Below are 57,671 nucleotides of genomic sequence, written 5' to 3'. Positions count from 1 at the left end.
GGACGCCTCGTGCGGCCCCCGGTGCAGCGTCTCCTACGAGGTGACGGTCGCCGAGGGGGTCAGCGTGCGGGGTGGGACCGGCTCCGGCAACGTGGACCTGAGCCGGGTCGGCCGGGTGGACGTCGAGGTCGGCTCCGGCGACGTGCGGGTCACCGCGGCAACCGACAGCGTCCGGGTGGAAACCGGCTCCGGCAACATCGAGGTGTACGACGTGACCGCACCCGTCGTGATGCGGGCCTCCTCCGGCAACGTGACGGGCAGCCGCCTCGGCGGCGACGTGGACGCGCAGACCAAGTCCGGCAACGTCACTGTCGAACTGGAGGAGCCTGCCGCCGTCCGGGCGCACGCGTCGAGTGGCAACGTCGACCTGACCGTGCCGGACGGCCCGTACCAGGTCCGGTCGGACGTCGGTTCCGGTCGCACCGAGCTGGGTGTGACGCACGACCCGACGGCCCCGTTGGTCCTCGACCTGCGTACCGGAAGCGGCGACATCACCGTCACCTCGCGATGATCTCGTCGCCCCGATCACGCTGCTCCGGGACCGGCGGTGCACGACGCCGCGCCGGCCGTCCCCGTCCCGGATCGGGATCGTCGGTGCGGGACTCCGCGTGGCGGCGGGTGGGCTGCGACGTCGGGCGGCGACCACCGGGGATCAGTTCGGGCGGGCGCTGTGCCGCGATGTCCTCGACCCAGCCCACAAGCGCGGTCACCAGGCACACCAGCAGGAAGACCAGGGTCACCCGGATCGCCAGGCCCAGCAGGTCCTGGTGCGACCAGCCGACCATGTCGACCAGCGGGGTGAGTGCGACCACGAACGCCATGTGCCACAGGTAGACCGTCAGCGCCCGCCGGTTCAGCACGGTGACCGCCCGAGCGACCACGGCGCTGCGGTCCACCCAGTCCGCGGTCGCCGGTGACCGGCCCAGTGCCACCAGGATGAACGCGGCCGACCAGAGTGCGTTGCCGAGCGGGATGTCGTTCAGGTCGTAGCCGCGCGGACCCTGATGGGTCAGCACCCAGGCACCGCCCAGCGCTGCGAGCGTGAACGCAGTCGGCACCAGGACCCAGGCGCTGAGGCGGCGCAGCATTCCGCTCTGGTGGGCGAAACCCAGCAGCCACGCCCCGAAGTAGAGCCCGAAGTGGCGCAGCACGAGCGGCGGGTTCTGATAGATGCCCGACTCGATGACCAGCAGCAGGCAGTACGGCGCGAGCAGGGTGGGCAGCGGGAAGCGGCGGAACAGCCACAGCGCGACCGGAGAGGCGAGCACGAACCACAGGTAGTCGCGCAGATACCAGATCGGGCTCAGCGCCAACGCACCCCAGTAGTTCGCCGGCGGGTCGGACACGGGGAAGAGCCAGAGCAGCACCTTGGGGGTCAGCGGCAGCCCGGTGAGCAGCATCGCCGGCACGAAGATCGCAGCGAGCACCCACAGCGACGGCAGCAGCCGCCGCAGCCGACGACCGACCGCCACCGGTCCGGAACGCAGCAGGGACGCGGCCATCAGTGACCCGGCGAGCGCGAACATCACCGACATCGCTGGAAATATCAGCGTGAGCGATGCCCAGCCAGTGACGTGGTAGACGACCACCCGCACGATGGCCAGAGCGCGCAGCAGGTCCAGGTATCTGTTTCGCATCAGCCTGCATCTATGTCGAGGGCGCGGAGACTCTTGCCCTCCTACCCTCTATCGCCCGCCGTCGAAACAACCAGAGACCCACTCCAATAGTGAAAATGACCATAAGACTGACCGGTCCCGATCAGACGACCCAGTGACAGAAGCCCAACTCACCGATCCGCCAGACCCGCTCAGAACCCGAGCTTGCGCAGCTGCTTCGGGTCACGCTGCCAATCCTTGGCCACCCGGACGTGCAGATCGAGATAGACCTTCGTGCCCAGCAGCTCCTCGATCTGCCGCCGCGCGGCAGTGCCGACACCCTTCAGCCGAGCACCCCGGTGCCCGATGACGATCGCCTTCTGGCTGGGTCGCTCCACGTACACGTCGGCGTAGATCTTCGTCAGCCGACCCTCCGCGATCATCTCCTCCACCACCACGGCGATGGAGTGCGGCAACTCGTCCCGGACGCCTTCCAGCGCAGCCTCCCGGACCAGCTCGGCCACCAGCACCTGTTCCGGATCCTCGGTCAGCATGTCGTCCGGATACAGCTGCGGCGACTCGGGAAGATAGCGGGTCATCACTTCGACCAGGGTGTCCACCTGATGCCCCGATACCGCACTGACCGGCACGACCTCCGCGAAGTCCCCCAACTCGCTGACAGCGAGCAGCTGCTCGGCGAGGCGCTTGCGATCGACCAGGTCTGTCTTGGTGACCACGGCCAGCACCGTCGCCTTCAGCTCGGCCAGTTCCCCGGTGATGAACCGGTCACCTCGGCCGACCTGCTCGTCGGCCGGAATGCAGAGCCCGATCACGTCGACCTCGCTCCAGGTCTGCCGGACCAGATCGTTGAGTCGTTCACCCAGAAGGGTGCGGGGACGGTGCAGCCCCGGGGTGTCCACCAGTACGAGCTGCGAATCCGGTCGGTGCAGCACCGCCCGAATGACATGCCGGGTGGTCTGCGGCCTGTTCGACGTGATTGCGATCTTTTGCCCGACGATGGCGTTCGTCAACGTGGACTTGCCGGCGTTGGGCCGCCCGACGAAACACGCGAATCCCGCCCGGTAGGCGCGCTCGCGCTCGCTCATTCGGTCACCGTGCCGAGCACCGTGCCGTCCGGCCCAGCCACATGGACCGGCGCGTCGGCAGCCAGGTCACGCACCGCCGCGAATCCGGCACCATCCAGCGTCGACGCCTCGGTCACCACCACCGCCGCCTCCAGCCGGGTCGCGCCCGCCGCCGCCGCCGAAGCGACCGCCAACTGCAACGCGGTGATGGTCAGCGAGGGCAGCGACACACTGGCCGCCGCGTACGTCCGGCCGTCCTGGTCCCGGACCGCGGCACCCTCCACGGCGCCCACCCTCCCCCGGGCGCCCCGGGCGAGGACGACCAACTTGGCGTCCTCGGCGCTCAGGTCGCAGCCGGTGGACCGGGCAGCCGGTACGGCGGGGAACTCAGACATCGGCGGGTTGCCTCTCCTCGGATCGGTCGGTGTCGGAACGGGAGACGGGCGGTGACCCGCCCGGGTCGTCCTGCGTGTCTGTCGGCTCCACCCGGCACACCAGCACCGTGTCGATCCGGTTGCGGCGACCGGTGGTGCCCTCGGCGACCAGGTGCAGACCGGCCACCTCGACCCGCGCCCCCGGGATCGGCACCCGCCCCAGGGCCTGGGCGAGCAGACCACCCACGGTCTCCACCTCGTCGTGCGGCAGCTCGGTGTCGAACAGCTCACCGAGATCCTCCACCGGCAGCCGGGCGGTGACCCGCACCGCACCGTCGGGCAGCTGCTCGACCGGTGGACGTTCGACGTCGTACTCGTCGGTGATCTCGCCGACGATCTCCTCGAGAATATCCTCGATGGTGACCAGGCCGCCGGTGCCGCCGTACTCGTCGACCACGATGACCAGATGGTTGCGGGCGGCCTGCATCTCCGACAGCAGATCGTCAACCGGCTTGGACTCGGGTACGAAGGTCGCCGGTCGCATCAGCTCGGCCACCGGCACCTGGCGATCCTCGGCCGCCCCGCCCTGGGTGTGCCGGATCAGGTCCTTGAGATAGAGGATGCCGAGCACGTCGTCGACGCTCTCACCGATGACCGGGATCCGGGAGAAGCCGGAACGCAGGAACAGCGCGAGTGCCTGGGAGAGGTTCTTGCCCGACTCGATCCACACCATCTCGGTACGCGGCACCATCACCTCGCGGGCAATGGTGTCGCCGAGGGCGAAGACCGAATGGATCATCTGCCGCTCGCCGTGCTCCACCACACCGCGCTGCTCGGCCAGATCGACGAGTTCGCGCAGCTCGACCTGGGTGGCGAACGGCCCCTCCCGGAAACCACGGCCCGGGGTGACCGCGTTCCCGATCAGGATCAGCAGGGAGGCCAGCGGGTTGAGCACCCGGCCCAACCAGCGCACCAGCGGTGCGGCCACCCGACCCACCGCGTACGCGTGCTGCCGGCCGAGGGTGCGCGGACCGACGCCGACCACGACGAAGCTGACCACGGTCATCGCCCCGGCCGTGACAAGCGCCGCACGCCAGCCCGCACCGAAGGTGTCCACCGCGACCAACGCCACGAGCGTGGTGGCGGTCAGCTCGGCGAGCAGCCGCAACAGCAGCAGGAGATTGAGGTGCCGTACCACGTCGCCGGCGACTGTCTGGAGCGTACGAGCGCCCCGGAGGCCCTCGCGGGACAGTTCCGCCGCACGGGCCGGTGAGACCGCGGCCAGAGCGGCCTCGGTCATCGCGATCAGGCCGGCGAGCACCACCAGCCCGGCAGCGAACACGAGCAGTTGCAGGTCGGGAAGGCCGGTGGCGGTCGCGGCCAATCGTGGGTCCATCACCGGGAGTGGGCCGACCGCCAGCTCGCCAGCAGCCTGGCCTGCAATCCGAACATCTCCCGCTCCTCCTCCGGCTCCGCGTGGTCGTACCCGAGCAGGTGCAGGACACCGTGCACGGTGAGCAGGTGCAACTCGTCGGCGGTGCGGTGCCCGGCGGTCACGGCCTGCTTGGCCGCCACCTCCGGGCAGAGCACGATGTCGCCGAGCAGCGCCGGCTCACCACCGGCGGCGGTCTCGCCCGGCCCATGATCGACGCTGCCCTCGTCCATGGGGAAGGCCAGCACATCGGTCGGACCGTCGCCGCCCATCCAACGATGGTTCAGCTCGGTCATGTAGTCGACGTCCACCAGCAACACGGACAGCTCGGCGAGCGGGTTGACACCCATCTCGTCGAGCGCGTGCCGGGCGACGGCGAGCACGGCGTCGGTGTCGACCTCGGCACCGGACTCGTTGGCGATCTCGATGGACAACTGTCTTCCCTCGGTCTAGCGGCGCCGGCCGCCGCGGTTGCCCTGGGCACTGCGCCCGGCCACCGCGTGCACGCCCTGCGCCTGCTGGTTCTCGGCGTCCCACCGTGCGTACGCGTCGACGATCTTCCCGACCAACCGGTGACGAACCACATCGGCGCTGGAGAGCTGCGCGAAGTGCACGTCGTCGACACCGCCCAGGATGTCCCGGACCACCCGCAGCCCGCTGGTCGTCCCGCCGGGCAGGTCGACCTGGGTGACATCGCCGGTCACCACGATCTTGGAGCCGAAGCCGAGCCGGGTGAGGAACATCTTCATCTGCTCCGGCGTGGTGTTCTGCGCCTCGTCGAGAATGATGAAGGCGTCGTTCAGCGTGTTGTGCGTGACCAGGAAGTCATCGGTGACATACAGCGAATCCTCCGCCGCGACCTGGATGCACATCGTCTCCCGGACACCCGCCGGGACGATCGAATCGATGAAACGCATCGGCCGGGCGCCGCCGCGCTCCTCGTACCGCTGACGCTTACCCGCGAGCCGGAACGGTGCTACGTCCTCCGGCAGGCGGATCTCCACGAGATACGCGTCCAATCGACCGTCGGCCAGGCCCGGCGTGCCGCCCTCAGCCTCTCGAACGCGCCAGGTCGCCACCCCACCGAGTGACTGGACCAGGTGGACGACGTCGTCACGCAGTCGGGAAGAGGACGTCGAGTACCGCAACCGGCAGCTGCGTCCTGTTTCGACGACCGAGCCGCCGTCGCTGTCCAGCAGCCCCTGCAGGACGGCGAGGCGAACATCGATGCTGTTCTGGAGGTACCGGGCCGGGACGAAGCCGGTGCCCGGCTCCGTCCCGGCCAGACCCAGCTCACGGAGCGCGACCGTCACCGGGTTCGCGACGAGCACTGCACCCTGGTGCCCGTCGGTGTGCCGGAGTACGTAGGCACGTTCGCTCGTGCGGTGCAGCTCGATGTCGTCGAAGTCGTCCCCGATCGACCGGGTGATCTCGGGGTCCGCCGTGGTGAGGGTCGGCGTCGTCCCGCACGAGATCGACCCGCCACCGAGCAGCAGGCCGAGGACGTACGGGTCGAGCGGAACGTCCTGCGGCTCCAACCGGACCGCAGCGACCACCGGCAGTTCGTAACGGCGGTCGCAACCACGCCGTTCCTGCCCGATCATCTCCTGGGTCTCCAGCGTGCGCCGGCGACCACGCCGCTCGTCCTCGGCAGTGGACACGGTCCAGAGGTGCTCACCGCAGCACAGGGTGGAGGCCCCGTCCTGCGTGGTCACCCGGTAGACCTGCTTGGGCCCCTGCGGGTAGACGCCGATCACCGGGGTCGGCTCGCCGTTCGAGCCGATCACCAGATCGCCGACCTGGAGTGCGCCGAACCGCTTGAAGCCTTCCGGCGTCAACACGCGGGCGTCGTACGGCTGCGCCCGACCTCGCATGTAGGCCAGGGGGGCGACCTCGATCGTGCCGGCGGCCATCAGCCTCGGAATGGTCTCCGGGTCCAGCATGTCATGCAGGGCGTCGTACAGCGGCCGTAGATAGGGATCGATCTTATCGTTGAGCGTACCGGGCAGGAAACCCAGTCGCTCACCGGCCTCGACCGCCGGCCGGGTCAGGATGATCCTGCTGATCTGCTTGGCCTGCAACGCCTGCACGGCCTTGGCCATCGCGAGGTAGGTCTTGCCGGTGCCCGCCGGGCCGATGCCGAAGACGATGGTGTGCCCGTCGATCGCGTCGACGTAGCGCTTCTGCCCGAGCGTCTTGGGACGGATGGTGCGCCCGCGCCGGGAGAGGATGTTGAGGGTCAGGACCTCGGCGGGTCGCTCCGTGCCACCCTGTTCGAGCATGCCGACGGTACGCCGGACGGCATCGGTGGTCAGGGTCTCACCTTTCTCGATGAGTTCGAGCAACTCACCGAAAAGACGTTCGGCGAGGGCGTTGTCAGCGGCAGCGCCGGTGATGGTGATCTCGTTGCCACGCACGTGCACGTCGCTGTTCACCGAGCGCTCGACCAGTCGCAGGATCTCGTCACCCGCGCCGAGCAGGTTGACCATGATCTTCGGATCGGGAACCGTGATCCTGGTCTGCACCCGGGGCGGGCCGGGAGGTGGGGTGCCGGTCATAGGTCGGGCCCGTGGGCCCTGCGCCACCTGCTCTCGATCTCGATGCCGGGCCCGGGGCGCGGCGTACGGACGTTGCCACCATCGTATCGGGTCAACCGCACGGACACGCTTCCCATTTCCACCGCTTCGACACCCGGGCACCACCGGACACGACGGGGTGTTTCACCCCATCCGACCACCCGGTCAGCCGCGGAAGTCGAACCCGAGCCGATCCGCAAACGCGTGTGCTCGTCGAGGGTCGTGTCGTTTCCGGTGCCGCCTGCGGTACACGTCCACAGCGGCCGGTCGGCACGGTACGCCGCCGGTACCCCGGCCTGCGCCTGAACCTGCCGTACCATCCGCTCCTGACGACCGGCGGCGGAGGTGGGACCGCCGGCCGAGCTCATCCGAGGCTCCGGGTCAACATCGGGCCGAGAGGGGCACCGCCGAGCACATGCGCGTGCACGTGGAAGACCTCCTGGCCGCCGTACGCCCCGGTGTTGAACATCAGCCGGAACCCGTCGCCGAGCAGACCCTCGTCCTCGGCCACCGCGGCGGCCGTGGCCAGCACCTCCCCGGCCAGCACCGGATCACCCTGACCGAGGGTGGCCACGTCCACGTAATGCTCCTTCGGCACCACGAGCACGTGCACCGGCGCCTTCGGGTCGATGTCGCGGAAGGCCAGCGTGGTGGACGTCTCGCGGACCACGGTGGCCGGGATCTCACCGGCGACGATGCGGCAGAACAGACAGTCACTTCCCATCCGGGCAGTGTAAGGAAGGGCCGGGTACGGGCCACGTGATGGTTCGCACGGACCTGGCCGCACCGGACGCCGTGCCGACGATGGTCGACGACGCAGCCGACCGGCTCGGTTTCCGGCGAATCCGGCGTACGGCGCGCGATCAGCGCCGTGAACGGCGCTTCGTACCTGCGAACCTGACCGGCGCCTGACTCACCAGCGCAGCAGCCGGGTGGCGAGGACCGCCAGGGCGGCCACGCCCGCGGTGGAGGTGCGCAGCACCGACGGACCCAGCCGCACCGGTCGGGCGCCGACCTCCTCGAAGGCCGCCAGCTCCGTCGGGGAGATGCCCCCCTCCGGCCCCACCACCAGCACGATCTCACCGCGTTCGGGAAGTTCGACGGTGGTCAGTCGGTCGGTCGCCTCCTCCGACAGCACGTAGCCGGCCGCCGCGCCGGCAAGTCGACCCGCCACCGAGGCGGTGGCCTCGTCCGGGGCGCCTGCCACCACCGGGAGCCACGCCCGTCGAGCCTGCTTGGCCGCTTCCCGGGCGGTCGCGACCCACCTGCCGCGGGCTCGTACGCCCCGGTCTCCGCGCCACTGCACCACCGACCGGCTCGCCGCCCACGGGACCACCTCGTCCACACCGGCCTCGGTCATCGCCTGCACGGCAAGCTCACCCCGGTCACCCTTGGCGATGCCCTGGACGACCACCAGCCGGGGGTTCGCCGCGTCGACGTACCCACGGTCGATCACGTCGAGGTCTAGGGTGCCCCGGCCGACAGCGGTGACCACCGCGGTGGCGGTGCCGCCACGGCCGTCGGCGAGCACCACCTGCTCGCCGACGCGTAACCGTTGCACGGTAGCGGCGTGGTGTCCCTCCGGACCGTCCAGCACCATCGAGTTCGCGGTGGGCAGCGCCTCGACCAGGAACAGCGGGGCGGACACGTCAGGCGTGGCCGTTGAAGGCGTCGCGCATCCGGGAGAAGAAGCCCCCCTGCTTGGTCAGCTCGGCGACCTCCTCGCCACGGGTCTTGGCGAACTCGCGCAGCATCCGCTCCTGCTCGGCGTCGAGCTTGGTGGGCGTACGCACGTCCAGATGGACGTAGAGGTCGCCCCGCCCGGCTCCGCGTAGGTGCGGTACACCACGGGCGCGCAGGCGCAACGTGCTGCCCGGCTGGGTACCCGCCTTGACGTCGAGCAGCTCCTCACTGTCGAGCGCCTTGATGGTCAACCGGGTGCCGAGCGCGGCGGCGGTCATCGGCACGGTGACCCGGCAGTGCAGGTCGTCGCCCTTGCGGGAGAACACGTCGTGTGGCCGTTCGTGGATCTCCACGTAGAGGTCACCTGCGGTGCCGCCCCCCGGGCCGACCTCGCCCTGCTGGGCCAGTCTGATCCGCATACCGTCCTCCACCCCGGCGGGGATCTTGACGGTCAGCGAACGCCGGGTGCGGACCCGGCCGTCACCGGCGCAGGTCGGGCAGGGGTGCGGGATGGTGGTGCCGTATCCCTGGCAGACCGTGCACGGACGGGCGGACACCACCTGGCCGAGGAAGGTCCGCTGCACCGACTGCACCTCGCCCCGGCCGCCACACGCCTCGCAGGTAGCCAGGTGTGTGCCGGCGGCCGTGCCCGCGCCGGAGCAGGTGGTGCAGAGTACGGCGGTGTCGACGGTGATCGGCGCCTCGACACCGAAGGCCGTCTCCTGGAGGTCCAACTCCAGTCGCAGGATCGCGTCGGCACCGGGGCGGGTACGTGGTCGCGGACCTCGTCCGGCACCGGCGGCACCACCGAAGAACGCATCCATGATGTCCTGGAAGCCGACGAATGGTCCGGCTCCGCCGGGGCCGCCCGGTCCGCCGGGCCCACCTCCGCCCGGTGCCAGCGGGTCCCCGCCCAGGTCCACGATCTGCCGCTTCCGATCGTCCGAGAGGACCTCGTACGCGGCGTTGATGTCCTTGAACTTCTCCTGTGCCTCCGGATCCGGATTCACGTCCGGATGGAACTGTCGCGCCAGCTTGCGGTAGGCGCGCTTGATCTCGTCATCGGAGGCACCCTTGCTCACGCCGAGAATGCCGTAGTAGTCCCTGGCCACTGCGTTCCGTGTCCTCGTGTTCGTCTCGAGTTACGCCGTTCGGCGGCGGCAGCCTGCCGTCGGCCCTGACTGGTCAGTTCTGGGCCAGCAGCTCGCCCACGTAGCGTGCCACGGCCCTCACCGTGGCGATGGTCCCGGGGTAGTCCATCCGGGTCGGCCCCAGCACACCCATGCCCGCGACGATCGTCGCGCCCGGGCCGTACCCGGTGCTGACCACGGATGCAGCCCGCAGGTTGTCGATCTCGTTCTCGTCGCCGATTCGCACCCGCAGTGTGCTCGGCTCCACCTCGCCGATGAGCTTGAGCAGTACGACCTCCTCCTCAAGTGCTTCGAGGATCGGCCGCAACGAGCCCTGGAAGTCGAGCAGGCCACCTCGGGTGAGGTTGGCGGTGCCGGCCAGAGCGAGCCGCTCCTCGTGCCGTTCGACGAGCGTTTCCAACAGCACCGTCGAGAGTGTGGTCATCGCCGGTCGCAGGTGGGGTACGCACTCGTCGATGAGTGCCTGTACCAGCGGCGGGGTCTCCGACAGCCGGACACCTACCAGTTTCTCGTTCACCAGCCGGCGCAGATCCAGCACGTCGTCGGCGGGGACCGGTGCGGGCAGCTCCACCAGTCGCTGCTCGACCCGGCCGGTGTCGGCGATCATCACAAGCATCAGTCGGGTGGTGGAGATGGGCACCAGTTCCAGGTGACGCACCCTGGACCGGGCCAGGCTCGGATACTGCACGACGGCGACCTGCCGGGTCAGCTGCGCCAGCAGCCGCACTGTGCGGTGCACCACGTCGTCGAGATCCACGGCACCGGCCAGGAACCGCTCGATCGCCCGACGCTCGGCCGGGCTCAGCGGTTTGACCCGGCTCAGCCGGTCGACGAAGAGGCGGTAGCCACGATCGGTGGGTACCCGTCCCGCGCTCGTGTGCGGCTGGCGGATGTACCCCTCCTCCTCCAGCACCGCCATGTCGTTACGGACCGTGGCCGGCGAGACCCCGAGCTGGTGCCGCTCGACGAGCGACCTGCTACCGACCGGCTCCTGAGTGGCGACGTAGTCCTCGACGATTGCCCGGAGCACGGCGAGCTTCCGGTCGTCCAGACTCATCCTTGCCACCTCCTGTCGCAGGTCAGCCCGCGGCGTCACGGCCGCCAGAGGAACACTCTGGCACTCGACTGTAGCGAGTGCCAGTCTACGTCGGCGTCCCTGTCGACGCGATGATCAAGTCAGCACTTCCACCATCCAACCGAACGGTGGGTTGACACTGGCCGGTGTCGCTCTGGTGCGCCGTTGTCGCCGGCACCTACCGTGGCCCCCATGACTGAACCACCTCGTCCCCCGAACTCCGGCGACGAACCCACGACACCAATGTCCGGTTCACCTGGCCAGGGCGGCTACCCACCGCCCGGCGGCTACCCACCCCCCACCGGTGATCAGCCGCCGTCGGCCGGCTACCCCCCACCCGGCGGTTACCCGCCGCCACCGGGAGCCCCCGGTGTCGGCTACCCGACCGGGGGCCATGGCGCTCCCGGTGGCGGCTACGCCAACAACGAGGACAAGACCTGGACGCTGATCGCCCACTTCGGCGGCCCGCTCGGCGTCGTCATCGGCGGCGGGCTCTTCGGCTGGGTGGCACCGCTCATCGCGATGATGACCCGCGGGCAGCAGTCGCCGGTCACCCGGGCACACTCGGTGGCCGCACTGAACTTCCAGCTCACCTGGGCTGTCGTTGGCGTACTGAGCTGGGTGCTCACCGCGATCACCTGCGGCATCCTGTTCTTCGTCCCGATGCTCGTCTGGGTCGTGCCGGTGATCTTCGGCATCATCGGTGGGGTCAAGGCCAACGACGGGACGCTCTACCGTTACCCGATGAGCTACTCCTTCGTGAAGCGCTGACGGCGCCAGCCGGACTGATCACGGGGATCAGGGCAGCAGGTCGCGGACCACGGCGTCGGCGAGCAACCGGCCGCGCAAGGTGAGCACCGCGCGGCCGGCGGCGTGGGCGGATTCGGCGAGCAACCCGGCGGCCAGCGCCCGCGCCGCGCCCAGGCGACCGGCGTCGGTCAACGCGTCCAGCGGCAGGCCAGCGGCCAGCCGCAGGCGGAGCATCACGTCCTCCATGTGCGCCTCGGTGCCGGTGAGCACCTCCCGGGCCTGCCCGGGAGACTCACCGGCGCCGAGGCGCCCCGCGTACGTGGCGGGATGTCTGACGTTCCACCAGCGCACCCCGCCGACGTGGCTGTGCGCCCCGGGGCCGAGCCCCCACCAGTCGCCTCCGGTCCAGTAGAGCAGGTTGTGCCGGCAGCGGGCGGCTACCGTGCGAGCCCAGTTGGAGACCTCGTACCAGGAGAAGCCGGCCGCGTCGAGGACGGACTCGGCGGCCAGATACCGGTCCGCGGCCACGTCCTCGTCCGGGTACGGCAGCTCGCCCCGGCGCATCCGAGCCGCCAGTCTGGTGCCGTCCTCGACGATCAGGGCGTACGCACTGACATGGTCGACACCGGCGGCCACCACCTGCTCCAGGGAGGCGGCGAAGTCCTCCGCCCGCTCTCCCGGGGTGCCGTAGATCAGGTCGAGATTGACGTGGTCGAAGCCGGCGTCGCGGGCCTCCAACGCCGCGGCGGTTGCCCGGCCTGCGCTGTGCCGACGGTCCAGCACCGCGAGTACCCCGGGCGCGGCCGACTGCATGCCCAGCGAGATGCGGGTGTACCCGGCGGCGCGCAGCTCCTTGAGCGAGGCGGGTGTCACCGACTCCGGGTTGGCCTCGGTGGTCACCTCTGCCTCGGCGGCCAGCCCCCAGGTCCGGTCGATCGCGTCCAGGATCCGGGCCAGGTCGCCGGTGGGGAGCAGAGTGGGCGTGCCACCGCCGACGAAAACCGTGTCCACTCGGGGCGGCGGTGCGTCCCGCAGCACCCGGGCGGCGAGCGTCAGCTCGGTCAGCACGGCGTCGACGTAACCTTCCCGGCTCGCGCCGGCGCCCAGCTCGTCGGCGGTGTACGTGTTGAAGTCGCAGTAGCCGCAGCGGCTCGCACAGAAGGGCACGTGCACGTACACCCCGAAGCCCCTGGCACCTACGGACACGCGGGCGGAGGCGGGCAGCGACCCCTCGGCAGGGACGGGCTCGCCTACTGGAAGGACGCCGGGCATGGCCACTAGTGTGCCCTGGCATGACGCCTCCCGACGCGTTCGTACCGGTCGCCACGGCCCACGGGGTGACCACGCTCACCCTGGACAGCCCGCACAACCGCAACGCACTCTCCACGCCGCTGATGACCGAGCTGCTGGCCGGGCTGGCCGCCGCGGTCGCCGACGACGCGGTCCGGGTGATCGTGCTCGACCACACCGGTCCAACTTTCTGCTCCGGCGCCGATCTGAAGGAGACCGCGGCGGCGTACGCCAGCGGCACGGTGCCCGCCGGGATGCTGGGTGACGTGCTCGTGGCGGTACGGGAGTGTCCCAAACCGGTTCTGGCGAGGGTCGCCGGTCCGGCACGGGCCGGCGGCCTCGGGCTGATCGCGGCGGCCGACCTGGCGGTCTGCGCCGTCGATGCGACGTTCGCCTTCACCGAGGTGCGGATCGGGGTGATCCCCGCCGTGATCTCCGCGACGGTGCTGCCCCGCCTGACGAGCCGCGCGGCAGCCCAGCTGTACCTGACCGGTGACCCCTTCGACGGTCGACGGGCTGCCGAGATCGGCCTGGTGACCGCCGCGGTGCCGGCTGAGGAACTGGATGCCGTGGTACGGCGGTACTGCGACTCGCTGGTCCGTGGAGCCCCGGCGGCGTTGGCCGGCGTGAAGCGCCTACTGCGTCGGCCGACCACCGTCGACCTGCGCGCCGAACTGACCGAATTGTCCGCGCTGTCCACCGACTACTTCCTGTCGGCCGACGGGATCGAGGGGGTCACCGCGTTCCGCGAGAAGCGGGCACCGCGTTGGGTGGCGGAACTCGACAGGTGAGACAGAGTCGCGACGGGGAACCGTACGTCACGCGTAGGGCGTAACCGGTCGGAGGTGCCGTGTAGGTCGATGCGGGACGTACGCTTGGCGGACCTTGACACGGGAGGTGTGGGTGCGAACTCGGGCTGCTGCGACGGGCTTCGTGGTACTCGTCCTGATCGCCGCGATCGGGATGATCGTGGTGCTGCGACAGGCGGGCGAGGGACTACGGCTACCACTGGCTGGCCGGGCCTGCACGGTGCAGGCCGACGGCGAGGTGACGCTCGACTCACAGCAGATGGCCAACGCGGCGACGATCGCCGCGATCGGGGTGCAGCGGGAGATGCCCGAACAGGCGGTGGTGGTGGCGCTGGCGACCGCCTACCAGGAGTCGGGACTGCGTAACCTGGCCGGGGGCGACCGCGATTCCGTTGGGCTGTTCCAGCAGCGACCGAGCCAGGGTTGGGGCACTCCGGAACAGATCCGCGACCCCCGTTACGCGGCCGGAAAGTTCTACGCGGCATTGAAGAAGGTGCGCGGCTGGGAGGACATGCGGGTCACCGACGCCGCGCAGAAGGTTCAGCGTTCGGCTTTCCCGGAAGCGTACGAGAAGTGGGCCGACGAGTCGCAGGTGCTCTCCCGCGCACTGCTCGGTCACGCCACCACGGCGGTCGCCTGCGCGGTGAACGGCGACCCGGCGATGCGCGGCGCCGCCGCCATCGCCGCGCTGACCGAGGGACTGTCGCTCGACTGGGGCCTGGTGGCCTCCACCTCCGACGACGACCGGAGGGCCGGCACGGGCTACTACAGCTCCACCGTCGACAACGACGGCAACCCGACCCTGCTGAAGGTGGAGATCAACGACTTCGAGCGGAGCCCCGCCGGCAGCCTGACGGCTTCCGCCGATGGTGTCCGGGCCGGTTGGCGCTACACGCACTGGCTGGTCTCCCACGCGAAGGAGCACGGGGTGAAACGGGTGACCTATGACGGCCGGGAGTGGACCGCCAAGCGCGGTGGCTGGAAGCGGTTGCCCGACAGCGACCGGGGTGACACGGAAGTCCTCGCCGAGGTCCACGCCGACGTCTGACGACCCCGATTTCCTTACCCGCAGTCACCGCAAAATCAGGCAACAAGCCTGTTGGGGCTGTTGCCGCAACGTTGAGTGACGTGCGGTATCAGCGTCACCCGCCATCAAGTCCCCGCACCTGTGGAATGAGTTCGGGGCGCCCCCCGCACGCTTTTCACGCACGCTACGATCTGCGGCCTGTGCCAGAAATGCTTTCACCTCTTGGGGAGGGGTACGAACGTGGCATTCGACTACGGCGATCAGACCGGCTACGAACCGATCAGTGACGTCGACCGCAAGGAATTTCACGAGCAGGGCTTTCTCCTGCTGCGCAACGTCCTGACCGAGGATCACCGAGCCGCTCTCGAGACCGCAGTCGACCGGGTGTACGAGGAGGAAAAGGCCAACGGCAACACGACCAAGGACGGCACCCTGCACCTGTTGGGCTTCCTCGAGCGCGACGAGCTCTTCGGTGACCTGCTCACCCATCCGATCGCGTTCCCCTACATGTGGGGACTGGCCGGATGGAACATCTACACCCACCACAACCACCTCGACGTGACGCCACCGGCATCGGAACCCGAGAAGCCGTACTGGGGTTGGCACCAGGACGGATACCGCCAGAACTCCGACCCGGAGACGATGGACCCGCTCCTGCCGCGACCGATGTTCTCCCTGAAGGTCGCCTATGTGCTGTCCGACCTGTCGAAAAAGGGACGGGGAGCAACGAAGGTCATTCCCGGCAGCCACCTGTGGAACTCGCTGCCGCGCCCGATGGACCTAAGCGTGCACAACCCGGACCCCGAGGGCACCGTGGAAATCACCGCCAACCCGGGCGACGCCTTCATATTCGACCGCCGCCAGTGGCACTCCCGGTCGACGAACCTGTCGACCGTCACTCGCAAGATGCTGTTCGTCGGCTACACCTACCGGTGGATCCGTCCGCTCGACGAACTACACCCCGACACGGACGGCCAGTGGTACCGCAACCGCACGCCGGTGCAGCGCCAACTGCTCGGTGAGGGCACCCACACGGCCAACTACTGGGGCATCAACTGGGACGGCTACGTCGACGACGAGATCCCGCTGCGCAGAGAGCTGAAGCAGCGCGGTCTACTCGACCGCGACATCCCCTGGCTCCGCTGACCACGCAAGGTAGGGGCCCCACGCCCACCCCTTGGTGCGAGGGGCCCTCCTGACCCCCCCGGCCGGTAGTCGACGGTTCAGGCAGATGCCGAGGACAGCAGCGGACACGGTCCGGGTCGGTGCCGGCGGCGACGGTCAGCCAGTTGCCTGGCCGAGGCGGCGACGCGCCTTCTCGAGGACCGGCCCGGGAAGGTCGTCGGCGGTCAGCAACCGGGGCAGCAGCGCCGGCTCCAGGGTGAGCGCCCGGAACACCTCGCCGAGGGTCACCCCGTGTGCCGGCCGGTGCACAATCTCGATCGGATCTCCGGCGCCGACTGCGCCTTCGCGGAGCACCCGTAGGTACGCGCCGGGAGCCGCGCGTACGGTGAACCGCCTGACCAGATCCGGCACGCCCCAGAAGCCGGCGAAGGTGGTGCATGGCGTACGCGGCATGGTCACCTGGAGCTGCACCTCGCCGACGGCCCACTGCTCGCCGATCACCGCTCCGGTCACGTCCACCGCGTACGTGGTGAGGTTCTCACCGAAACCGCCCGGTCGGATGGTGCGTCCGAGGTCGGTCGCCCACCAGGCGGTGTCCTCCTCCGCGTACGCGTAGACGGCCTTCTCCGGACCACCGTGGTTGGCCCGGTCGCCGATGAAGTCGCCGGTCACCCCGCCGGCGTGGATCAGCACCGGTGCGTCGACGGGCCGCTTGTCGATGCCGCTGCGCCCGCTCGCGTCACCGGCCCACGTTGCCTCGGTCACGTTGCCGACATTCACGGATGTGACCCTGCCTGTCATGATCACATACTACGGGACCCGCTTCGTCCTTCCCAGAGCCCGCGCCGACGGCAACCCCCGTCCGGTCGGTCGCCACGGCGACGACGTACCCGGAGAAAGGCGCCCGACCTCGGTGGTCGGGCGCCTTTCGCGGTTCAGCGGTTACCGGTGGGTGACACCCCGACGGTTACGGCCCACACCGGCGACCAGCGCGACCGCGACGGCGGCCAGCAGCACCTGGAGCATCAGCTCCCGCCAGTCGATACCGGCGGTCTCGGCGAAGCCGGACGCCCGGGCGATCACCGTGCCGAGCAGCGCGGCGCCCACACCGATGAGCATGTGCAGCCAGATCGGCATGTTCTGCCGGCCCGGCACCACCAGTCGGCCCAGCGCACCGACGATCAGACCAACGATCAGCGCGGTGATGATGCCCCAGACGGTGAGCTCCATGGTCGCTCTCCTTCACAAAAAGACGTTCAACCTTGGTGGTGTTTCTGTCGTGACCTCCTAATGCCCGACGAGCGAAGATCCCAAACCGGCTTTTCTGGCCGAGAGGACACGACGGCTCCGAAAGACCGCGCCAGTGTGACCGGACGCAGGCGGGCGCCCGGCCGGGATGGCCGGGCGCCCGCCTGAGCGATGTGGGGTGCTGCAGATGGCGAAACAGTGGGTGGCCAGGTGCGCCTTCGGCCGGCGAAGCCGCCGTGTGGTCCGGCACCGGCGACTTCGGCTACCGCACGGTCACTTCTTTCCGCTCGCCTTGCCGCCGTCGGAGTCGGAGGAGAGCGCCGCGATGAACGCCTCCTGCGGGACCTCCACCCGGCCCACCATCTTCATCCGCTTCTTGCCCTCCTTCTGCTTCTCCAGCAGCTTGCGCTTGCGGCTGATGTCACCGCCGTAGCACTTGGCGAGCACGTCCTTACGGATGGCGCGGATCGTCTCTCGAGCGATCACCCGGCTGCCGATGGCCGCCTGGATCGGCACCTCGAACTGTTGCCGCGGGATCAGGTTGCGCAGCTTCGCCGCGATCGAGGTGCCGTAGGCGTACGCCTTTTCCTTGTGCACGATGGCGCTGAACGCGTCCACCGGCTCGCCGTGCAGCAGGATGTCGACCTTGACCAGGTCGGACGCCTGCTCGCCGGAGGGTTCGTAGTCGAGCGAGGCGTAACCCTTCGTCCGGCTCTTCAACTGATCGAAGAAGTCGAAGATGATCTCGGCGAGGGGCAGTGTGTAGCGCAGCTCCACCCGGTCGGCGGAGAGGTAGTCCATGCCCAGCAGGCTGCCGCGCCGGCCCTGGCACAGCTCCATCACCGCACCCACGTAGTCGTTGGGGGTGAGCACCGTGGCCCGCACCGTCGGCTCGTACACCTCGGCGATCTTGCCGGTCGGGTACTCGCTGGGGTTGGTGACCACAACCTCCTCGCCGTCCTCCTGGATCGCCCGGTAGACCACGTTCGGCGCGGTCGAGATGAGGTCGAGGTTGAACTCCCGCTCCAACCGCTCCCGAATGATCTCCAGGTGCAGCAGGCCGAGGAAGCCGCAGCGGAACCCGAAGCCCAGCGCACCGGAGGTCTCCGGTTCGTAGGTCAACGCGGCGTCGTTGAGCTTGAGCTTGTCCAACGCGTCCCGCAACGCGGGATAGTCCGACCCGTCGATCGGATACAGACCGGAGTAGACCATCGGCTTCGGATCCTTGTAGCCGCCGAGCGCCTCGGCAGCAGGCCGCCCGTTGATGGTGACCGTGTCACCGACCCGGGACTGCCGGACATCCTTGACGCCAGTGATCAGGTAGCCGACCTCGCCGACGCCGAGCGCGTCGGCCTTGACCATTTCCGGCGAGATGACGCCGATCTCCAGCAGTTCGTGGGTGGCACCGGTGGACATCATCTTGATCCGGTCTCGGGCGCCTATCCGCCCGTCGACCACCCGCACGTAGGTGACCACGCCCCGGTAGACGTCGTACACCGAATCGAAGATCATGGCGCGGGCCGGGGCGTCGGCGACACCGACCGGCGAGGTGAACTGCCGGACGATCTCGTCGAGCAGGTACGGCACACCCTCACCGGTCTTGCCGGAAACCCTGATGCAGTCCGCCGGGTCGCCACCGATCAGATGGGCCAGTTCCTCGGCGTACTTCTCCGGTTGTGCCGCCGGCAGGTCGATCTTGTTGAGTACCGGGATGATGTGCAGGTCGTTCTCGAGCGCGAGGTAGAGGTTCGCAAGCGTCTGCGCCTCGATGCCCTGAGCCGCGTCGACGAGCAGGATCGCGCCCTCGCAGGCCGCCAAGGACCGGGACACCTCGTAGGTGAAGTCGACGTGACCAGGCGTGTCGATCATGTTGAGCACGGCCTGCTCGCCGGCCCGTTCGCCCTCGGCGATGGTCCATGGCATCCGGACCGCCTGGCTCTTGATGGTGATGCCACGCTCACGCTCGATGTCCATCCGGTCGAGATACTGTGCGCGCATCTGCCGCGGATCAACCACGCCGGTGAGCTGCAACATCCGGTCGGCCAGGGTCGACTTTCCATGGTCGATGTGAGCGATGATGCAGAAGTTCCTGATCCGCCCCGGGTCGGTGGCACCAGGAGCGTTCGCGCCGGGATCGAGCGTCGGTGGCACAGCGGTCCGTTCTGGTCGTCTGACGTGAGCGGGCCGGCACGCGCCGGCCCGCTCTATGCTCCCATGTCTTCCACGGGCACCGGCCGGGCGTCCGTCACTCCTGCGGCGGCTCGACGAAAAGGGTGGCGAGCCGGGGCAGCCGGCGGCGGGCCTCTTCCTCGTCGTCGAAGTCCCAGAAGTCGTCGAGGTCGGGTTGCGCCGCCGCCGGGCGCTCCCCCGGCAGGTCGGTCGCGGTGGCTTCACGGTACGCGTCCCACGGCACCGCGAGCATGTCCTCGCACTCGAACTCCTCGCCGCTGAGCGAAGCAGACCTGACCTGCGGCAGTTCAGCCAACGAGTCCGGATCAGCGACCGCCCGGGCGAAGACCTCCCGTCCCCGGGTCATCAACCAACCCCGGAAGGACGCGAACCCGTCGTCGGAGGCACCACCGTTGACCAGGTACGCGGCGCCCCACAGATCGACCCGGTGGGACGCGGCGAGAACCCGGCGCTGATGGTCGGCGTACCCGATGATCTCTTCTGGGTCTCGGGCGGCGAGCAACGTGACGGCCCGGGCGGCGACAGCGTCCGGATCTCCCCCGCCGGCCCGGGCGCGGTCGATCAACTGCCAGACCTCGTCGGTTTTCATGGGGCGCCAGTGTGACAGACGCCGCCCCGCGCGCCCGGATCCGCGCCGGACGTCGCTACCCGGCCGGGCAGCGGGCAGCATGGGCGGGTGAGCGTTCCGTCTCTACCCGCCGTGCCGTACCACGCCACCGCCCAGCGGCCCGACTGGTTCGCCCTGCCGGCGCAGCTGCGGGCCACGGTGACCGCGCGACTCGGCGCCCCGGTGGTGCGGGCTCGTAACGCCGGCGCCGGCTTCACTCGCGGCTTCGCCTCGCTGTTGTGCACCGCCGAGGGACACCGCGCGTTCGTCAAGGCAGCACCACATGCGGAGCAGCCGCATCTGGTCGACTGGTACGCCCGGGAGGCCGCGATCCTCACCCGGCTGCCGGCCGGTCTGCCGGCGCCCCGCCCACGCTGGACGCTGACGGAGGCAGGCTGGTACGTCCTGTGCCTCGACGCCGTCGACGGTCGCACCCCTCGGCTGCCCTGGGACCAGGTCGAACTCACCGCCGCCCTCGCCGCCTTCACCGCCGTGACCGAGGCGCTCGCCGAAGCACCGACCGAACTGACCGGCCTCGGCCTGCCCCACCTCGCCGACCTGGCCCGCGACGACATCCTCTGGTGGGTAGAGGTCGCCGCCGGCCGGGAACCCGTGCCGCCGCTGCCTGCCCCGGCCCGGACGCGGCTTGCCGAACTGACTGCGCTGGAGTCGCGGTTGCCAGGGTACGCCGCCACCGCGACCGGACTGACCCACGGCGACCTGCGGGTCGACAACGTGCTGATCGACAAGGCCGGCGCGGCCTGGCTCTGCGACTGGTCGTGGCTGTGCCACGGACCCGCCTGGTTCGACCTGGTCACCCTGCTGATCTCCGGGTACGCCTCCGGGCTGGACGTCGACTCGCTCTTCACCAGTCACCCGGCCGCCGCCGACGCGCCCGACGACGCGCTGGACGTCACCCTGGCCGCCCTCGCCGGCTACCACCTCACCGCCGCAGCGTCGGCCCCACCGACCGCCTCGGCCTACCTGCCGGAGCACCAACGGTGGACCGGCGAACAGGCTCTGGCCTGGCTCTCGCACCGCCGCGACTGGATTTGACCGCCACCTCCACCCGCGTCGACCGGCGCCCCGGTCCGGACCGACGGTCCCCGGCGGCCGGCGCGGTGCCGTTTTGGTCCGCCCGAACCGGACCTGGTAACCTGGCTCTTCGCGCAGCGATGACGCATGCTCGTCGCGCGCACAAGCTGACCAACCCGAGCTATCAAGACGAGGCTGTCGCGTGGCGAACATCAAGTCCCAGATCAAGCGCAACCGGCAGAACGAGAAGCGCCGGCTGCGTAACAAGTCGGTCAAGTCGTCGCTGAAGACCGCCATCCGCAAGTTCCACGAGGCCGCTGAGGCTGGTGACGTCGAGAAGGCCGCCGCCCTCATGCAGGACGCCTCGCGCAAGTTGGACAAGGCGGCCAGCAAGGGCGTCATTCACGGCAACCAGGCCGCGAACCGCAAGTCTGCGATCGCCAAGCGCGTCGCGTCGCTCGCCGCCTGAGCCAGCGTCCAGATCTGGCGGAAGCCCCGAGGTGTCGCCTCGGGGCTTCCGCATGTCCGTTCGACGGTTGTGGTCCACTGCCGTCGGGCAGCCCACCCCAGTCAGGACCCAGGTTCGGTGGTGCCCGGTCGACGCTCGGCGGTGTCCCGGCTCGCTGCCGGCCCGCCACGGCCCGTTGCCTCGGCGGTCTCGCCCGCACCATCTGAGGATCGACCCACCTCCCCCGATGGTCTGCCCGTGCTGTTCGAGGGCCGGCCCCCGCCGTCCAGAGACCAGGCGGACACGACTCCGGGCGCAGGTGACGGTTGCCGTGCCGCGGCGGGGTGCGCTGCCTCCGCAGACGCGGACCGCACCACGATGCCGGGCACACTGTGCCGAAGCAAGTCCACTCTGGCACGCCCCACCGCCGGCTCCATCTGCTGGCGGAACCGGTCGCGTTCCTGCTCGGGTACGGCTGCGGCAGAGCGCACCACCGCGGCGGCCACCAGATCGTTGAGCTTGACCATCACGGCCACCGCGGCAGGCAGCACGAGCACCGCCCACCAGGTCACCAGTTCCGCGAGCGCGAGCAGCGCCGCCAAGGCGATCGCGCCCTCGAAGAAGACGAAGCAGAGCACCCCGCCCGGGTTGACGAACCGCAGGCCGAGCGCTCGCGCATAGAACGGACGGTACCGCTGCTCGTCGGCCGGGATCGTGGCCCACGAGCCACGGAGGGTTCCGCTCACCTGGCGCCGCCCTGCCGCGCCGCCGCCACTGAGAAGACCGCTTTCTCCAGTGCGTAGGCCCGGTCGTCGGAGCCACCCTTGACTGCCGCATTGCACTCCGCCGCCGCCCGCATGGCCAGGACCAGCCCGTCGGGCGTCCAGCCACGGGCCTGCCGTTGGGCCCGTTCGACCTTCCAGGGCGGCATACCCAGGCTGCTGGCGAGCTGGTACGGACTGCCCCGGCCAGCCGAGGCGACCCGGGCGACCGTACGGATCCCGTCGGCGAGCGCATCCGCGATCGGCACCGGATCCACCCCCACGTGCAACGCCCAGCGCAGCGCCTCCAGTGCACCCGGCAGGTCTCCGACCATCGTGGCGTCGGCCACCGTGAAGCCGCTCACCTCCACCCGGCCCCGGTAGTACCGCGCCACGGTGTCGGCGCTGATCCGGCCGTCGGTGTCGGCGATCAGCTGCGAGCAGGCCGCCGCGAGTTCGCGCAGATCGTTGCCGACCGCGGCGATCAACGCCTCGGCGGCGTCGTCCGTGCAGCGCCCACCGGCCCGGCGGATCTCGTCGCGGACGAAGGCCGCCCGGTCGCGGTGTCCCTTGAGCTTGGCAGCGGGCACGACCCGGGCGCCTGCCGATTTCAGGCCGTCGGCGAACGCCCTGCCCTTCGCGCCACCGAGGTGCGCCACCACGAGCTGCACCTCCGGATCGGGATGCTTCGCGTACGCCAGCAGTGCGGCGACCAGGTCCTTGCGGGCGTCCTGACCGGACCGGAGCACCAGTACCCGACGACCACCGAACAGCGACGGGCTGAGCATCTCGTCGAGCTCGCCGACGGTGAGTTGGCCTGCCTGGTATTCGCGCACGTCGACGCCAGGCTCCGCGGCGCGGGCGGCGGCAACGGTTTCGGTCACCGCACGCGTGGCGAGCAGCTCCTCGTCGCCGAGGACGAGCACAATAGGAGCGGCATAGGCGACGGTCACGCCGCCCATATTCGCACGCTCGGCCAGTAGGTCCAGCCTGCTCGTCGCTACTCTGCCGGCAGACCCCGCACTCAGCGCAAATCCAGACATAATTATCATCAATCGCATTTAGGTGGCTAGCCTCACGGTGCACGAACCCGGTCGACGCCGGCCCTCACCACGGCAAGCCCCCGGGGCGACCGCACGACCGCCACGTCCCCGTCAACATCGGTACGCAGCACCCGTGTCCCGCCCCGGGCCAGCCGAGCCAACACCGACTCGTTGGGATGTCCGTAAGTGTTCCCCGCGCCGACCGGCACCAGCGCCACCGCCGGCCGCACCGCGTCCAGAAAGGCCGCATCCTGGTAAGCAGAGCCGTGATGGGCGACCTTCAGCACATCGGCCCGCAGCCCGTCCAGTGGCAGCCGCTCCCACAGCGCCCGCTGTTCCTCGACCTCGGCATCGCCGGTCAGCAGGATCCGCACCCGATCCACCGTGGCGATCAACACCAGGGAGTTGTTGTTCGGATCCGAGCGGGTGCCGCGCATCGGGTACGGCGGGCCGATCACAGTCAGGTCGACCGAGCCGGCCCGGAAGTGCCATCCGGTCGGTGCTGCCGCCACCGGCGTGCCATGTACCGCAGCGGTGGCGCGAACCAGGTCCCGACCCGCCGCAGGCTCCGGCCACTGCGGAACCAGTACGGTGTCCACTTGCCTGCCCCGGAAGACCCCTGACACCCCACCGGTGTGATCCACATGGAAGTGGCTGATCACCAGCAGCGACACCCGACGGACGCCGAGCCGGCGCAGGCAGGCGTCCACCGCCGCCGGGTCCGGGCCGGCGTCCACCACCACCGCCCGACCGGCGGCCACCGGCAGCAGCACCGTGTCGCCCTGGCCCACCGCACAAGCCACCACCACCCAACCGTCCGGCGGCCAGCCCGGCGCAATCACCCGCACCGGCAGGGCACCCAGCACGACCGCGACGGTGCAGACCGCCACCAGGCGGCGCACCAGCGGACGCCGGGAAGCGACCAGCAACGCCACGGTCAGCGCCGACAGCAGCAACGCCCCGGACACCCCATCGGGCCAGGGCAGGTTGCCCGCCGGCAGCCGGGCACCGTACCGGGCGACAAGCACCAGCCACCACGCCGGCCAGTGGGCCAGCCAGGCGAGCACCTCAGCGCCGTCCGGCCAGACCGATGAGGCGACCGCCGCCGCCACGCCGAGCACCGTCGCGGGAGCGATCGCCGGCACCGCGAGAAGGTTCGCCGGCACCGCGACCAGGCTGACCGTTCCCGTCAGACCGGCGATCACCGGCGAACAGGCGAGTTGCGCGGCGGCCGGCACCGCTAACGCCTCGGCCGCCCCCGGTGGTACACCCCGCCGCCGTAGACCATCGCGCCAGCCCGGCGCGAGCAGCAGCAGTCCGCCGGTGGCCAGCACGGACAGGGCGAACCCGGCATCACCGGCCAGGTCCGGGTCGACGAGGACCAGCACCGCCACGGCGGCGGCCAGCGCGGGCACCGCCGCCCTGGTCCGGCCGGCGGCCAGCGCGGCGAGCCCAACCGCGCCCATGGTGGCCGCGCGTACCACGCTCGGTGACGGCCGGACCAGGATGACGAAGCCCACCAGGGCCAGCCCGCACAGCCCGACAGCCAGCGCGGGCCCAGCGCGGGCCCAGCGGGCCAGCAACAGCACCGCACCCACCACGATTGCGACATTCGATCCGGAGACAGCATTCAGGTGAGTCATTCCGGTGGCCCGGAAGTCCTCCTCCACCGTGTCGGGCAGCCGGCTGGTGTCCCCGACCACCAGGCCGGGGAGCAGCCCTCCAGGGTCGGCCGGTAGGGGTGCGCACGCCCGCTGGAGACCGGCTCGGAGCCGACCAGCCGCGCGTTGCAGCACCGAGGGAGAACCCAGCCGCATCGGTGCGCCGACGGCCATCAGGACCGCCCCGGTGAGGTCGCCGCCGCGCGGCTGGGCCAGGCGCCCGTCCACGGTGAGCCGCTGCCCGGGTAACAGCCCGCGCCAGGCCGGATCGTCCGCGAGCACCAGCACCCGTGCCGGTGTGGTGATCCGCTGACCGTCGGACCCGGTCAGCGTGACCAGCCTGGCCGCCACCAGCAAGGTCGGCGGACGGCCCGCGATGCCGCCGCGTACCGGCCGAGGGTCGTCCCGGACCACCAGATCGGCGCTCACCCGGGCACGGGCTTCCACCAGGACGCGCAGCGGATCCGCGTCCCGTACGACCAGCCGCGCCGAGGTGGCTGCCCCACCGCAGACCACTCCGATCAGGATCGCCACGGCGATCCAGCCGTGGCGGCGTACGGCCGGAGCGGGTCGACCGACGAGGCCCAGCAGGTGCAGGGTCGCCACCCCGGCGAAACCGGTCGCGGCGATGGCCAGCAGTAGCGTCCGCCGGGCGTCGAGGTGCAGGCCCGCCAGCGCGGTGAGCCAGGCCGCGACGGCAAGCCCCGCCATTCGGAGATCGGGTACGGCCACGCCGGTGCCAGCACCCGTGGTTGCGTGCGCCTGCGTCGCCGGACCGGACGATGCCGGAGACCTCACACCGTCACCAGATCCTTGAGCTGCTCGTACCGGATGTCGCCGATGCCGGTCACCTGGCGTAGGTCACCGACAGACCGGAAGCCGCCGTGCTCATCGCGATAGTCGACGATCCGTTGCGCGAGAACCGGCCCCACCCCGGGCAGCGTCTCGAGTTGCGTCGCCGTCGCGGTGTTCAGGTTGACCCGCCCACCCGATCCCGGCTCGGCACCGACTCCTGGACCCGTCGCCACGCCCGGAGGCGCCGGTACGCCGACCAGGATCAGCTCACCGTCGCTGATCCGGCGGGCCGGATTGAGCATCGCCACGTCCACACCCGGCAATGCCCCTCCTGCGGCGTCGAGGGCGTCGGCCACCCGCGCGCCGGCTGCCAGCCGCACCAGACCGGGCCGTCGGACCTTGCCGGCGACGGCGACCACCAGCTCGCCGGTCGGCTCCGACTCCGGTCTGCCCGGCTGGTCGCCGCCCTCGACCGAGGGATCGGGTGTCACCGCGGTTGCGGTCTCGGCAACGACCGGTTCCACCTCAGGACGAGAGCGCCAGGCCCAGATGCCTGCGACCAACACCACGAGCACGGCGACGGCCGCGAGTGCTCGTACTCCCCGCCGTCCCGGATCGAAGGCACCCGGGCCCGGCAGGAGCAGTGTCGGCGAAGACTGGTCCACCGCGCGCTCCCGCCGGTCATCGTCCGGCTCCTCGTCACGGGCACGAACCGGCTCACCGGCCCAGGTCGGCCGGCCGTCGCGCACCGGACCGGTGTCACCCACCCGTTCGATGGCCTGGCGTGGCAGCAGCATGGTCGGCCAGTCAGACACCGGCGGCGCCGTGCCGGGACCACCGGCAGACGGCGGCGGATCGCCGGTCGACGGCAGCCCGGCGGACGGAGCCCGGTCGACGAACGGAAGCCGGGCCACGAAGGACGACGTCGGGTCGTCTCCCGGCTCCGGTGGCAGGGCGGCGCCCACCGGCGTGTCCGCCGCGTCGGGCATCAGGTGCCACAGCCGCCGCCGGACCGCCATCTCCTCGTCCTCGTCCCTCGACACGGCGCGAGGTTAGGACGCCAGGGCACTGCGACGTGCCCCGAGATGGTCGGCCTGTGGACAGTGCAACGCCCTGTGGACAGCCACCTGATCATGCTGCGGTTCTGCTATGACCTGACGTCCGCGCCTGCCTTCCTACCCCGGTCGTTGCCCGTTCACCGACGCCACGAGCGGTGCGCGGGTCAGCCGGTGGAATCCGGCCTACTGTGGATCACCACGCAGGCGAGGCCGGGCCCGACATGCACGGCGATGGCCCCGCCGGCTTCGGAAACGTACGTGTCACGCAGCCGTTCGCCGAACCGGGCTGTCAGCGTGTCGACGAGTTCCTCGGCCCGCCGCGGTGCGTCGACATGGTGTACGGCCAAGTCGACTGGCGTGTCGCCGGCCGCCTCGACGGCCAGGTCCGCCAGACGCGCCATGCCCCGGCTGGCAGTGCGGACCTTGTCCCGCAGCACGATGTGCCCTTCGGGCATGTGCAGGATGGGCTTGACCGACAGCGCGGTACCGAGCAACGCCTCCGCCGCGTTGATCCGCCCGCCCCGGCGCAGGAACTCGAGCGTGTCGACATAGAAGTGGATGCTCGTGCGGTCAATGGCAGCCGCTGCCGCCGCACGTACACCGGCCAGGTCGGCGCCCAGCGCGGCGGCCCGGGCCGCCGCGACCGCCGGGAAGCCGAGGCCCATGCCGCAGGAGCGGCTGTCGACCACGCTGACCCGCTCACCCAGCTCGGCGGCGGCCAGTCCGGCGGCCTCCACCGTGCCGGAGAGCCCGGCCGACAGGTGCACCGACACGACACCTTCCGCACCGGCTTCGAGCAGTTCCCGGTACGTCCGGCCGAACTGCTCCGGCGACGGGCGGGAGGTACTCACCGACACCCGCCGCGCGCGCAGCGCCCGAATGGCGTCCGCCGGGGAAATCTCGACGCCTTCCAGTCCTTCGACACCGGCCAGCACCACGGTCAGCGGCACCACGGTCAGCCGGTGCTCCCGTACCAGCTCGGGCGGAAGGTAGGCGGTGGAGTCGACGACGACCGCGACTGGCATGCCGGCACCGTAGCGGATCGAGCTGGGCAGCGATCCGACCCTGTCCCCAGGAGTCAGCTCAGACCGGCTCGGCGGAGGCCGGGGCAGCGGTCACGGCAGCCGGGGCGTCCACCGGCCCGACGTTGTGTGCACGCAGGTGCCAGCCGCGCTCCACATCGTGACGCAGCTCCGTCCAGTGGCAGTTGCGCAGCGAACCGACGGTACGCAGCACGGCGTGTTCCCAGCCCAGCAGGTGGCCGCAGCCCTGACGGGCGGCGCCACCGTGCGTGGCGATCACGACGGTGCCCCCCGGCGACTGGTCGGCGGCCTCCTGCAGCGCGGCGCCGAGGCGTTTGCCCAGATCGTCGAGGGGTTCGATTTCCGCTCCCGGGTCAGGGTCCCCGGCCCGCCAGCGGGCGTGCTCTTCGGGGAACCGCTGCGCCACCTCGGTCAGCAACAGCCCCTGCCAGCTGCCGAAGTGCCGCTCCCGTAGACGGGCGTCGGAATGCACCGGGAGTCCGGTCAGGGCGGACAGCGCGGCGGCGGTGTCCGCCGCGCGGCTCAGGTCACTGGCGACCAGGACGTCCGGGCGCAGCGCGGCAAGTATCGGCGCGGCCGTACGGGCCTGTTCCCGGCCGAGATCGTTCAACGGGACGTCGGTCTGCCCCTGCACCCTGCTGGCGGCGTTCCAGTCGGTGTTGCCGTGCCGCCAGATGATCAGCCTGGTCATTCGCCCGATCCGGTGCCGGCCTCCGCGCGGGCGAGGTCGCGGTCGACGAAGGGGATGGTCGGGCAGTCCTTCCAGAGCCGGTCGAGGGCGTAGAACTCACGCTCCTCGGTGTGCTGCACGTGCACCACGACGTCGACGTAGTCGAGCAGTACCCAACGGCCGCCACGTTCGCCCTCGCGCCGCACCGGCTTCGCCTTCTCCGGCAGGTCGAGCAGGGCCTCCTCGATTGCGTCGACGACGGCCAGCACCTGGCGTTCGTTCGGGGCTGCGGCGAGCAGGAACGCGTCGGTGATGGCGAGTTGGTCACCCACGTCGATGATGACGATGTCCTGAGCCTTCTTGTCGGCCGCGGCCTGGGCGGCGACGATCGCCAACTCGTGAGCGCGTTCGGAAACTGTCACCATTCTCCTTCGATCAACCGTGCGATGGTTCAAGCCTCTCACACGGCTCGGGACACCGACTCGTCAGATTCACCCGGAAAGAGGCATCAAACGGTCAGATCACTCGCGGTACAGGCGGCGTTTCGCGATGTACTGCACCACACCGTCCGGCACCAGATACCAGACCGGCTCGCCCCGGGCGACCCGCGTCCGACAGTCGGTGGACGAGATCGCCATGGCCGGCACCTGCACCAGGCTGACCGTGTCGGCGGGCAGGTGCGCGGCGGTCAACGCGAACCCCGGCCGGGTGACCCCGATGAAGTGGGCCAGCTCGAAGATCTCGTCCAGGTCCTTCCAACTGAGGATCCTCTCCAGGGCGTCCGCACCGGTGATGAAGAACAGCTGCGTCTTCGTCCCGTACTGGGAGCGCAGGTCACGCAGGGTGTCGACGGTATATGTGGGCCCGCTTCGGTCGATGTCGACCCGACTGACCTGGAAGCGAGGGTTGGAGGCAGTGGCGATCACGGTCATCAGGTAACGGTCCTCGGCCGAGCTGACCGCGACGTCAGCCTTCTGCCACGGCTGCCCGGTCGGCACGAAGATCACCTCGTCGAGGCTGAACCGGTCTGCCACCTCGCTCGCCGCCACCAGATGCCCGTGATGGATCGGATCGAACGTCCCGCCCATGATGCCGATCCGCCGGATGTCTTCCTCCACCCCATGATCCTAGGGCGTCACCCATAGAACACGGGCTGAGCCGGGCACCCTCCGAACCGGCTCGGTCACGGTCGTCAGGCACTCGTGGCAGCCACCGCCGTACGCGCCACCAGGGCTCGACGCAGGTCGTCGTCGGCATCGGTGACAACCCGGCGCAGCCCGGGCGTGAGGTCGTCGCGGGCCAGCAACGCCGCAGCCGCCTGCCTGGTCGGCTGGGACACCGCGTAGCGGGGAAAGGCCAGGTTGGCGACATCGTCCGCCACCCAGGGCGTACGTAGCTGCGCGGCAGCAGGCATGTCGTCGAAGTACCTGCCGACGTAGCCACTCGTCAGCTCGGCCTGTTCCGGCTGCCAGAACCCCGCTGCCGTCGCCTCGACCAGCCGATTCGACAGCTCCGTGTTCGACACGATGATTTCCCACGCGGCCCGCTTCGCGGCAGGTTCGGGCAGCGCGGCCCGGCAACGGGCAGCCCGTTCGGCACCGGTGGCGCTCGGATCGGCCACCAATTCGTCCGCGATCTCCGCCGCACCGGCGGCACCGAGAACCACCAATCTGCTGAGCAACGCCCACCGCAGTTCGGCGTCTACAGCCAGTCCCGCGGGTACGGCCCGGCCGGCGAGCCAACCAGAGAGCAGCTCGACGTCGACGCTCGTGGCGATCAACCCCCGGGCGGCGGCTAGTTGCAACGACATGCCCGGCTCCGCGCCCTCCAGCAGCCGCCAGCAGGAATCGGCGACCCCGACCAGGGCGGACCGTCGGGCCAGCGGGTCGAGGTAGCGGTCGACAAGCGTACGCGTCATCGCCAGCACATCCTCGACGATGATCACTTCTGTCTCGGTGGGTAGCGCCGCGACGATCAGGTCGACCAGCCCGGCCATCGGCCGTTCCCCGTCAGTCGCCGCGTCCAACGCCTCACCCCAGAGCAGGGCCCGAGCCAGCGGGTCGGTCAGGCGGGGCAGCAGCATCGGCACTGCGTCGGCCGATGCGGCGTCGAGACGGATCTTGGCGAAGGTCAGGTCGCCGTCGTTGGGCAGCAGAACCGCAGCCGCCGGTTCACCCTCCAACCCGACGAGCCGGGTACGGCCGTCGTCCTTCTTAGGGTCGAGGTCGACCTCGACCCTAAGGGCGGTGCCGTCCACGGCGTACCGGCCCACACCGATGCGGTGCGGGCGCAGCACCGGGTGCGTCGACGGCGCGGTCTGAGCGATGACGACCTCGTCGTACCGGCCGTCGGCGTCCACCGCCACCTCGGCCCGCAGGGTGTTGACCTGTGCGGTCCGTAGCCAGCAATCCGCCCAGTCGGTCAGTTCCCGACCGCTGCTGCCGGCCAGGCTCTGCAACAGGTCAGCGAGGGTGGCGTTGCCGAAGCGGTGCCTGGCGAAATGCTCGTTGAGACCGGACAGGAACGCCTCGTCACCGAGCCACGCCACCAGTTGCCGCAGCACACTGGCCCCTTTTGCGTACGAGATGCCGTCGAAGTTGAGCAGCCCCTCGGCTGCGTCGGTGACCCGGTCGGGCGCCACCGGATGGGTGGAGGGACGTTGGTCGGCGGCGTATCCCCACGCCTTCCGGCGCAGCGCGAACGTCGTCCAGGCCCCGCCGAACCGGGTGGCCTCGGCGGTGACCCGGGTGCCCAGGTACTCCGCGAACGACTCGTTCAGCCACAGGTCGTCCCACCATCGCATGGTGACCAGGTCACCGAACCACATGTGCGCCATCTCGTGGGCGATGGTGGTGGCCCGCAACTCGCGCTCGCTGTCGGTGACCGCCGAGCGGAACACATAGTCGTCGCGGAAGGTGACCAGGCCCGGGTTCTCCATGGCGCCAGCGTTGAACTCGGGCACGAACGCCTGGTCGTACTTGCCGAACGGATAGCGCTCGTCGAACAGCTGATGGAACCGGTCGAGACACTGCTTCGTGACGGTGAGGATCTCCGCCGCATCGGTGTCGAGGTGTTCGGCGAGCGAACGCCGGCAGTACACGCCGAGCGGGATTCCGTCGTGGACGTCCCGACGCACGTGCCAGGGGCCGGCGATCAGAGTGAAGAGATAGGTGGCGATCGGCAGGGTGGGGGCGAACTCCCAGCGACCCGGTGCCGGGTTGGCGGCGACCTGCGCGTTCGCCGCCACCGTCCAGTGCTGCGGCGCCGTCACCGACAACGTGACCGGCGCCTTCAGGTCGGGTTGGTCGAAGGCGGCGAAGACCCGCTGCACGTCGTCGAGGAACGACATCACGTAGAGGTAGGTTTCCCCGTCGGCGGGGTCGACGAAGCGGTGCATCCCCTCGCCGGTGTTCGTGTACGCCATCTCGGCGTCGACGACGAGCGTGTTCTGCGCAGCCAGACCGACCAGCGGCAGCCGGTTGTCGTCGAGTGTCGTGTGATCGACATCGGTGCCGTTGAGGCGTACGCCGCGCAGTTCCGCCGGTTTGACCTCGACGAAGGTCTCGGTGCCGGTGGCGCGGAACCGGATCGTGGCGTGGGACCGGAACCGCTCACCCTCCCCAGTCAGATCGAGGTCCACCTGGTAGGACTCGACGATGATCGACGCGCCACGCGCGGTCGCCTCTGCACGGCTCAGGCTCGGCATCCGCTTATCCTGCCCGATGGGGGAACGAACCGGCTCCCCCATTTCCCTGGCACTGGAGGACGTGACCATGACAGCGCACCCCAAGGGTGACTTCGACCTCTCCCGGGCGGTCTGGCAACGGGCCGAGGGCGACACCTCGGAGGCCGCCGTGGAGGTCGCCTTCGTCGACGATCTCATCGGCATGCGCAACTCGGCCGAACCGGACGGCCCGGTGCTGGTGTTCACCCAGGCCGAGTGGGACGCCTTCGTCGCGGGCGCCCAGGACGGCGAGTTCGACCTGGACTGAGCGCGGGGTGCGGTGTCCCGGGTCGCGCCGAGTTGGAGGACGACCGGTGTCTTCCCTGGCCACCGCACTAGCCGCAGTCACCGTCACCCCAGCCGAGGCCACCCGGGCCGGGGGCGTGGTGGAAGCCGGCGTGGCCGGCCACGTCGACACAACGTTCGGCGTCCGGACCGATGGCACCACAGAACAGTCGCTCTGCCCGCTGCCAGGCATCGGCCGGGGACAACGCGCAGGCGCCGAGGGCCAGCTCGGGCCGGAGCACGCTCAACGCCTCCGCATACCCGACGGCCACCTCACGTGCGGCGGCCAGATCGGCGGCGGTGAAGCCGAGGTGCACCGTGAAATGACGATGAGGCCGGGGCGGCCGGCTCGGGGGCGCCACCAGAGGTGGCCCGTCCCCGCCATCCGCTCCGACCTTCCAGTGTCGCCAGTACGCCGCACGGTTGTCCCGCATCCGTCCTCCCCGTGGCACGCCGAACCCTGACCGACGACGCGTCAACCGACCGGTCAGGCGCGGCGGCCGGATGACCGCCGGCAGGTCGACACCGCCGCCGGTTCCAGGGAACCAGGCTCCTCCGGCTCTGGGAGGGGCCAGCAAGGGCCGGTCTGCGACGACCGCACAGTACCGCCGCAGGATCCCCGGTGGCATCAACCGGCTGTCCGTGCCACCGCACGCGATCGCAGGCTCAGGCCGGCACCGGCAGTCGCTTGACGAAGCCGGTCCGACACAGCCCACCATCGGGGCTTCCGTCGCCTGACGTCGGCTCGTAACCGCAGGCCCGGAAGAGGGCCACCGCCGCCGACAGGTGCGGCCCGGTCCCCACCCGGATCATTGAGTGCCCTCGCTGATATGCCAGCTCCTCCAGCGCGGCGACCAGTTGCCGGGCGATACCGCGGCGTCGATACGCGGGCCGCACGTACAGCTGCCTCAACTCGCCGGTGTCATCGTCCCGGACACGGATTCCGCCATACGCCACCGCCCGGCCGGCGAGTACGACCGCAAGCCAGCAGGCGTCACTGTCCGTATCGATATCCCGCCCGGCAGCGCCGCCGGTGGTCTCACGCAGCTCACGCTGCCCGGCCGCAGCCAGTGCGGCGACCTCCGGATCCGCCGGCGGGCGGAACTCGATCAACATCACTCCACGTTAAAGGGACCGCATTTCGCGCAGGTTTCCAACAGTTGTCCCTATTTCGGAGCGCGTCGAGCTATTCGGCGTCATTCCCGTCGGCGGTCACCGGCTCGACCTCGTCCACTGGCCGCTGCCGGCGCGCCTTGCGGGCTGCCAGCCGCTCGGCAGCGCTGGCCCGAGTCGGCTTCTCCTCCAACCGGACGTCCCGGCCCCGGGCACCCGGAACGAACTCGGCCCCGGCGTAGAGGGTGGGTTGCCAGTCGAACTCCCGTTCACCGATGCGAACCAGGTCCCCGGGTCGAGCACCCGCCTTGGCCAGTTGCTCCTCGACGCCGAGACGGGCCAGCCGATCGGCGAGGTAACCGACCGCTTCGTCGTTGTCGAAGTTCGTCTGACGCACCCAACGCTGCGGGCGGACACCGTGCACGGTGTACGAGCCATCGTCCTCGGCCTCGATGGTGAAGCCGGCGTCGTCGACCGCCTTCGGCCGGATCACGATCCGCGTCGGTTCGGCAGGCGGTGCCGCCACCCGCGACTGTTCCACGAGTTCGGCCATCGCGTACGTGAGTTCCTTCAGCCCTTCCCTGGTGGCTGCGGAGACCTCGAAGACCCGCAGACCACGTGCTTCCAGGTCGGGGCGGACGATCTCGGCGAGGTCCCGGCCGTCCGGCACGTCGACCTTGTTCAGCGCGACCAGCCGGGGCCGGTCCGCCAACCCGCCGTACTCGGTCAGCTCCGCCTCGATGGTGTCGATGTCGGCCAACGGATCCCGCCCCGGCTCCAGGGTGGCGGTGTCGATGACGTGCACCAACACGGCGCAACGCTCGACGTGTCGGAGGAACTCCAACCCCAGCCCCCTGCCAGTGGCAGCACCCGGGATCAGCCCGGGTACGTCGGCCACGGTGAAGGTGTGGTTGTCGAGCCGTACCACGCCGAGATTCGGCACCAGAGTGGTGAACGGATAATCGGCGATCTTGGGTTTGGCTGCGGAGATGACCGAGATGAGCGACGACTTCCCGGCCGACGGGAAACCGACCAGGCCGACGTCGGCCACGCTCTTGAGTTCCAGCACCACGTCCAGCTGCTCACCCGGCTCGCCCAGCTCAGCGAAACCGGGTGCCTTGCGACGCGAGTTGGCGAGCGACGCGTTGCCCCGACCGCCGCGTCCACCCCGGGCCACCTCGAAGGTGGTGCCGGCACCGACCATGTCGGCCAACACGGTGCCGTCGCTGGTCTGCACCACCGTGCCGTCGGGCACCTTGAGTATCAGGTCGCTACCGTTGCCGCCGTCGCGGTTCGAGCCCGCGCCACCCCGCCCGTTCTCCGCCTTCACGTGCGGGCGGAAGTGAAAGTCGAGCAGCGTGTGCACCTGCGGATCGACCACCAGGGAGACGCTGCCGCCGTGCCCGCCGTTGCCCCCGTCCGGGCCGCCGAACGGCTTGAACTTCTCCCGGTGGATCGAGACACAGCCGTGCCCACCGTCGCCGGCCTGCAGATGCAGGACGACCCGGTCAACGAACGTCGTCACGACGTAATCCTTCCAGCAGGGCGACCCTGCGCGAGAAAAGGCGAAGCGGGCCGGGACATCAGGTCCACGGCCCGCTTACGCCGGACAGCTACTGCTGCGGCACGATGCTGACGGTCTTTCGACCGCGCCTGGTACCGAACTGCACCGCACCGGCGGCCAGCGCGAAGAGCGTGTCGTCTCCGCCGCGGCCGACCAGGTCACCGGGGTGGAACTTGGTGCCACGCTGACGGATGAGGATCTCACCCGCGCTGACGACCTGACCACCGAAGCGCTTCACGCCGAGTCGCTGAGCCGCAGAGTCGCGACCGTTACGCGAGCTGGACGCACCCTTTTTGTGAGCCATTCGAGGACGACCTACTTCCCGCTGGAGATGCCGGTCACCTTGACCTGGGTCAACGGCTGGCGGTGACCCTGGCGCTTGTGGTAGCCGGTCTTGTTCTTGAACTTGTGGATCCGGATCTTCGGGCCCTTGGTGTGCGCGGCGATCTCACCGGACACCTCGACCTGAGCAAGCTTCGCCGCGTCGGTCACCAGGTCGTCACCGTCGACGAGGAGCACCGCGGCGAGCTTCACCGCGTCACCGGGGACACCGGTGAGCTTCTCGACCTCGATCACGTCGCCTTCGGCGACCTTGTACTGCTTGCCGCCGGTCTTGACGATCGCGTACATCGGAGGCGGACTCCCTGTCGTTGAGGCTGCTGGCGGTCGTTCCCACGGCGGCTCGCCGGGTAGCAGAAGCACGGCGGCGCGGGCACACGGGAACATTGGCACACCAAAGTGCGCCGCAGGTTAGCGTACGCCATCCCGGGGCCGGGACCCAAACCGGGCCGGGCCGGTCAGCGGGCGCAGTGGCTGTCGGGACGCTACCGCGACCGGTCGACGGCGTGCCGCCGAATGATCCGATGACGGTTCCGCACTGGCCCTTCGACCAACCTGACACCGCTACGGCCGGGTACGCCGACGCGTGCCTGAACGGCGGGACCGACGCCGGCCGCCGTTGTCGCCACCGTCCTCCTCGTCGGTGTCGCCGAGCGCGTCCGGGTCGTCCGGAGCGGCGAGCCGCGCCGACTCGCTCCGCTGGGTGTCGGCGGCAGCTGACGCTGCCGGAATCTCCGTCTCGTAGCGAGAGAGGTCGTAACCCATGGTGTCATGGAAGTCGGCGTCGGCGGTGTCGGCGGTTCCGGTTTCGGTGATCTCCACCACGGTCCGTTCCGCCGCCGCGGCACCCTTGCGCGCACGTCGCCGAGACGAGCCGCCGGCCTGCTCGACCGACGGGGCACCCGTCGAGGCGACGGCCTTGACCTTCTCCCCACCGCCGGAACGCGGTTTCTCCGGCACCGGCTCGGTGTGGATGACCAGACCCCGGCCCTTGCAGCACTCGCAGGTCTCGCTGAAGGCCTCCAGCAGCCCGGCACCGATCCGCTTACGGGTCATCTGCACCAGACCCAACGAGGTGATCTCGGTGACCTGGTGCTTGGTGCGATCCCGGCCCAGGCACTCGGTCAGCCGACGCAGCACCAGTTCCCGGTTCGACTCCAACACCATGTCGATGAAGTCGATCACCACGATCCCGCCGATGTCCCGCAGCCGCAACTGCCGGACGATCTCCTCGGCTGCCTCCAGGTTGTTGCGGGTGACCGTCTCCTCCAGGTTACCCCCGGCACCTGTGTACTTACCGGTGTTCACGTCGACCACCGTCATCGCCTCGGTCCGGTCGATCACCAGATGGCCACCGGAGGGCAGGAAGACCTTGCGATCGAGGCCCTTGAGGATCTGCTCGTCGATGCGGTACTCGGCGAAGACGTCCGTGGTGCCCGCGTGCCGGCGCAACCGCGCCACAAGGTCCGGCGACACGTGCGACAGGTACGACTCGACCATGTCGAACGCCTGGTCGCCCTCCATGACCAACTCGCGAAAGTCCTCGTTGAACAGGTCACGGACCACCCGGATCACGAGGTCGGGCTCCTGATAGAGGAGTACCGGCGCTCCGCCCTCGGCGGCCTTCGCCTGAATGTCCTCCCACTGCGCCTGAAGCCGCTTGACGTCCCGGGCCAACTCGTCCTCACTGGCGCCCTCGGCGGCGGTGCGGACGATCACCCCGGCACCGTCGGGCACGAGCTTCTTCAACACGTCACGGAGCCGCTTACGTTCGGTGTCCGGCAGCTTACGACTGATCCCTGAGGCGTTGCCGCCAGGTACGTAGACCAGATGCCGGCCGGATAGTGCGACGTGACTCGTCAACCGGGCCCCCTTGTGCCCGATCGGATCCTTGGTGACCTGCACCAGCACCGAATCACCGGATCTGAGGGCCTGCTCGATCGAACGCGCCCTTCCCTCCAGGCCGGTGGTGTCCCAGTTGACCTCACCGGCGTACAGGACCGCGTTGCGTCCCCGGCCGATGTCGACGAACGCGGCCTCCATGCTCGGCAGCACGTTCTGTACCTTGCCGAGGTAGACGTTGCCGGCCATCGTGCCGGCGGAGCTGCGGGTGACGTAGTGCTCGACCAGGACACCGTCCTCCAGCACCGCGATCTGGGTGCGGTCGCCGCGTTGACGCACAGCCATCACCCGGTCGACCGCCTCACGGCGGGCCAGGAACTCCGACTCGCTGAGGATCGGCGGGCGGGTCCGGCGCTGCTCACGGCCGTCCCGACGGCGCTGCCGCTTGGCCTCCAACCGGGTCGAGCCGGAGACGCCCTGCACCTCGTCGACCGTCCGACGCGGCTCTCTGATCTTCACCACGGTGGGCACACCGTCGTCGGCGGCGTCCGCGGCGTCACCGGCCCCACGCCGACGCCGCCGACGCCGCCGACGGGTCGTCCCGTCACCCTCGGCCTCGTCGCTCTCGTCGGACTCGGGCTCCGCCTCGGCCTCGCTCTCGTCCGCCTCGGCCTCGACGTGGACAGCCTCCGCTGCCTCGGTCTCCTCGGTCTCCTCGCCGTCTTCGGCGCCGCCCTTGCCCCGGCCCCGGCCCCGGCGGCCGCGACGGCGACGACGCCGGCCGCCCGCAGCCTCCTCGTCGTCCTCCTCCTCGGCGATCTCCTCAGCCGCTGCGGCCGGCTCCTCCTCCTCGGCCTCGGTCGCCACCACCGGCTCGACCTCTCGCCGGCCCCGGCGCCGCCGCCGGGACGACTCGCCCGGCTCCTCGGCGGGCCCCTCCTCGGCGGACTGCGCGGCGGCCGCGCGGGCGGCCACCATCTCTTCGGGAGCCATGAACAGCACCGTCGGCGCGGTGAGCGCAGCCTTACGACGACGAGATCGGCCCTCGGATCCGGTCGGCGCCGTCTCCGACCCCGCCGGTGCTTCGGCGTTCTCCGAACCGATGCGCCCGGCCGGTTGCACCGGGTCGGCGGCGCCCTCGGCGGGCAACGCGGCGGAGCCGAAGTCGGTGCCGGCCGCCGCAGTAGCCTCGGCATCGGCCACGGGCGAGGCCGACTCGGTGCCGGTGGGCGACTCGGTGCCGGTGGGCGACTCGGTGTCGGTGGGCGGTTCGATCGTGGCGTCGGTCGCCGACCCGGCAGCGGCGGACTTTCGGCGACGGGTACGGGTCACCTTGACCGGCGGCACCACGTCGCTGTCGACGGCCTCCGCCTCGGCCACGGTCAACGGCTCCTCGACGGCCTTCTGCCCGGTCGTCGCCTTACGGCGACGCCGGGGGGTCTTGACAGCGGGGTCGAGGTCACCCGAGACCGGTGCGAACACTTCGGCCTGGGGTGACTCCCCACTGCCCGAAGGCGCGACACCGGGCGCCTGAACCGGCGCGTCCGTCTGCTCCGGCCGACTGACCGGGGTGGCTCTGCGGCGGGTCGCCCGACGGCGGGGGGTCGCCTCCGCGGCCGACGCGCCACCCAGGTCGGCGGTACCGCTCACCGCACCGGGGATCTCCTGTGGCGGATCAGCGACCAGGCCGGACCCGACTGCGACCTGCGCAGGGGGCGATCCGGTCGTCTCGGCGGTGTGGTCGTCGGTGGTCTCGACTGCCGGCTCGTTGCCGGCATGTTCGCTGCCCTCGGGCTCGTTCTCGAGCATGGACGTTCTCCAGTTCTGGCGTCCCCGGGCGCGGGTGAGCGCTGCCACGCAGGGTTGCCGCAAAAGGTGTTTCCCCGGGCGCACAAGGTGCGCGCCGGCGAAGTCTGCCTGCCTGGACGCCGACCGTCGGTCAGCGCCCGCCGATGGTTGCCCCGTCGCGGTCCGCGTCCAGCGGATCCACGATCACACCCTGCGCGGTCAGCGTGCCCTGAGCCAGCCGGATCACCTTCGGGGCTACCGGCGGTTCCAGGCCGGCCACCACGCGCAAGCCGGAAAGGACGTCATCGGGCCGTACGGACGGGGTGACCTGCCGCACGACCAGTTCGAGTATCGCACACGGTACGGCCGAGTCCCCGGAAGGCGTCGGCGACACCACATCGACATCGATGCTGATGACTGCCGTACGCGCGTCGAAAGTTCGCCGCCCCTGCTTGGTCATCCGCTCCACGAGCACCTCGTCCGCGGCGGCGAAGACGGTCACCGCCCTGACCAGCACATCGGGATCCACCTGCGGCAACTCGATCCGCCAGCGGGACGCCTCGATCCGGTCGGGCAGGCTCGCCCCGTCGGCCACCACCGCGTCGAGCACGTCGAGGCCGGGCGAGAGCGCCGTGTCCAGCGCCAACCGCAGCTGCTCCGGATCGACCGGCTCGCGTAGACCGATCTCCAGGTACTCCGCCTCGCTCGCCACCCCGGTCGGCGCCGCGCTGGCGTACGAAATCTTCGGGTGCGGGGTGAAGCCCTGAGAGAAGGCTACCGGCACACCGGCCCGGCGCAGCGCCCGCTCGAAGGCTCGGGCGAAGTCCCGATGCGAGGTGAACCGCAGCGGGCCACGCTTGGCGTACCGGATCCGGACGCGCTGGACGACCGGCGCCTGGCCGCCCTCAGGCTGTGGTTTCCTACTGATCGTCGTACTCCTCGATGTCGTACCCCAGCCGTAGCACCCTGACTACTGCTGGGCACCGGCGGACAGCTTCAGCCCGTTGACCGGGGTCAACGGCAGTAGCTTCCGGCCGGTCGGGCCGATCTGGATCTCGGTGTCCATCGCCGGGCAGACGCCGCAGTCGAAACAGGGCGTCCACCGGCAGTCGTCCTGCTCGTACTCGCCGAGCGCGTCCTGCCAGTCCTGCCAGAGCCAGTCCTTGTCCAGGCCCGAGTCCAGATGGTCCCAGGGCAGGACCTCCAGTTCGTCACGCTCCCGGATGGTGTACCAGTCGAGGTCGACCCCGAAACCAGGCAGCACCTCGGCTGCCGCCTCCACCCAGCGCTGGTAGGAGAAGTGCTCGCTCCAACCATCGAACCGGCCTCCGTTCTCCCAGACCCGACGGATCACCGCACCGATCCGCCGGTCACCGCGGGACAACAGGCCCTCGACCAGCGACGGCTCGCCGTCGTGGTAGCGGTAACCGATCGCGCGGCCAAGCGAACGGTCGGCGTTGATCGCCTGCTTGAGCAGCTTGAGCCGGTGATCGATCACCTCCGGGCGCTGCATCGCCGCCCACTGGAACGGGGTGTGCGGCTTGGGCACGAACCCGCCGATCGACACGGTGCACCGGATGTCCTTCGAGCCGGTGGCCGCCCGACCGGCGCGGATGACCTCGTGCGCCATGTCGGCGATCTCCAGGACGTCGGCATCCGTCTCGGTGGGCAGACCGCACATGAAGTAGAGCTTCACCTGCCGCCAGCCGTTCGTGTACGCGGTGACCACGGTGCGGATGAGGTCTTCCTTCGACACCATCTTGTTGATCACCTTACGGATCCGCTCCGACCCGCCCTCGGGGGCGAAGGTCAGACCGGTCCGGCGGCCGTTGCGGGAAAGTTCCTGTGCCAGCTCGATGTTGAACGCGTCCACCCGCGTCGACGGCAACGAGAGCGAGACGTTCGTGCCCTGGTACTGCTCGGCCAGGCCGGAGCACATGTCACCGATCTCGGAATGGTCGGCCGACGAGAGCGACAACAGGCCCACCTCGTGGAAGCCGGAGAACTCCAGCCCCTGCTGCACCATCTGCCCCACCGTGGTGATCGAACGCTCCCGAACCGGGCGAGTGATCATCCCGGCCTGGCAGAACCGGCAGCCCCGGGTGCAACCCCGAAAAATCTCCACGGCGTACCGCTCGTGCACCGTCTCGGCCAACGGAACGAGTGGCTTCTTCGGGTACGGCCAGGCGTCCAGGTCCATCGTCGTGCGCTTGTGCACCCGGAACGGTACGTCCGCCCGATTCGGCACGACCCGCTGGATCCGGCCGTCCGGCAGATAGTCGACGTCGTAGAAGCGCGGCACGTAGACGCTCTCGGTGCGGGCCAGCCGCAGCAACAGTTCGTCCCGGCCCCCCGGGCAGCCCTCGACCTTCCACTCACGGACGATCCCGGTGATCTCCAGGACCGCCTCCTCGCCATCGCCGAGCACTGCGGCGTCGACGAAGTCGGCGATGGGCTCGGGGTTGAACGCGGCATGCCCACCGGCCACCACCACCGGGTCGGCGTCGGTACGGTCGGCGGCGAGTAGCGGAATGCCGGCCAGGTCGATGGCGGTAAGCAGATTGGTGTAGCCCAACTCGGTGGCGAACGAGACACCGAACAGGTCGAAGTCACCGACCGGTCGGTGCGCATCGACGGTGAACTGCGGCACGCCGTGGGCACGCATCAGCCTCTCCAGATCCGGCCAGACCGCGTACGTCCGTTCGGCGAGGGCGTCCGGCAGCTCGTTGAGCACCTCGTAGAGGATCTGTACACCCTGGTTGGGCAGCCCCACCTCGTACGCGTCCGGATACATCAGCGCCCACCGTACGGTCGCCGCGTCCCACTCCTTGACCACCGCGCCCAGCTCGCCGCCGACGTACTGGATGGGCTTGGTCACCTGGGGTAGCAGCGGCTCCAACCGGGGCCACACCGAGTTGGCCACGACGGGACGCGCAGAGGTGGACGGGACGCTCATGATGCCCAAGCGTACGCGCCCGCCCACCACCGGGCCGCCCACACCCGGTCGACCATCCCGAGTCCGTCGCGGTGGCACCCCGGTACTAACCTCGGACCGGCGCGAGAGGAGATTGCCGCGATGCCGGAGCCGCAGCCGGGAGCCGACCGGCCGGTCGACGGGAGCCGTCCGGAGCAACACCGGGACGGGGAGCCGGCGGTCACCCACGAACTACCCACCGACGGGCCGCCCACCCAGACCGCCTCCGACGACAGCCAGCCGCCATCGGGGCCGGCCGAGTCGCAGGTCGGCCCACAAGGCACCCGGAAGCTACCCGAGTCGACACCCGAGCCGGACACACCGCGCTGGAGCGGCTCGGCACCGGTACCGCCGGCAGCACCGCAACCAAGCAGCTGGGGCGAGTCGGCCGAGCCCACCCCACCGCCCGGCTCACCGGTGGCGCAGCCCGAGCACCAGACACCAGTCGACCCGTGGGCCGGCGTCGACACCAGCGGTTGGGACCTACCCTCCACCGACTTCCCCGCCGTCCCGCCGACACTGTCCTACCCGAACCCGCCGCCGACCCGGCCGTACGACGGGCCTCGGGTCCCGTCACCGCAGATCTCCCCGGCCCCGGTCTCGCCCGTTGCGCCGAGGTCTGCTGCCACGCCGCCGCCGCAGCAGCCACCGCCCCCCGGTCCCTATCCGCCCATTCCCGCCGGCCCGCCAGTACCACCGGCGCACGGCAGCCAACGGAGCACAAAGAAAGCCGGACCGGTCGCCCCACCACCAGGCTGGCAACCGCCCGCAGGGTACGTCGCGGTGCCGGTCCGCAAACGTCGCCGCTGGCCGTGGCTGCTGCTGCTGACCCTGGCCTGCTGCTGCGGTTGCCCCGCCTACTACGGCATGCCGATGGCCAGCCAGTACCCGGCGCAAGCGGCACTGCCGCAGCAGGTGGCCGACCTACGCCTACGGGAAGATCCGTCCAGCACCCGCGACGCGCAGCTACTCGAGACCCAGATGCGCCAGTCGCACTGGCTCGCCGAGGACACCTTCGCCGGGATCTACCACACGGGCAACGGCAAACGGGTCACCGTCTTCGGCGGCACCGGTTTCCGGTTCACCCCGTCGGCGGACGCCGACGCCGAGATCGATCGCCTCACCGAGCAGTACGCACTCAGCGACAAGCAGACCCTCGAAACCGGTGTCCGGGGTCGCCACGAGCGCTGCGCGGTGGGACGCGTCGACGGTGTCGGTGCGGTGGTGTGCACCTCGGTCGACCACGGCAGCATCACCACAGGTGTCTTCACCGGACTCTCCGTAGCGGACAGCTCCCGGCTGCTGGGCACCCTTCGGGATCAGATCGTCACCAGCGACGGCTGACCGCGCCGACGGCGGCGCTCAACGGCCGTCGGCCTCGCCGGTGATCTGCGGCTGGGCCCGCGGCGGCGCGTAGCGGGGAACGTACTCCTGGCCGGTGAGCTTCTGGATCTCACCCATCATCTCGTCGGTCAAGTGCCGGAGCGACACCCGGTCGTCCGACCGGCCGGTGAAGTCGAGCGGCTTGCCGAACCTGATGGTGATCTTCCCGGTGAAGGGGCGCGGCATCCGGGCACCGATCGGCTGCACCTTCTCGGTGCCGATCATCCCCACCGGGATGATCGGCACCCCGGCCGCGATGGCGAGCCGGACCGCCCCGGTACGCCCACGGTACAGGCGCCCGTCCGGCGAACGGGTGCCTTCCGGGTAGACGACCACCAGGTCACCGCCCCTGAGCGCCGGAACAGCGGCATCGAACGCGGCCAGCGCGGCACGGCCACCAGCCCGCTCCACCGGGATCGCGCCGAGACCGGTGAGCACGAACTTGGAGAAACGGCCCTTCAGTCCGGTGCCCGTGAAGTACTCGGACTTGGCCCAGAAGGCCAGGTGCCGGGGAACCACCGTGCCGAGGAACAGCTCATCGGCCACCGACAGATGGTTGCCGGCGAAAATCGCTCCGCCCTTGTCCGGGATGTGCTCCAGCCCCTCCACCGTCGGACGGAACGCCAGCCGCATCGCCGGCCCTACGGTGAGCTTGCCGATGGTGTAGAGCAGCGGCACTGGTCCTCCGGCGGATCGAGTGAGGTAAGAGGCGGTGTCACCGTAGCGGACCGCCGCACGACAGCACGCGTGAGGTCGGGCCCGTCCGCTGACTGGGTACGGGGCACCAGGCAAGCGGGGCCCTTCCAGTCGGAAGGGCCCCGCCGGACAGCTCAAACGCGACGCACGACCACCCTCACGGGCACCCCCTCACCGACCTCGCCCCCGAACCCGTCGACCTCGTCGGTGAAATCGACCCTGTCGGCCAGTACCTCCCGGGCCACGAAGTCGCGGTACCCGGCCACCGCCGCCCGGACCTCGTCGCCGCCCGCCGCCGTCACCACGATCCGGTCGGACACGTCGAGGTCGGCGTCCCGCCGTGCCTGCTGTACGACCCGGACGAAGTCCCGGGCCAGCCCCTCGGCGGCAAGCTCGGCGGTGACCGTGACGTCCAGCACCACCACCCCCTCACCGCCGGGCAGCGGCGCCGAGTGCTCGGCGTCCGCGGCGATCAGACGCAGCTCGTACTCGCCGTCGGCGAGGGTGACCCCGGCAGCCACCGGAGCACCGTCGACCAGCTCCCACTCCCCCGCCTTGACCGCCTTGATCACCTGCTGCACCTGCTTGCCGACCCGGGGCCCGAGCGCCCGAGGCACCACCGTCAACACCTGGCGGCAGTACGCCGACACCTCGTCGGTGACGTCGACCTCCTTGACGTTCACCTCGTCGGCGAGCAGGTCCGCGAATGGCCGCAGCTGCCCGGCCGCCGGGCTGGCCACGGTCAGCTTCGACAGCGGCAGCCGCACCCGCAGCCCCTTGGCCTTGCGCAGCGACAGCGTCGCGGAGGCAACCGCCCGTACCGCGTCCATCGCGGCGACCAGCTCGTGGTCGACCGGGAACTCCTCGGCCACCGGCCAGTCGGTCAGGTGCACCGACCGCCCACCGGTCAGCCCGCGCCAGATCTCCTCCGCGGTGAGCGGCGCCAGCGGTGCCACCACCCGGCAGAGCGTCTCCAACACGGTCCACAGCGTGTCGAACGCATCCGCGTCGCCGGCCCAGAAGCGGTCCCGGGAACGACGCACATACCAGTTGGTGAGCGCGTCCAGGTAGGACCGGACCGTGGCGCAGGCACCCGAGATGTCGTACGCGTCCATCTGCGCACCGACCGTCGACACCAGCTCGTGCGTCTTCGCCAGCACGTACCGGTCGAGCAGGTCTCCGGCGGCGTCGCCACCACCGGTCGGCACCGCGCCGGTCCTCCGCTTCGCCGTGTACGAGTCGGCGTTCGCGTAGAGCGAGAAGAAGTACCAGACGTTCCACAACGGCAGCAGCACCTGCCGGACGGCGTCGCGCACACTCGCTTCGGTCACCGGCATGTCCCCGCCGCGCAGCACCGGCGAGGACATCAGCATCCAGCGCATCGCGTCCGAGCCGTACGAGTCGAAGACATGGTAGACGTCCGGGTAGTTGCGCAGACTCTTGGACATCTTGCGCCCGTCGGAGCCGAGCAGGATGCCGTGGCTCAGGCAGTTGCGGAACGCCGGCCGGTCGAACAACGCGGTGGCCAGCACGTGCATGGTGTAGAACCAACCCCGGGTCTGCCCGATGTACTCGACGATGAAGTCACCCGGGTAGTGGTGCTCGAACCAGTCACGGTTCTCGAACGGGTAGTGCACCTGGGCGAACGGCATCGAACCGGACTCGAACCAGCAGTCAAGCACCTCCGGTACCCGGCGCATCATCGACCTGCCGGTCGGGTCGTCCGGGTTGGGACGGACCAGCTCGTCCACCACCGGCCGGTGCAGATCCGTCAGCCGTCCGCCGCTGAGCACGCCGTTGCGGGTCGCAAGCTCGCCGAAGTCACGCTCCAACTCGGCCAGCGAGCCGTACACGTCGACCCGTGGGTAGTTCGGGTCGTCGGACTTCCACACCGGGATGGGCGAGCCCCAGAACCGGTTCCGGCTGATCGACCAGTCCCGGGCGTTGGCCAGCCACTTGCCGAACGAGCCGTCCTTGATGTGCCCCGGCGTCCAGTTGATCTGCTGGTTCAGCTCGACCATCCGGTCCTTGAATTTGCTGACCGCCACGAACCACGACGACACCGCCTTGTAGACGAGCGGCGTGTCACAGCGCCAGCAGTGCGGGTACGAGTGGGTGTAGGTGTCCTGCTTGAGCACCACCCCCCGCTCCTTGAGCTGGCGGATCACCGGCTTGTTCACGTCGAAGACCTGCTCGCCCTCGAACGGCGGCACGAGCGCGGTGAACCGCGTGTGGTCATCGACCGTGACGATGGTCGGGATACCGGCCGCGTTGCAGACGTTCTGGTCGTCCTCACCGAAGGCAGGCGCCAGGTGGACGATCCCGGTACCGTCCTCGGTGGTCACGAACTCCGCCCCGAGCACCTGGTATGCGTTCGGCCCGGCCCGGTCGGCCAGGAAGTCGAACAGCGGGGTGTAGCGCCGTCCCACCAGGTCCGCACCGCGCACCGTACCGACCTGGTGGTATCCGTCGAGTTCCTTGGCGTAGGCGCCCAGCCGGGCCGCACCCACCAGGTAGCGGTCCCCGTCGCGCTCCAGCACCGCGTACTCGATGTCCGGGCCGACGGCGAGCGCCAGGTTCGACGGCAGGGTCCACGGCGTGGTGGTCCAGACACCGAGCCGCACCGGACCACGCAGCAGCTCCGGCGCGGAGCCGTCTGCGCTCAACTCGAACCACACCGACAGTGTCGGATCATGCCGGTCACGGTAGACGTCGTCCATCCGGGTCTCGGTGTTCGACAGCGGCGTCTCGCACCGCCAGCAGTACGCCAGCACCCGGAAGCCCTCGTAGACCAGACCCTTGTCGTGCAGGGTCTTGAAGGCCCACATCACGCTCTCCATGTAGTCCAGGTCGAGGGTCTTGTAGTCGTTGGCGAAGTCGACCCAGCGGGCCTGGCGGGTGACGTAGCGCTCCCAGTCGTGGGTGAACTCCAGCACCGAGGCGCGGCACGCCTCGTTGAAGCGGGCCACCCCGAGGTCGAGGATCTCCGCCTTGCTGGTGATGCCGAGCTGCTTCTCGGCGACCACCTCGGCCGGCAGGCCGTGGCAGTCCCAGCCGAAGCGCCGCTCCACCCGCCGGCCGCGCATCGTGTGGTAACGCGGCACCACGTCCTTGACGTACCCGGTGAACAGGTGGCCGTAGTGGGGCAGGCCGTTGGCGAACGGCGGGCCGTCGTAGAAGACGTACTCGTTCTTCCCCTGCTCACCGGGCGGGCGGGCATCGACGGACGCCTCGAAGGTCTTGTCGGCCGTCCAGTGCTCAAGGACCCGACGCTCGACCGCGGGCAGGTCCGGGCTCGCCGGTACGCCGCCGGCGGTCGGGTCGTGCAACGGATAGGCCATCGCCTGTAGCTCCTCGCTGACACTCACTGTCCTGTGGGTCTGCGAGGACGAGCCGCTCCGATACGCCGTCACCAGCGCGCCGGGCCGGGCCCGCGGTACCACCCCGCTTGACGGTCAAGGTTCGACCGCCCGCTCATTGGTCGGCGATGACGGGCCGCCCCGTCCGGTTCTACTGAGCCGGTCGCCCGGCCGTTCTTCCGGAAGCTCCCCGGTGATAGCCGGATCGTCGCCCTGCCCGCCGATGATACCTACCCCACCCCCGCCGCTCCTCCCCGATAACCATTCGGACCCGCCAGCCGCCGACCACACAGGGGTGGCACCCGACGGAACACCTGTCGGTGCAGTCGGACGACCGCCCCCGCACGGCCGGCGGAGTCGGAGGAGCCGGGTGGTCACGGGGCAGGGAGGGTGGTGGTCCAGAGGGAACGCCCAGCCCGGTCGCGGAGGTGGACGGTGAGGGCTCTCGTCCCGGCGTCGATCTGGACCTCGCCGAAGTGTTGGAAACCCTCTGCCGGCGACGTGTTCGCCCGCGGCGGGGCGTTGACGAACACGGCCTTCGGGCCGAAGGTCCCGTCCAGCGCGTTGGGGCCGAAGGCACCGGCGTGCGCCGGCCCGGAGACGAACTCCCAGAACGGGGTGAAGTCGGCGACCGCTGCCCGCGCCGGGTCGTAGTGGTGCGCGGCCGTGTAGTGCACGTCCGCGGTGAGGAAGACGAGCCCGGTCACCCCCGCCCGGTGCACCGCACCGAGCACCTGCGCGAACTCCAACTCCCGCCCGACCGGCGCACCCGGGTCGCCCTGCGCCACCCCCTCCTGCGCGCCCGCACCGTCGGGCACCACCAGCCCCAGCGGCAGGTCGATCGCGATCACCTTCCAGGTGGCCCGGGAACGGGTCAGCTCCCGGATGAGCCAGGCCCGCTGCTCGGCACCGAGCAGACCCCGACTCGGGTCAGCGTAGGTGTTGCCGTCGTTGGGGTCCTTGTAGGTGCGCATGTCCAGCACGAAAAGGTCCAGCAACGGACCGTACGACAACTGTCGGTAGCGCGGTCCGCGCGGTGGTGTGGGCAGCCACTCGTCGAAGGCCCGCCGGGCCCGTGCGGCAAGTACGTCCACCCGGCGCTCGGTGTAGCGGCTGTCGGTCAGCACCTCGCCCGGATACCAGTTGTTCGTCACTTCATGGTCGTCCCACTGGTTGACCTGGGGCACCTCCGCGACGAACGCCCGCAGGTGCTCGTCGAGCAGGTTGTAGGCGAACTGCCCACGGAACTCGGCCAGCGACTCGGCGACCTTGAGCTTCTCCGGGACGATCAGATTGCGCCACACCCGGCCGTCGGGCAGTGTCACCGTCTCGGCGAGCGGGTTGTCGGCGTACACCGTGTCACCGCTGCACAGGAAGAAGTGCGGCCGGCACGCCCGCATCGACCGGAAGATCTCCATCCCGCCGAACTCCGGTGCGATGCCCCAACCCTGACCAGCGATGTCCCCGGTCCAGACGAACCGCACGTCGCGCCGCTGGTGCGGTAGCGGGGCAGTGGTGAGCGAGCCGGTCGACGGGGCGCTGACCAGACCCGGCCGGTCCAGGCTCTCCACCTGCACCCGGTAGTGCAGCCGTTCGGCCCCGGGCAGCCCGCGCAGCCGCACCTTGCCGGTGAAGTCGGTGTCCGGGGTCAGAACCGGCCCACGGATGCGACGGGCACCCCGCAGGTCGGGCCGGCGGGACACCTCAACCATCATCCGCCCCGGGCGGTCGGCCCGGGTCCAGAGCACCGCCGAGTCGGCGGTGGCTGCGCCGCTCTGCACGCCGTGCGTCAGCGTCGGCCGCCCGGCCGGACGCCATACTGGCCCGGCGAGCGCACCCGGTCCGCCCAGCAGCGCCCCGCCGGCCACTCCGGCGCCGGCGACCAGGCCGGCCCGCAGCAACGTACGTCGGTCGAGTTCGGTCATCGTTCCTCCTGAATGGGGGGAGACTGACCGTTTCGGTCTACCGGGCGGACGTGGCCGCCGACGGCTGCCGGGGTGGCCGCCGACGAAACGGTGCATGACCGGCGTCACATGCCGCCCCGGGGATCACGCACGACGTGCAAAGCAAGTGCTGGCCGTTCACCACACTCAACGGTCAGCCGGCGGCCGTGGTGGTCACTGCGACGGGTGACTCGTACGCGGCCATCCTCGGTCCGGCCGCCGGTCGGATCACCGACATCAGCCAGCTGGGCGGTCCGAGCCGCCCAGCTGGCTCAGTCCAGCTCGGGGAACCAGAGCGCCAGCTCACGCTTGGCGCTGTCGGCCGAGTCGGAGGCGTGCACCAGGTTTTCCCGGTTGGACAGGGACAGGTCGCCGCGGATGGTGCCGGCGGTGGCCCTGCGCCCGTCGGTGGCGCCGATCAGACCGCGCACCACCTCGATGACCTCGTCACCGGAGAGCACCAGCGCGACCAACGGGCCACCGGTCATGAACGCCTTCAGCGGCGGGTAGAACGGCTTGTCGACGTGCTCGGCGTAGTGCTCGTCGGCAAGCGCGGCGTCCATCGTCCGGGAAGCCATCGCGTCGATCCGCAGCCCCTTACGCTCGAACCGGGTGACGATCTCGCCCACCAGCCCTCGGCGGACCGCGTCGGGCTTGATCAGGACGAGCGTACGCTCGCTCGGGCTGCTGCTGGACACGCTGGGTTCCTCCTCAGAGCGGAAGCCGGTCGGGCTGGGTACGGTCAGCCTAGCGACCCGGTCCCGGCGCCGGCGCGGTGGTCGGCCTTTCCCCGGCCCCTGATCCGGCCTAGCCTGGCCCTGACCCTCGGGAGGTCCACTGTGGCGAATGGTGGCGTCAACCGGCCCATCGCACCGGTACGCAAGTTGATCGCCGCGGTGCTGGGCACCGTGGCGGCCTTCGTGATCCTCTTCGGCCTGGGCATGACCAGCTGGGCCATCGTCGCGCTCGGTGCCGCCCTACTGGCCCTGGCAATCGCGCTGGCCACCGTACGCGGCGGCGGGCGCACCTGGGTCGTCGGCGCCGGCCACGTGCACAGTGCCTCCGAACCACCGACCCAGTACGCCTTCGGGCGCTGCGAACTTCAACTGGTGATCGACGCTCCCGGGCTACCGCCCCGCTCAAAGAAGATCATCGAGCCTCGGGTTCCGGTGTCGAAATGGCCGTCACTCGGGCAGACCCTACCGATTCGGGTGGCGCTGGACGACCCGCGACACGTCCGGGTGCTCTGGGACGAGGTACTCACCCACACCGAGGCCGGCAGCCCCGCCGACCTGCCCGCCGAATTCGCCCCGGTGCCGTCGGACGAGGTACTGATCGGGCAGGAGGCACCGCCGTGGGCCAGTCGCGCTCCGGAGGACGACTTCCACGATCCTGCCGGCGACCCACCTGACGGTCCGTCCGGCGGTCCTTCGGACGATCGACCGCACGACACCGTAGAGACGATGAAGCACGTCGAACAGCACCACGAAATGGTGCGGGTCCGCCAACGTGCGGGCAGCCCGGTCGTGCTGGAGGGAACCGTCGTCGAACGCTCCGACCAGCAGCAACTTCCCCGCCGTGCCACCCCCGCCCAACGGATGCCGGCCGAGGAACGGTTCACCGACGAACCGCTCGCCCCGGCCGTGGCCACCCCCGGAGACGAACCGGCCGCGCCGATGGTCCCACCGACCCCCACGGAGCGATCCGGGCAGCCGCCCACCGACCTGACCGATCCCCTGGACCCGCTCGACCTACCGCTCGACGGTCCGGCAACGCATCCGACGGCCGCCAACCACACCAGCGCGACAAGCCACCCGAACGCCGACGACCAGGCGGGTCCGACCGCCGACGGGACGACGACCATCGCCGCGGACGAACTGGACGAGGCGATCTTCGGCTTCGACCCGGACGTCGTCGACCCGGTGGCCCCGATCAGCGGAGTGGGCATCACCCTGCTGGTGACCGAGCTGCCCCGCTCCCTGGAGTTCTACCGGGACCGGCTCGGCTTCACCGAGGTCGACAGGGGGGCCACGAACGCCGTCCTCTCCTCGGGGGCGACCCGCCTGGTGCTACGCGAGATGACCGGTGCGCAACCGATCAGCCGCCGACTGGTGCACGTCAACCTCGACGTGGACGACATCCAGTCGGCGTACGAACGGCTACGCGGCTCCGGGGTCCGATTCACCTACCCACCCAGGGTCGTCAACCGGGGCAGCAAGCTGGAGGTCTGGGCGGCGGCGTTCCGCGACCCCGACGGACACGGCATCGCACTGACCCAGTGGCGCGAACTCGCCGAGGCGTGACACCCACCCGGGCACCCGGGGCCCGACCGTCGTCGGCAGCGGTGGTCAGCCCAGGATCACCCGGCGCACGTGCAGCGCGTATGCCCACACCAGCGCGAACATCACGCCCAGCACGAACAGCGACCAGTGCAGCAGACCGGACAGCAACAGCAGCCCCTGCAGCACGGTGCCGGCGTGCCAGGCCCAGGGACGGCGCATCAGGCCAGCGAGCACGGCGGCGACCACAGCCAGTGAAACGACCACACCGATGGCGGCACCACCGAGGTCAGCGCCGACCGCCCGGATCGGCTGGATCGCCAACAGCAACACCAGCGCCTCCAAGGCGAGGGTTGCCGCACCCAGCCCGCGTACCGCCCGCTGCGGGTCGCGCAGACCCGACCGGCGGGGCTGGCGGTCGCCGGTCATCGCTTCAACAGCCGGCGCGCGTCGGCGACCGTCACCACGGAGCCGGTGATGAGCACCCCGACGCCGGAAAGCTCACCGGGCACGTCCTCCTCGGCCAACGCCACCGCCGCCTCGATGGCGTCGGGCATCTCCTCGGCCACCTCGACCCGGTCGGGGCCGAACACCTCCGCAGCCAGCGCGGCCAGTTCCTTGGCCGGCAGAGCGCGGGGCGAACTGTTCCGGGTCACCACAAGCTGGTCGACCACCGGCTCCAGGAGTTCCAGCATGCTCGTGGCGTCCTTGTCTGCCAGCGTCCCCACGACGGCGACCAGCTTGCTGAACGCGAACTCCTCCTGCACCGCGGTGACCGTGGCCGCCATCCCCTGCGGATTGTGCGCGCCGTCGAGCAGAATCGTCGGCGCGGTCCGTACCCGCTCCAGCCGCCCCGGGGAGCTGGCGGTGGCGAAGCCCTCCCGCACCGTCTCCACGTCGAGCTGCCGGCGGGCACCCGCACCGAGGAAAGCCTCGACAGCCGCCAGCGCCAGCGCCGCGTTCTGCGCCTGGTGCGCGCCGTGCAGCGGGACGAACACCTCCTCGTACACCCCACCCAACCCCTGCAGGGTGAGCACCTGACCACCGACCGCCACGGCCCGACGCAGTACGCCGAACTCCGAGCCCTCCCGGGCCACTGTCGCACCCACCTCCGCGCAGCGCTGCAGGATCGGCCGGGCCGCCTCTTCCTCCTGCGCGGCGCAGACGACCGTGGCACCGGGATGGATGATGCCGGCCTTGGCCACCGCGATGTCCTGGAGCGTGTCACCGAGCCACTCGGTGTGGTCGAGCCCGATCGGGGTCAGGACACACACTCCCGCCTGGATCACGTTCGTGGCGTCCTCGGCCCCACCGAGCCCCACCTCCACCACAGCCACGTCCACGGGAGCGTCGGCGAAGGCCGCGAAGGCCAGCGCGGTGGTCATGTCGAAGTAGGTGAGCGGCTCGGCGTGACGGTCGTCGACCAGTCCGGCGAGCGGTTTCACCTCCTGGTAGACAGCGGTGAACCGGGCCTCGTCCACCGGCTCGCCATCCAGGCTGATCCGCTCCCGCACCGTCTCCAGGTGCGGGCTGGTGTACCGCCCCGTGTGCAGCCCGAAGGAACGCAACAACGAGTCGATCATGCGGGCGGTGGAGGTCTTGCCGTTGGTGCCGGTCAGGTGGATCGACGGATACGCCCGCTGCGGGCTACCCAACAGATCCAGCAGGGACGAGATGCGGTCCAGCTCGAAGACCATCCGGGTGAAGCCACGCGCGGCCAGCTCAGCCTCCACCTGCGCGAAGGCGGCACGATCCGCCCGCCCACCGCGCTCCGTACCCGCGCGATCAGCGGTACGGGCACGGTCGGTCGATTCGCTGGCGGCGATAGCCCGTTCGGCACGGACGTCATCGGTACGCTCGACGGGGTCAGTCACGAGGAAAGCGCCTCCAGGGCGGCGTCGATGCGCGCCAGGTCGGCCTCGGCAACCGCCAAGCGTTCGCGGATCTTGGCAACGACATGTTCGGGGGCCTTCCCGACGAACGCTGGATTGTCCAGCTTCGTCCGGGCCTGCCCCGCCTCCTTCTCGGCCGCCGCGCGGTCCTTGGTCAATCGGGCCCGCTCGGCGGCAACGTCGATCGAACCGCGGGTGTCCAACGCGACACTCACCCCACCGGGCATGGCCAGGGTCGCACTGGCCTGGAAGTCGGCGCCGGCTGGCTCCAGCCGGGCCAGCGACCGGATCAGTGGCTCGTGCGCCGACACACCGGCACCGGACAACCCGTCGAGCCGGGCCGTGACCCGCTGGGTCGGACGCAGACCCTGATCGGAGCGGAACCGGCGAACCTCGGTCACCACCCGCTGGAGGGTGACCACCTCGGTCTCGGCTGCGTCGTCGACAAGCGCCCGATCGGCGGTGGGCCACGCCGCGGTCAACACCGTCTCCCCGCCGGTCAGCGCCGTCCACAGTTCCTCCGTGACGAACGGGATCACCGGGTGCAGCAACCGCAGCAACTGGTCCAGCACATGACCGAGCACCCGACGACTGATCTCGGCCGGCTCGCCGCCACCTGCCAGCACCGGCTTGCTCAGCTCCACGTACCAGTCGCAGACGTCGTCCCAGGCAAAGTGGTACAGCAGGTCACACACCTTGGCGAACTCGTACGCCTCGAACTGCTCGTCGACCTCGGCGGTGACCTGGGCGAGCCGGGACAGAATCCACCGGTCGACGGTGGACAGCCGCCCGGCGGCCGGCATCGGACCCTCGGTGTGCGCACCGTTGATCAGCGCGAACCGGGTGGCGTTCCAGAGCTTGTTGCAGAAGTTGCGCGAACCCTGGCACCACTCCTCGCTGACCGGCACGTCCCCACCGGGGTTGGCGCCCCGAGCCAGCGTGAATCGGGTGGCGTCGGCACCATACCTGTCGATCCAATCCAACGGGTCGACCACATTGCCGAACGACTTGGACATTTTCTTGCCGTGCTCGTCGCGAACCATCCCGTGCAGGGCGATCACGTCGAACGGCGGCTGGCCGTCCATCGCGTACAGGCCGAACATCATCATCCGGGCAACCCAGAAGAACAAGATGTCGTACCCGGTGACCAGCACACTCGTCGGGTAGAACTTCGCCAGGTCCGGGGTGTGCTCCGGCCAGCCCAGCGTGGAGAACGGCCAGAGGCCGCTGGAAAACCAGGTGTCCAGCACGTCCTCGTCCCGGTGCCAGCCCTCGCCGGTCGGCGGCTGCTCGTCGGGGCCGACGCAGACCACCTCGCCGGCCGGGCCGTACCAGACGGGAATGCGGTGGCCCCACCAGAGCTGCCGGGAGATACACCAGTCGTGCATGTTGTCGACCCAGGCGAAGTAACGCTTGGCCAGGTCCGCCGGCTCGATGCGCACCCGGCTGTCTCGCACCGCGTCGCCGGCGGCCTTGGCCAACGGCGAGGTGTTGACGAACCATTGCAGCGACAGCCGGGGCTCGACGGTGGTACGGCACCGGGAGCAGTGACCGACGGCATGCACGTACGGCCGTTTCTCGGCGACGATGCGTCCCTCGGCCTGCAGTGCGGCCACGATCGCCGGACGGGCCTCGAACCGGTCCAAGCCCTCGAACGGTCCGTGCGCGGTGATGACCCCCCGCTCATCCATGATCGTCAAGCTGGGTAGATCGTGCCGCTGCCCGATCTCGAAGTCGTTCGGATCGTGCGCCGGGGTCACCTTCACCATGCCGGTGCCGAACGACGGATCGACGTGGGCGTCCCCCACGATGGGAATCCGCCGCCCGGTCAACGGCAGCTCGACATCGGTGCCGATCAGGTGACGGTACCGTTCGTCGTCCGGGTTCACCGCGACAGCCGTGTCACCGAGCATCGTCTCCGCCCGGGTGGTGGCCACCACCACGTCCTCGCTGTAGCGGATCGACACCAGTTCGCCGTCGTCGTCGGTGTGCTCCACCTCGATGTCGGACAGGGCGGTCAGGCAACGCGGACACCAGTTGATGATCCGGTTCGCCCGGTAGATCAGTCCGTCGTCGTACAGCTTCTTGAACATGGTCTGGACGGCCCGCGACAGGCCGTCGTCCATCGTGAAGCGTTCCCGGTCCCAGTCGACTGAGTCGCCGAGCCGGCGCATCTGGCCGAGGATCGCGCCCCCGGACTCCGCCTTCCACTGCCACACCCGCTCGACGAACTCCTCGCGGCCCAGGTCGTGGCGGGAAAGCCCCTGCGCGGCCAGTTGCCGCTCCACCACGTTCTGGGTGGCGATACCGGCGTGGTCCATGCCCGGCAGCCAGAGCGCCTCGTACCCCTGCATCCGCTTACGCCGCACCAGGGCGTCCTGCACGGTGTGGTCGAGCGCATGACCCATGTGCAGCGAGCCGGTCACGTTCGGCGGCGGAATGACGATGGTGAAGGGCTGCCGATCGCTGTCCGCGGCGGCCTGGAACCGACCGTCGGCTACCCACTGCTCGTACCGTCGCTGCTCAACCTCACCCGGCTGGTATTGGCCGGCGAGGGTCGGGGCGTCGGGGCGTCGGGCATCCAGTCTCTCGGTCACTCTGAAAGTCTACGGAGCGCTTCGACGGACCCGACGTGCGCCACCAGTCGTTCGCGTACGGTGTCGGCTATGTCCGACGCACATCTCAGCGCCCGCCGGTTCGACGAGGGCAACTCGCCGGTCGAGTTGACCGACGAGCCGATCGAGTTGGGTGATCGCGAGCCGATCGACGACGACGATCCGCCCCGCACCGGCTTTCGACGGCGACGCCTGGTCTTGGGCGCGCTGGCGGTCGTCGCGCTGGTCGGGGTGGGGACGCTCGGCACTTGGGCTTGGCGGATAGCGCAACAGAAGGACGCCCGGATCGCCACCCCCGAACAGGTCGCCGGTCTTCGCCTGGACAGCAGCGATCGAGCTGCCGGCACGGCCGACTACCTACGCAGCGGGCTTTCCGCCGACATCTCGCTGGACAGCAGCTTCGGCGCCGTCTACCAGGATCCGGCCGACACCCGACGATCGGTGCTGATCTTCGGCGGGACGACTCTGTTGTGGCAGCCTGAACGGGATTTGGAGAGTTTGTTCGAGCTGATGGCCGACGAAACCGCGGCAGTGTCCGGGCTCCGCAGCGTGTCACCGGGACCGCTGGGCGGCGTGATGAAGTGTGGCAGCACCGGGGGCGAGGGCGGTGATTTCGCTGTCTGTGGCTGGGCCGACCACGGCAGCGTAGTGCTCGCCATGTTCCCCGCCCGGTCGGTCGACGAGTCCGCCGGCCTACTGCGTCAGATTCGCGGGAACGTCCAGACCCGCCACTGACCCGACGTCATGGCCGCGTTCTCGCGCAGATGCCGCCTGTGCCGCCTGCGGTGGAGGTATCGCTGGGTGGTTGGGGGACTGTTCGGGAACGCGTTCAGGGCCACCCATGCGGGTGGCCCTGAACGGGAAGAATGTCCGGCGGTGTCCTACTCTCCCACACCCTCCCGGGTGCAGTACCATCGGCGCTGGAGGGCTTAGCTTCCGGGTTCGGAATGAGACCGGGCGTTTCCCCTCCGCCATGACCGCCGTAACCTTATCAACATGTCAAACAACACCAACACCAACACTACTGGTACCTGTCGGGATGTTGTTTGTTTGTTGTGAGTTACACAGTGGACGCGTAGCAACCTTTGATAGTCAAGTCCTCGGCCTATTAGTACCGGTCAACTGAACCCGTTACCGGGCTTACATTTCCGGCCTATCAACCCAGTCGTCTAGCTGGGGGCCTTACCCCACAAAAGTGGGTGGGATACCTCATCTTGAAGCAGGCTTCCCGCTTAGATGCTTTCAGCGGTTATCCCTTCCGAACGTAGCTAACCAGCCGTGCCCCTGGCGGGACAACTGGCACACCAGAGGTTCGTCCGTCCCGGTCCTCTCGTACTAGGGACA

Annotated in this window: 49 protein-coding genes, 2 rRNA genes and 4 pseudogenes (1 of these 55 running past the window's edge); 12 read left to right on the top strand and 43 right to left on the bottom strand. The window is 70.0% G+C overall.

What is annotated here, in order from left to right; genetic code table 11:
- On the top strand, positions 1–511 hold the 3' portion of the coding sequence (locus HCA58_RS11295; protein ID WP_169597741.1) for a DUF4097 family beta strand repeat-containing protein. The gene continues 371 nt to the left of window position 1, outside the view; 511 of the gene's 882 nt are visible here — the last part of the coding sequence; its start codon lies off the left edge, out of view; it ends in the stop codon at positions 509–511.
- On the opposite strand, the gene HCA58_RS11290 is transcribed toward HCA58_RS11295, so the two are convergent.
- From HCA58_RS11290 to HCA58_RS11260, 9 genes and pseudogenes are all read right to left on the bottom strand, one after another.
- Positions 498–1,637, bottom strand: coding sequence for an acyltransferase (locus HCA58_RS11290; RefSeq protein WP_169597740.1), 1,140 nt, complete (start codon positions 1,635–1,637; stop codon positions 498–500). The two genes, HCA58_RS11295 and HCA58_RS11290, sit on opposite strands and share 14 nt — an antisense overlap.
- A gap of 170 nt (positions 1,638–1,807) precedes the next feature.
- The gene (era, locus tag HCA58_RS11285; RefSeq protein ID WP_169597739.1) at positions 1,808–2,701 is read right to left on the bottom strand and encodes a GTPase Era; all 894 of its coding nucleotides are present in this window, start codon (positions 2,699–2,701) and stop codon (positions 1,808–1,810) included.
- Complete coding sequence (locus HCA58_RS11280) at positions 2,698–3,075, bottom strand: cytidine deaminase (RefSeq protein ID WP_169597738.1); 378 nt, start codon at positions 3,073–3,075, stop codon at positions 2,698–2,700. Before HCA58_RS11280 ends, era begins: the two co-directional genes overlap by 4 nt.
- Positions 3,068–4,474 (bottom strand): hemolysin family protein, encoded by a 1,407-nt coding sequence (locus tag HCA58_RS11275; protein ID WP_169597897.1) that lies wholly within the window; start codon positions 4,472–4,474, stop codon positions 3,068–3,070. The genes HCA58_RS11280 and HCA58_RS11275 overlap by 8 nt, the downstream gene beginning before the upstream one ends.
- The gene (ybeY, locus tag HCA58_RS11270; RefSeq protein WP_169597737.1) at positions 4,450–4,920 is read right to left on the bottom strand and encodes an rRNA maturation RNase YbeY; all 471 of its coding nucleotides are present in this window, start codon (positions 4,918–4,920) and stop codon (positions 4,450–4,452) included. Before ybeY ends, HCA58_RS11275 begins: the two co-directional genes overlap by 25 nt.
- Before the next feature lie 15 nt (positions 4,921–4,935).
- A pseudogene (locus tag HCA58_RS23520) lies at positions 4,936–5,292 on the bottom strand (PhoH family protein); the annotation flags it as partial.
- Positions 5,293–5,538: 246 nt separating this feature from the next.
- Positions 5,539–6,090 (bottom strand): annotated as a pseudogene (locus HCA58_RS23515) (LAGLIDADG family homing endonuclease); the annotation flags it as partial.
- A 258-nt stretch (positions 6,091–6,348) separates the two neighbouring features.
- A pseudogene (locus HCA58_RS23510) lies at positions 6,349–7,044 on the bottom strand (PhoH family protein); the annotation flags it as partial.
- A 382-nt stretch (positions 7,045–7,426) separates the two neighbouring features.
- Complete coding sequence (locus tag HCA58_RS11260; RefSeq protein ID WP_169597735.1) at positions 7,427–7,786, bottom strand: histidine triad nucleotide-binding protein; 360 nt, start codon at positions 7,784–7,786, stop codon at positions 7,427–7,429.
- 38 nt (positions 7,787–7,824) lie between these two features.
- On the opposite strand from HCA58_RS11260, the gene HCA58_RS23505 reads away from it, so the two are divergent.
- Complete coding sequence (locus HCA58_RS23505; protein ID WP_169597734.1) at positions 7,825–7,974, top strand: hypothetical protein; 150 nt, start codon at positions 7,825–7,827, stop codon at positions 7,972–7,974.
- A gap of 1 nt (position 7,975) precedes the next feature.
- On the opposite strand, the gene HCA58_RS11250 is transcribed toward HCA58_RS23505, so the two are convergent.
- The 3 genes from HCA58_RS11250 to hrcA form a co-directional block, all read right to left on the bottom strand.
- Positions 7,976–8,710, bottom strand: a complete 735-nt coding sequence (locus HCA58_RS11250) for a 16S rRNA (uracil(1498)-N(3))-methyltransferase (protein ID WP_169597733.1) — start codon at positions 8,708–8,710, stop codon at positions 7,976–7,978.
- Position 8,711: 1 nt separating this feature from the next.
- Positions 8,712–9,857, bottom strand: coding sequence for a molecular chaperone DnaJ (gene dnaJ / locus HCA58_RS11245; RefSeq protein ID WP_169597732.1), 1,146 nt, complete (start codon positions 9,855–9,857; stop codon positions 8,712–8,714).
- 73 nt (positions 9,858–9,930) lie between these two features.
- Complete coding sequence (gene hrcA, locus HCA58_RS11240) at positions 9,931–10,953, bottom strand: heat-inducible transcriptional repressor HrcA (protein ID WP_169597731.1); 1,023 nt, start codon at positions 10,951–10,953, stop codon at positions 9,931–9,933.
- Between the two features lie 210 nt (positions 10,954–11,163).
- Between hrcA and HCA58_RS11235 the strand changes: the two genes are divergently transcribed.
- Positions 11,164–11,742 carry a DUF4870 domain-containing protein gene (locus HCA58_RS11235; protein ID WP_169597730.1) on the top strand — a complete coding sequence of 193 codons (579 nt, stop codon included), beginning with the start codon at positions 11,164–11,166 and terminating at the stop codon, positions 11,740–11,742.
- 27 nt (positions 11,743–11,769) lie between these two features.
- Here the strand turns inward: HCA58_RS11235 and hemW are convergent, their stop codons facing one another.
- Positions 11,770–12,993 (bottom strand): radical SAM family heme chaperone HemW, encoded by a 1,224-nt coding sequence (hemW, locus tag HCA58_RS11230; RefSeq protein ID WP_169597729.1) that lies wholly within the window; start codon positions 12,991–12,993, stop codon positions 11,770–11,772.
- Between the two features lie 20 nt (positions 12,994–13,013).
- Between hemW and HCA58_RS11225 the strand changes: the two genes are divergently transcribed.
- The 3 genes from HCA58_RS11225 (at position 13,014) to HCA58_RS11215 (ending at position 15,993) form a co-directional block, all read left to right on the top strand.
- Positions 13,014–13,802 carry an enoyl-CoA hydratase-related protein gene (locus tag HCA58_RS11225; protein WP_169597728.1) on the top strand — a complete coding sequence of 263 codons (789 nt, stop codon included), beginning with the start codon at positions 13,014–13,016 and terminating at the stop codon, positions 13,800–13,802.
- Between the two features lie 106 nt (positions 13,803–13,908).
- Positions 13,909–14,868 (top strand): hypothetical protein, encoded by a 960-nt coding sequence (locus tag HCA58_RS11220; RefSeq protein ID WP_169597896.1) that lies wholly within the window; start codon positions 13,909–13,911, stop codon positions 14,866–14,868.
- A 219-nt stretch (positions 14,869–15,087) separates the two neighbouring features.
- Positions 15,088–15,993 (top strand): phytanoyl-CoA dioxygenase family protein, encoded by a 906-nt coding sequence (locus HCA58_RS11215; protein WP_169597727.1) that lies wholly within the window; start codon positions 15,088–15,090, stop codon positions 15,991–15,993.
- A gap of 135 nt (positions 15,994–16,128) precedes the next feature.
- On the opposite strand, the gene HCA58_RS11210 is transcribed toward HCA58_RS11215, so the two are convergent.
- The 4 genes from HCA58_RS11210 to HCA58_RS11195 all read right to left on the bottom strand — a co-directional run bounded on the left by HCA58_RS11210 (position 16,129) and on the right by HCA58_RS11195 (position 19,999).
- Positions 16,129–16,773, bottom strand: coding sequence for an MOSC domain-containing protein (locus tag HCA58_RS11210; protein ID WP_169597726.1), 645 nt, complete (start codon positions 16,771–16,773; stop codon positions 16,129–16,131).
- 141 nt (positions 16,774–16,914) lie between these two features.
- Positions 16,915–17,202 carry a GlsB/YeaQ/YmgE family stress response membrane protein gene (locus HCA58_RS11205; protein WP_093407532.1) on the bottom strand — a complete coding sequence of 96 codons (288 nt, stop codon included), beginning with the start codon at positions 17,200–17,202 and terminating at the stop codon, positions 16,915–16,917.
- 291 nt (positions 17,203–17,493) lie between these two features.
- Entirely contained in the window at positions 17,494–19,371 is a 1,878-nt protein-coding gene (gene lepA / locus HCA58_RS11200; RefSeq protein ID WP_169597725.1) for a translation elongation factor 4, read from the bottom strand.
- Positions 19,372–19,465: 94 nt separating this feature from the next.
- Entirely contained in the window at positions 19,466–19,999 is a 534-nt protein-coding gene (locus HCA58_RS11195) for a DUF4240 domain-containing protein (RefSeq protein WP_169597724.1), read from the bottom strand.
- Positions 20,000–20,086: 87 nt separating this feature from the next.
- Between HCA58_RS11195 and HCA58_RS11190 the strand changes: the two genes are divergently transcribed.
- Both HCA58_RS11190 and rpsT read left to right on the top strand, forming a co-directional pair.
- Complete coding sequence (locus HCA58_RS11190; protein ID WP_346775958.1) at positions 20,087–21,073, top strand: phosphotransferase; 987 nt, start codon at positions 20,087–20,089, stop codon at positions 21,071–21,073.
- A gap of 181 nt (positions 21,074–21,254) precedes the next feature.
- Positions 21,255–21,521, top strand: coding sequence for a 30S ribosomal protein S20 (gene rpsT, locus HCA58_RS11185; RefSeq protein WP_169597723.1), 267 nt, complete (start codon positions 21,255–21,257; stop codon positions 21,519–21,521).
- 341 nt (positions 21,522–21,862) lie between these two features.
- Here rpsT and HCA58_RS11180 read toward each other — a convergent pair.
- The 9 genes and pseudogenes from HCA58_RS11180 to pepN form a co-directional block, all read right to left on the bottom strand.
- Positions 21,863–22,246, bottom strand: a pseudogene (locus tag HCA58_RS11180) (hypothetical protein); the annotation flags it as partial.
- Positions 22,243–23,223, bottom strand: coding sequence for a DNA polymerase III subunit delta (gene holA / locus HCA58_RS11175; protein ID WP_169597722.1), 981 nt, complete (start codon positions 23,221–23,223; stop codon positions 22,243–22,245). The gene holA and the pseudogene HCA58_RS11180, both read right to left, overlap by 4 nt.
- A gap of 113 nt (positions 23,224–23,336) precedes the next feature.
- Positions 23,337–25,697: a ComEC/Rec2 family competence protein gene (locus HCA58_RS11170; RefSeq protein WP_346775957.1), complete on the bottom strand. Its 2,361-nt coding sequence runs from the start codon at positions 25,695–25,697 to the stop codon at positions 23,337–23,339.
- Positions 25,698–25,759: 62 nt separating this feature from the next.
- Positions 25,760–26,803, bottom strand: a complete 1,044-nt coding sequence (locus tag HCA58_RS11165; RefSeq protein WP_346775956.1) for a ComEA family DNA-binding protein — start codon at positions 26,801–26,803, stop codon at positions 25,760–25,762.
- A gap of 179 nt (positions 26,804–26,982) precedes the next feature.
- Complete coding sequence (locus HCA58_RS11160) at positions 26,983–27,843, bottom strand: DegV family protein (protein ID WP_169597720.1); 861 nt, start codon at positions 27,841–27,843, stop codon at positions 26,983–26,985.
- Positions 27,844–27,901: 58 nt separating this feature from the next.
- Entirely contained in the window at positions 27,902–28,552 is a 651-nt protein-coding gene (locus tag HCA58_RS11155) for a histidine phosphatase family protein (RefSeq protein WP_169597719.1), read from the bottom strand.
- A complete protein-coding gene (gene rsfS, locus HCA58_RS11150; RefSeq protein WP_169597718.1) occupies positions 28,549–28,953 on the bottom strand; it encodes a ribosome silencing factor in 405 nt (134 codons plus the stop codon). Before rsfS ends, HCA58_RS11155 begins: the two co-directional genes overlap by 4 nt.
- 99 nt (positions 28,954–29,052) lie before the next feature.
- Positions 29,053–29,649, bottom strand: a complete 597-nt coding sequence (gene nadD, locus HCA58_RS11145) for a nicotinate-nucleotide adenylyltransferase (protein ID WP_169597717.1) — start codon at positions 29,647–29,649, stop codon at positions 29,053–29,055.
- 74 nt (positions 29,650–29,723) lie between these two features.
- Positions 29,724–32,237: an aminopeptidase N gene (pepN, locus tag HCA58_RS11140; protein WP_169597716.1), complete on the bottom strand. Its 2,514-nt coding sequence runs from the start codon at positions 32,235–32,237 to the stop codon at positions 29,724–29,726.
- A gap of 67 nt (positions 32,238–32,304) precedes the next feature.
- Here pepN and HCA58_RS11135 point away from each other — a divergent pair, with 67 nt between their 5' ends.
- Complete coding sequence (locus HCA58_RS11135; protein ID WP_093407559.1) at positions 32,305–32,523, top strand: DUF397 domain-containing protein; 219 nt, start codon at positions 32,305–32,307, stop codon at positions 32,521–32,523.
- Positions 32,524–32,590: 67 nt separating this feature from the next.
- On the opposite strand, the gene HCA58_RS11130 is transcribed toward HCA58_RS11135, so the two are convergent.
- From HCA58_RS11130 to HCA58_RS11095, 8 genes are all read right to left on the bottom strand, one after another.
- Positions 32,591–32,974 (bottom strand): hypothetical protein, encoded by a 384-nt coding sequence (locus HCA58_RS11130; RefSeq protein WP_169597715.1) that lies wholly within the window; start codon positions 32,972–32,974, stop codon positions 32,591–32,593.
- Positions 32,975–33,206: 232 nt separating this feature from the next.
- Complete coding sequence (locus HCA58_RS11125; RefSeq protein WP_169597714.1) at positions 33,207–33,656, bottom strand: GNAT family N-acetyltransferase; 450 nt, start codon at positions 33,654–33,656, stop codon at positions 33,207–33,209.
- Between the two features lie 70 nt (positions 33,657–33,726).
- Complete coding sequence (gene obgE / locus HCA58_RS11120; protein WP_169597713.1) at positions 33,727–35,178, bottom strand: GTPase ObgE; 1,452 nt, start codon at positions 35,176–35,178, stop codon at positions 33,727–33,729.
- A gap of 88 nt (positions 35,179–35,266) precedes the next feature.
- Positions 35,267–35,521, bottom strand: a complete 255-nt coding sequence (gene rpmA, locus HCA58_RS11115) for a 50S ribosomal protein L27 (RefSeq protein ID WP_091197044.1) — start codon at positions 35,519–35,521, stop codon at positions 35,267–35,269.
- Positions 35,522–35,532: 11 nt separating this feature from the next.
- Positions 35,533–35,847: a 50S ribosomal protein L21 gene (gene rplU, locus HCA58_RS11110; RefSeq protein WP_169597712.1), complete on the bottom strand. Its 315-nt coding sequence runs from the start codon at positions 35,845–35,847 to the stop codon at positions 35,533–35,535.
- Positions 35,848–36,120: 273 nt separating this feature from the next.
- A complete protein-coding gene (locus HCA58_RS11105; protein ID WP_169597711.1) occupies positions 36,121–39,207 on the bottom strand; it encodes an Rne/Rng family ribonuclease in 3,087 nt (1,028 codons plus the stop codon).
- Positions 39,208–39,337: 130 nt separating this feature from the next.
- Positions 39,338–40,057 (bottom strand): TIGR03936 family radical SAM-associated protein, encoded by a 720-nt coding sequence (locus HCA58_RS11100; RefSeq protein WP_169597893.1) that lies wholly within the window; start codon positions 40,055–40,057, stop codon positions 39,338–39,340.
- Positions 40,058–40,156: 99 nt separating this feature from the next.
- Positions 40,157–42,142 carry a TIGR03960 family B12-binding radical SAM protein gene (locus HCA58_RS11095; RefSeq protein ID WP_169597710.1) on the bottom strand — a complete coding sequence of 662 codons (1,986 nt, stop codon included), beginning with the start codon at positions 42,140–42,142 and terminating at the stop codon, positions 40,157–40,159.
- Positions 42,143–42,262: 120 nt separating this feature from the next.
- On the opposite strand from HCA58_RS11095, the gene HCA58_RS23500 reads away from it, so the two are divergent.
- Positions 42,263–43,504 carry a hypothetical protein gene (locus HCA58_RS23500; RefSeq protein WP_240956022.1) on the top strand — a complete coding sequence of 414 codons (1,242 nt, stop codon included), beginning with the start codon at positions 42,263–42,265 and terminating at the stop codon, positions 43,502–43,504.
- 18 nt (positions 43,505–43,522) lie between these two features.
- Here HCA58_RS23500 and HCA58_RS11085 read toward each other — a convergent pair whose 3' ends face one another.
- The 4 genes from HCA58_RS11085 to ndk form a co-directional block, all read right to left on the bottom strand.
- Positions 43,523–44,221 (bottom strand): lysophospholipid acyltransferase family protein, encoded by a 699-nt coding sequence (locus tag HCA58_RS11085; protein ID WP_169597709.1) that lies wholly within the window; start codon positions 44,219–44,221, stop codon positions 43,523–43,525.
- Positions 44,222–44,373: 152 nt separating this feature from the next.
- The gene (ileS, locus tag HCA58_RS11080) at positions 44,374–47,580 is read right to left on the bottom strand and encodes an isoleucine--tRNA ligase (protein WP_169597891.1); all 3,207 of its coding nucleotides are present in this window, start codon (positions 47,578–47,580) and stop codon (positions 44,374–44,376) included.
- 392 nt (positions 47,581–47,972) lie between these two features.
- On the bottom strand, positions 47,973–49,523 hold the full coding sequence (locus HCA58_RS11075; protein ID WP_169597708.1) for an alkaline phosphatase D family protein: 1,551 nt from the start codon (positions 49,521–49,523) through the stop codon (positions 47,973–47,975).
- Between the two features lie 290 nt (positions 49,524–49,813).
- Complete coding sequence (gene ndk, locus HCA58_RS11070; RefSeq protein ID WP_169597707.1) at positions 49,814–50,239, bottom strand: nucleoside-diphosphate kinase; 426 nt, start codon at positions 50,237–50,239, stop codon at positions 49,814–49,816.
- A gap of 141 nt (positions 50,240–50,380) precedes the next feature.
- On the opposite strand from ndk, the gene HCA58_RS11065 reads away from it, so the two are divergent.
- The gene (locus tag HCA58_RS11065) at positions 50,381–51,844 is read left to right on the top strand and encodes a VOC family protein (protein ID WP_169597706.1); all 1,464 of its coding nucleotides are present in this window, start codon (positions 50,381–50,383) and stop codon (positions 51,842–51,844) included.
- Between the two features lie 45 nt (positions 51,845–51,889).
- Here the strand turns inward: HCA58_RS11065 and HCA58_RS11060 are convergent, their stop codons facing one another.
- The 3 genes from HCA58_RS11060 to HCA58_RS11050 form a co-directional block, all read right to left on the bottom strand.
- Positions 51,890–52,249, bottom strand: a complete 360-nt coding sequence (locus HCA58_RS11060) for a DUF4233 domain-containing protein (RefSeq protein ID WP_169597705.1) — start codon at positions 52,247–52,249, stop codon at positions 51,890–51,892.
- Positions 52,246–53,517, bottom strand: a complete 1,272-nt coding sequence (locus tag HCA58_RS11055) for a folylpolyglutamate synthase/dihydrofolate synthase family protein (protein WP_240956040.1) — start codon at positions 53,515–53,517, stop codon at positions 52,246–52,248. Before HCA58_RS11055 ends, HCA58_RS11060 begins: the two co-directional genes overlap by 4 nt.
- 173 nt (positions 53,518–53,690) lie before the next feature.
- Positions 53,691–56,309, bottom strand: coding sequence for a valine--tRNA ligase (locus tag HCA58_RS11050; RefSeq protein WP_169597704.1), 2,619 nt, complete (start codon positions 56,307–56,309; stop codon positions 53,691–53,693).
- A 69-nt stretch (positions 56,310–56,378) separates the two neighbouring features.
- Between HCA58_RS11050 and HCA58_RS11045 the strand changes: the two genes are divergently transcribed.
- Positions 56,379–57,062 (top strand): hypothetical protein, encoded by a 684-nt coding sequence (locus HCA58_RS11045; RefSeq protein ID WP_169597703.1) that lies wholly within the window; start codon positions 56,379–56,381, stop codon positions 57,060–57,062.
- A gap of 133 nt (positions 57,063–57,195) precedes the next feature.
- On the opposite strand, the gene rrf is transcribed toward HCA58_RS11045, so the two are convergent.
- Both rrf and HCA58_RS11035 read right to left on the bottom strand, forming a co-directional pair.
- A 5S ribosomal RNA gene (gene rrf / locus HCA58_RS11040) occupies positions 57,196–57,312 on the bottom strand.
- Between the two features lie 103 nt (positions 57,313–57,415).
- Positions 57,416–57,671, bottom strand: a 23S ribosomal RNA gene (locus tag HCA58_RS11035); the annotation flags it as partial.

Origin of the sequence: Micromonospora sp. HNM0581 (assembly GCF_012726175.1) — a bacterium.
GTDB lineage: Bacteria > Actinomycetota > Actinomycetes > Mycobacteriales > Micromonosporaceae > Micromonospora.
The sequence above is the reverse complement of the archived record's forward strand: the minus strand, read 5'-3'. Positions and strand labels throughout refer to the sequence as shown.

Coding starts and splice junctions, on each gene's coding strand:
- HCA58_RS11290 (WP_169597740.1), bottom strand. CDS start 1,637: ATGCGAAACAGATACCTGGACCTGCTGCGCGCTCTGGCCATCGTGCGG.
- era (WP_169597739.1), bottom strand. CDS start 2,701: ATGAGCGAGCGCGAGCGCGCCTACCGGGCGGGATTCGCGTGTTTCGTC.
- HCA58_RS11280 (WP_169597738.1), bottom strand. CDS start 3,075: ATGTCTGAGTTCCCCGCCGTACCGGCTGCCCGGTCCACCGGCTGCGAC.
- HCA58_RS11260 (WP_169597735.1), bottom strand. CDS start 7,786: ATGGGAAGTGACTGTCTGTTCTGCCGCATCGTCGCCGGTGAGATCCCG.
- HCA58_RS23505 (WP_169597734.1), top strand. CDS start 7,825: ATGGTTCGCACGGACCTGGCCGCACCGGACGCCGTGCCGACGATGGTC.
- hrcA (WP_169597731.1), bottom strand. CDS start 10,953: ATGAGTCTGGACGACCGGAAGCTCGCCGTGCTCCGGGCAATCGTCGAG.
- HCA58_RS11235 (WP_169597730.1), top strand. CDS start 11,164: ATGACTGAACCACCTCGTCCCCCGAACTCCGGCGACGAACCCACGACA.
- hemW (WP_169597729.1), bottom strand. CDS start 12,993: ATGCCCGGCGTCCTTCCAGTAGGCGAGCCCGTCCCTGCCGAGGGGTCG.
- HCA58_RS11225 (WP_169597728.1), top strand. CDS start 13,014: ATGACGCCTCCCGACGCGTTCGTACCGGTCGCCACGGCCCACGGGGTG.
- HCA58_RS11210 (WP_169597726.1), bottom strand. CDS start 16,773: ATGACAGGCAGGGTCACATCCGTGAATGTCGGCAACGTGACCGAGGCA.
- HCA58_RS11205 (WP_093407532.1), bottom strand. CDS start 17,202: ATGGAGCTCACCGTCTGGGGCATCATCACCGCGCTGATCGTTGGTCTG.
- HCA58_RS11195 (WP_169597724.1), bottom strand. CDS start 19,999: ATGAAAACCGACGAGGTCTGGCAGTTGATCGACCGCGCCCGGGCCGGC.
- holA (WP_169597722.1), bottom strand. CDS start 23,223: ATGGGCGGCGTGACCGTCGCCTATGCCGCTCCTATTGTGCTCGTCCTC.
- HCA58_RS11160 (WP_169597720.1), bottom strand. CDS start 27,843: ATGCCAGTCGCGGTCGTCGTCGACTCCACCGCCTACCTTCCGCCCGAG.
- HCA58_RS11155 (WP_169597719.1), bottom strand. CDS start 28,552: ATGACCAGGCTGATCATCTGGCGGCACGGCAACACCGACTGGAACGCC.
- pepN (WP_169597716.1), bottom strand. CDS start 32,237: ATGCCGAGCCTGAGCCGTGCAGAGGCGACCGCGCGTGGCGCGTCGATC.
- HCA58_RS11135 (WP_093407559.1), top strand. CDS start 32,305: ATGACAGCGCACCCCAAGGGTGACTTCGACCTCTCCCGGGCGGTCTGG.
- HCA58_RS11130 (WP_169597715.1), bottom strand. CDS start 32,974: ATGCGGGACAACCGTGCGGCGTACTGGCGACACTGGAAGGTCGGAGCG.
- HCA58_RS11125 (WP_169597714.1), bottom strand. CDS start 33,656: ATGTTGATCGAGTTCCGCCCGCCGGCGGATCCGGAGGTCGCCGCACTG.
- rpmA (WP_091197044.1), bottom strand. CDS start 35,521: ATGGCTCACAAAAAGGGTGCGTCCAGCTCGCGTAACGGTCGCGACTCT.
- rplU (WP_169597712.1), bottom strand. CDS start 35,847: ATGTACGCGATCGTCAAGACCGGCGGCAAGCAGTACAAGGTCGCCGAA.
- HCA58_RS11105 (WP_169597711.1), bottom strand. CDS start 39,207: ATGCTCGAGAACGAGCCCGAGGGCAGCGAACATGCCGGCAACGAGCCG.
- HCA58_RS11095 (WP_169597710.1), bottom strand. CDS start 42,142: ATGAGCGTCCCGTCCACCTCTGCGCGTCCCGTCGTGGCCAACTCGGTG.
- HCA58_RS23500 (WP_240956022.1), top strand. CDS start 42,263: ATGCCGGAGCCGCAGCCGGGAGCCGACCGGCCGGTCGACGGGAGCCGT.
- ileS (WP_169597891.1), bottom strand. CDS start 47,580: ATGGCCTATCCGTTGCACGACCCGACCGCCGGCGGCGTACCGGCGAGC.
- HCA58_RS11075 (WP_169597708.1), bottom strand. CDS start 49,523: ATGACCGAACTCGACCGACGTACGTTGCTGCGGGCCGGCCTGGTCGCC.
- HCA58_RS11060 (WP_169597705.1), bottom strand. CDS start 52,249: ATGACCGGCGACCGCCAGCCCCGCCGGTCGGGTCTGCGCGACCCGCAG.
- HCA58_RS11055 (WP_240956040.1), bottom strand. CDS start 53,517: ATGGTCTTCGAGCTGGACCGCATCTCGTCCCTGCTGGATCTGTTGGGT.
- HCA58_RS11045 (WP_169597703.1), top strand. CDS start 56,379: ATGTCCGACGCACATCTCAGCGCCCGCCGGTTCGACGAGGGCAACTCG.